The 54,899-nt window shown below is 68.0% G+C and carries 55 protein-coding genes, 2 tRNA genes and 1 pseudogene (2 of these 58 cut by a window edge); 26 read left to right on the top strand and 32 right to left on the bottom strand.

The features are described from left to right. On the bottom strand, positions 1-374 hold the 5' portion of the coding sequence (gene dcd, locus KBY88_RS07520; protein WP_254939301.1) for a dCTP deaminase. Its footprint begins 220 nt before the window's first position; only the first 374 of its 594 coding nucleotides appear in the window; it begins with the start codon at positions 372-374; its stop codon lies off the left edge, out of view. Next, entirely contained in the window at positions 374-925 is a 552-nt protein-coding gene (locus KBY88_RS07515) for a cob(I)yrinic acid a,c-diamide adenosyltransferase (protein WP_254939300.1), read from the bottom strand. Before KBY88_RS07515 ends, dcd begins: the two co-directional genes overlap by 1 nt. Positions 926-1,224: 299 nt before the next feature. Here KBY88_RS07515 and ntcA point away from each other — a divergent pair, with 299 nt between their 5' ends. The 3 genes from ntcA (at position 1,225) to KBY88_RS07500 (ending at position 3,703) form a co-directional block, all read left to right on the top strand. Next, entirely contained in the window at positions 1,225-1,965 is a 741-nt protein-coding gene (ntcA, locus tag KBY88_RS07510; protein ID WP_254939299.1) for a global nitrogen regulator NtcA, read from the top strand. An 83-nt stretch (positions 1,966-2,048) separates the two neighbouring features. Continuing rightward, entirely contained in the window at positions 2,049-3,260 is a 1,212-nt protein-coding gene (locus tag KBY88_RS07505; RefSeq protein WP_254939298.1) for a DUF3084 family protein, read from the top strand. 26 nt (positions 3,261-3,286) lie between these two features. Further along, the gene (locus tag KBY88_RS07500) at positions 3,287-3,703 is read left to right on the top strand and encodes a RuvC family protein (RefSeq protein ID WP_254939297.1); all 417 of its coding nucleotides are present in this window, start codon (positions 3,287-3,289) and stop codon (positions 3,701-3,703) included. On the opposite strand, the gene KBY88_RS07495 is transcribed toward KBY88_RS07500, so the two are convergent. From KBY88_RS07495 to psbH, 4 genes and pseudogenes are all read right to left on the bottom strand, one after another. Beyond that, positions 3,700-3,957: a DUF3146 family protein gene (locus KBY88_RS07495; RefSeq protein WP_254939351.1), complete on the bottom strand. Its 258-nt coding sequence runs from the start codon at positions 3,955-3,957 to the stop codon at positions 3,700-3,702. The two genes, KBY88_RS07500 and KBY88_RS07495, sit on opposite strands and share 4 nt — an antisense overlap. Then, a complete protein-coding gene (gene pth, locus KBY88_RS07490) occupies positions 3,954-4,607 on the bottom strand; it encodes an aminoacyl-tRNA hydrolase (protein ID WP_254939296.1) in 654 nt (217 codons plus the stop codon). The genes KBY88_RS07495 and pth overlap by 4 nt, the downstream gene beginning before the upstream one ends. 408 nt (positions 4,608-5,015) lie before the next feature. Then, a pseudogene (locus tag KBY88_RS16175) lies at positions 5,016-5,189 on the bottom strand (TatA/E family twin arginine-targeting protein translocase); the annotation flags it as partial. An 18-nt stretch (positions 5,190-5,207) separates the two neighbouring features. Then, a complete protein-coding gene (gene psbH / locus KBY88_RS07480) occupies positions 5,208-5,408 on the bottom strand; it encodes a photosystem II reaction center phosphoprotein PsbH (protein WP_254939294.1) in 201 nt (66 codons plus the stop codon). Positions 5,409-5,540: 132 nt separating this feature from the next. Here psbH and psbN point away from each other — a divergent pair, with 132 nt between their 5' ends. Continuing rightward, positions 5,541-5,678 (top strand): photosystem II reaction center protein PsbN, encoded by a 138-nt coding sequence (gene psbN, locus KBY88_RS07475; RefSeq protein WP_254939293.1) that lies wholly within the window; start codon positions 5,541-5,543, stop codon positions 5,676-5,678. Between the two features lie 25 nt (positions 5,679-5,703). Here the strand turns inward: psbN and KBY88_RS07470 are convergent, their stop codons facing one another. Beyond that, positions 5,704-8,820, bottom strand: coding sequence for an alpha-mannosidase (locus KBY88_RS07470; RefSeq protein ID WP_254939292.1), 3,117 nt, complete (start codon positions 8,818-8,820; stop codon positions 5,704-5,706). 100 nt (positions 8,821-8,920) lie between these two features. Here KBY88_RS07470 and KBY88_RS07465 point away from each other — a divergent pair, with 100 nt between their 5' ends. Further along, a complete protein-coding gene (locus KBY88_RS07465; protein ID WP_254939291.1) occupies positions 8,921-9,040 on the top strand; it encodes a photosystem II reaction center protein I in 120 nt (39 codons plus the stop codon). Between the two features lie 406 nt (positions 9,041-9,446). Then, a complete protein-coding gene (locus KBY88_RS16170) occupies positions 9,447-12,278 on the top strand; it encodes a DUF3769 domain-containing protein (RefSeq protein WP_254939290.1) in 2,832 nt (943 codons plus the stop codon). Positions 12,279-12,283: 5 nt separating this feature from the next. Here the strand turns inward: KBY88_RS16170 and KBY88_RS07455 are convergent, their stop codons facing one another. The 7 genes from KBY88_RS07455 to KBY88_RS07425 form a co-directional block, all read right to left on the bottom strand. Beyond that, positions 12,284-12,838, bottom strand: coding sequence for a pentapeptide repeat-containing protein (locus tag KBY88_RS07455; RefSeq protein WP_254939289.1), 555 nt, complete (start codon positions 12,836-12,838; stop codon positions 12,284-12,286). Positions 12,839-12,950: 112 nt separating this feature from the next. Further along, positions 12,951-13,592, bottom strand: a complete 642-nt coding sequence (locus KBY88_RS07450) for a 3-isopropylmalate dehydratase small subunit (RefSeq protein ID WP_254939288.1) — start codon at positions 13,590-13,592, stop codon at positions 12,951-12,953. 9 nt (positions 13,593-13,601) lie between these two features. Beyond that, complete coding sequence (leuC, locus tag KBY88_RS07445; RefSeq protein WP_254939287.1) at positions 13,602-15,011, bottom strand: 3-isopropylmalate dehydratase large subunit; 1,410 nt, start codon at positions 15,009-15,011, stop codon at positions 13,602-13,604. A gap of 366 nt (positions 15,012-15,377) precedes the next feature. After that, complete coding sequence (locus KBY88_RS07440) at positions 15,378-16,673, bottom strand: competence/damage-inducible protein A (protein ID WP_254939286.1); 1,296 nt, start codon at positions 16,671-16,673, stop codon at positions 15,378-15,380. Positions 16,674-16,692: 19 nt separating this feature from the next. Beyond that, a complete protein-coding gene (locus tag KBY88_RS07435) occupies positions 16,693-17,889 on the bottom strand; it encodes a glycosyltransferase family 4 protein (protein ID WP_254939285.1) in 1,197 nt (398 codons plus the stop codon). A 72-nt stretch (positions 17,890-17,961) separates the two neighbouring features. Beyond that, positions 17,962-19,251, bottom strand: a complete 1,290-nt coding sequence (gene glyA, locus KBY88_RS07430; RefSeq protein ID WP_254939284.1) for a serine hydroxymethyltransferase — start codon at positions 19,249-19,251, stop codon at positions 17,962-17,964. 139 nt (positions 19,252-19,390) lie between these two features. Next, positions 19,391-19,464: transfer RNA gene (locus tag KBY88_RS07425), tRNA-Arg, on the bottom strand. A gap of 145 nt (positions 19,465-19,609) precedes the next feature. Here KBY88_RS07425 and KBY88_RS07420 point away from each other — a divergent pair. The 3 genes from KBY88_RS07420 (at position 19,610) to KBY88_RS07410 (ending at position 20,534) form a co-directional block, all read left to right on the top strand. Further along, a complete protein-coding gene (locus tag KBY88_RS07420) occupies positions 19,610-19,861 on the top strand; it encodes a 2TM domain-containing protein (RefSeq protein WP_254939283.1) in 252 nt (83 codons plus the stop codon). 22 nt (positions 19,862-19,883) lie between these two features. After that, positions 19,884-20,174 (top strand): DUF3181 family protein, encoded by a 291-nt coding sequence (locus KBY88_RS07415; RefSeq protein WP_254939282.1) that lies wholly within the window; start codon positions 19,884-19,886, stop codon positions 20,172-20,174. A 90-nt stretch (positions 20,175-20,264) separates the two neighbouring features. Continuing rightward, positions 20,265-20,534 (top strand): cytochrome-c oxidase, encoded by a 270-nt coding sequence (locus KBY88_RS07410; protein WP_254939281.1) that lies wholly within the window; start codon positions 20,265-20,267, stop codon positions 20,532-20,534. A gap of 12 nt (positions 20,535-20,546) precedes the next feature. On the opposite strand, the gene murJ is transcribed toward KBY88_RS07410, so the two are convergent. Then, positions 20,547-22,172 carry a murein biosynthesis integral membrane protein MurJ gene (gene murJ, locus KBY88_RS07405; RefSeq protein WP_254939280.1) on the bottom strand — a complete coding sequence of 542 codons (1,626 nt, stop codon included), beginning with the start codon at positions 22,170-22,172 and terminating at the stop codon, positions 20,547-20,549. Between the two features lie 68 nt (positions 22,173-22,240). Here murJ and sfsA point away from each other — a divergent pair, with 68 nt between their 5' ends. The 4 genes from sfsA to KBY88_RS07385 all read left to right on the top strand — a co-directional run bounded on the left by sfsA (position 22,241) and on the right by KBY88_RS07385 (position 26,716). Next, positions 22,241-23,059: a DNA/RNA nuclease SfsA gene (gene sfsA / locus KBY88_RS07400; RefSeq protein WP_254939279.1), complete on the top strand. Its 819-nt coding sequence runs from the start codon at positions 22,241-22,243 to the stop codon at positions 23,057-23,059. Between the two features lie 108 nt (positions 23,060-23,167). Further along, positions 23,168-24,628 (top strand): ammonium transporter, encoded by a 1,461-nt coding sequence (locus tag KBY88_RS07395; RefSeq protein WP_254939278.1) that lies wholly within the window; start codon positions 23,168-23,170, stop codon positions 24,626-24,628. Positions 24,629-24,770: 142 nt separating this feature from the next. Further along, positions 24,771-25,967 (top strand): 4-hydroxy-3-methylbut-2-enyl diphosphate reductase, encoded by a 1,197-nt coding sequence (locus KBY88_RS07390; RefSeq protein ID WP_254939277.1) that lies wholly within the window; start codon positions 24,771-24,773, stop codon positions 25,965-25,967. A 113-nt stretch (positions 25,968-26,080) separates the two neighbouring features. Further along, complete coding sequence (locus KBY88_RS07385) at positions 26,081-26,716, top strand: DUF1997 domain-containing protein (RefSeq protein WP_254939350.1); 636 nt, start codon at positions 26,081-26,083, stop codon at positions 26,714-26,716. Positions 26,717-26,726: 10 nt separating this feature from the next. On the opposite strand, the gene KBY88_RS07380 is transcribed toward KBY88_RS07385, so the two are convergent. Both KBY88_RS07380 and purH read right to left on the bottom strand, forming a co-directional pair. Beyond that, positions 26,727-27,188, bottom strand: coding sequence for a DUF4079 domain-containing protein (locus tag KBY88_RS07380; protein WP_254939276.1), 462 nt, complete (start codon positions 27,186-27,188; stop codon positions 26,727-26,729). A gap of 76 nt (positions 27,189-27,264) precedes the next feature. Then, on the bottom strand, positions 27,265-28,848 hold the full coding sequence (purH, locus tag KBY88_RS07375) for a bifunctional phosphoribosylaminoimidazolecarboxamide formyltransferase/IMP cyclohydrolase (protein WP_254939275.1): 1,584 nt from the start codon (positions 28,846-28,848) through the stop codon (positions 27,265-27,267). A gap of 51 nt (positions 28,849-28,899) precedes the next feature. Here purH and KBY88_RS07370 point away from each other — a divergent pair, with 51 nt between their 5' ends. Beyond that, positions 28,900-29,493, top strand: a complete 594-nt coding sequence (locus KBY88_RS07370; RefSeq protein ID WP_254939274.1) for an alpha/beta hydrolase — start codon at positions 28,900-28,902, stop codon at positions 29,491-29,493. A gap of 69 nt (positions 29,494-29,562) precedes the next feature. Here KBY88_RS07370 and KBY88_RS07365 read toward each other — a convergent pair whose 3' ends face one another. Beyond that, entirely contained in the window at positions 29,563-29,934 is a 372-nt protein-coding gene (locus KBY88_RS07365; protein WP_254939273.1) for a DUF3155 domain-containing protein, read from the bottom strand. 368 nt (positions 29,935-30,302) lie between these two features. On the opposite strand from KBY88_RS07365, the gene KBY88_RS07360 reads away from it, so the two are divergent. Next, positions 30,303-31,454, top strand: a complete 1,152-nt coding sequence (locus KBY88_RS07360) for a sensor histidine kinase (protein WP_254939272.1) — start codon at positions 30,303-30,305, stop codon at positions 31,452-31,454. Here KBY88_RS07360 and KBY88_RS07355 read toward each other — a convergent pair. After that, on the bottom strand, positions 31,420-32,208 hold the full coding sequence (locus tag KBY88_RS07355) for an adenosylcobinamide-GDP ribazoletransferase (protein WP_254939271.1): 789 nt from the start codon (positions 32,206-32,208) through the stop codon (positions 31,420-31,422). The genes KBY88_RS07360 and KBY88_RS07355 overlap by 35 nt on opposite strands. A gap of 72 nt (positions 32,209-32,280) precedes the next feature. Between KBY88_RS07355 and tgt the strand changes: the two genes are divergently transcribed. Next, a complete protein-coding gene (tgt, locus tag KBY88_RS07350; protein WP_254939270.1) occupies positions 32,281-33,423 on the top strand; it encodes a tRNA guanosine(34) transglycosylase Tgt in 1,143 nt (380 codons plus the stop codon). Positions 33,424-33,455: 32 nt separating this feature from the next. After that, positions 33,456-33,599 (top strand): photosystem II reaction center protein K, encoded by a 144-nt coding sequence (locus tag KBY88_RS07345; RefSeq protein WP_254939269.1) that lies wholly within the window; start codon positions 33,456-33,458, stop codon positions 33,597-33,599. 97 nt (positions 33,600-33,696) lie between these two features. On the opposite strand, the gene KBY88_RS07340 is transcribed toward KBY88_RS07345, so the two are convergent. Then, positions 33,697-34,437: a WecB/TagA/CpsF family glycosyltransferase gene (locus tag KBY88_RS07340; protein WP_254939268.1), complete on the bottom strand. Its 741-nt coding sequence runs from the start codon at positions 34,435-34,437 to the stop codon at positions 33,697-33,699. Between the two features lie 80 nt (positions 34,438-34,517). On the opposite strand from KBY88_RS07340, the gene KBY88_RS07335 reads away from it, so the two are divergent. Then, positions 34,518-37,793: a glycoside hydrolase family 15 protein gene (locus KBY88_RS07335; protein WP_254939267.1), complete on the top strand. Its 3,276-nt coding sequence runs from the start codon at positions 34,518-34,520 to the stop codon at positions 37,791-37,793. A gap of 46 nt (positions 37,794-37,839) precedes the next feature. On the opposite strand, the gene KBY88_RS07330 is transcribed toward KBY88_RS07335, so the two are convergent. The 5 genes from KBY88_RS07330 to KBY88_RS07310 all read right to left on the bottom strand — a co-directional run bounded on the left by KBY88_RS07330 (position 37,840) and on the right by KBY88_RS07310 (position 42,099). After that, the gene (locus KBY88_RS07330; protein WP_254939266.1) at positions 37,840-38,844 is read right to left on the bottom strand and encodes a Gfo/Idh/MocA family protein; all 1,005 of its coding nucleotides are present in this window, start codon (positions 38,842-38,844) and stop codon (positions 37,840-37,842) included. Between the two features lie 43 nt (positions 38,845-38,887). Continuing rightward, positions 38,888-40,219 carry a hemolysin family protein gene (locus tag KBY88_RS07325; protein WP_254939349.1) on the bottom strand — a complete coding sequence of 444 codons (1,332 nt, stop codon included), beginning with the start codon at positions 40,217-40,219 and terminating at the stop codon, positions 38,888-38,890. 102 nt (positions 40,220-40,321) lie between these two features. Next, complete coding sequence (locus tag KBY88_RS07320) at positions 40,322-41,287, bottom strand: esterase-like activity of phytase family protein (RefSeq protein WP_254939265.1); 966 nt, start codon at positions 41,285-41,287, stop codon at positions 40,322-40,324. Between the two features lie 138 nt (positions 41,288-41,425). Beyond that, positions 41,426-41,498 (bottom strand) — tRNA-Ile (locus KBY88_RS07315). Positions 41,499-41,508: 10 nt separating this feature from the next. Beyond that, the gene (locus KBY88_RS07310) at positions 41,509-42,099 is read right to left on the bottom strand and encodes an Occludin/ELL family protein (RefSeq protein WP_396102739.1); all 591 of its coding nucleotides are present in this window, start codon (positions 42,097-42,099) and stop codon (positions 41,509-41,511) included. A 69-nt stretch (positions 42,100-42,168) separates the two neighbouring features. Here KBY88_RS07310 and pyrE point away from each other — a divergent pair, with 69 nt between their 5' ends. Both pyrE and ygfZ read left to right on the top strand, forming a co-directional pair. Next, complete coding sequence (pyrE, locus tag KBY88_RS07305) at positions 42,169-42,765, top strand: orotate phosphoribosyltransferase (protein ID WP_254939264.1); 597 nt, start codon at positions 42,169-42,171, stop codon at positions 42,763-42,765. Next, positions 42,762-43,739, top strand: coding sequence for a CAF17-like 4Fe-4S cluster assembly/insertion protein YgfZ (gene ygfZ / locus KBY88_RS07300; protein ID WP_254939263.1), 978 nt, complete (start codon positions 42,762-42,764; stop codon positions 43,737-43,739). The genes pyrE and ygfZ overlap by 4 nt, the downstream gene beginning before the upstream one ends. 35 nt (positions 43,740-43,774) lie before the next feature. On the opposite strand, the gene KBY88_RS07295 is transcribed toward ygfZ, so the two are convergent. Further along, positions 43,775-45,250, bottom strand: a complete 1,476-nt coding sequence (locus KBY88_RS07295) for a TM0106 family RecB-like putative nuclease (RefSeq protein WP_254939262.1) — start codon at positions 45,248-45,250, stop codon at positions 43,775-43,777. A gap of 103 nt (positions 45,251-45,353) precedes the next feature. On the opposite strand from KBY88_RS07295, the gene KBY88_RS07290 reads away from it, so the two are divergent. The 4 genes from KBY88_RS07290 (at position 45,354) to KBY88_RS07275 (ending at position 49,069) form a co-directional block, all read left to right on the top strand. Next, on the top strand, positions 45,354-46,805 hold the full coding sequence (locus KBY88_RS07290) for a phosphoglucomutase/phosphomannomutase family protein (protein ID WP_254939261.1): 1,452 nt from the start codon (positions 45,354-45,356) through the stop codon (positions 46,803-46,805). Beyond that, positions 46,802-47,425 (top strand): RdgB/HAM1 family non-canonical purine NTP pyrophosphatase, encoded by a 624-nt coding sequence (gene rdgB, locus KBY88_RS07285; protein ID WP_254939260.1) that lies wholly within the window; start codon positions 46,802-46,804, stop codon positions 47,423-47,425. Before KBY88_RS07290 ends, rdgB begins: the two co-directional genes overlap by 4 nt. Before the next feature lie 97 nt (positions 47,426-47,522). After that, positions 47,523-47,996, top strand: a complete 474-nt coding sequence (locus KBY88_RS07280) for a hypothetical protein (RefSeq protein WP_254939259.1) — start codon at positions 47,523-47,525, stop codon at positions 47,994-47,996. Continuing rightward, the gene (locus KBY88_RS07275; RefSeq protein WP_254939258.1) at positions 47,993-49,069 is read left to right on the top strand and encodes a hypothetical protein; all 1,077 of its coding nucleotides are present in this window, start codon (positions 47,993-47,995) and stop codon (positions 49,067-49,069) included. The genes KBY88_RS07280 and KBY88_RS07275 overlap by 4 nt, the downstream gene beginning before the upstream one ends. Before the next feature lie 16 nt (positions 49,070-49,085). Here the strand turns inward: KBY88_RS07275 and KBY88_RS07270 are convergent, their stop codons facing one another. From KBY88_RS07270 to KBY88_RS07245, 6 genes are all read right to left on the bottom strand, one after another. Further along, complete coding sequence (locus KBY88_RS07270) at positions 49,086-49,562, bottom strand: DUF1499 domain-containing protein (protein ID WP_254939257.1); 477 nt, start codon at positions 49,560-49,562, stop codon at positions 49,086-49,088. Next, the gene (locus tag KBY88_RS07265; RefSeq protein WP_254939256.1) at positions 49,562-49,873 is read right to left on the bottom strand and encodes a YciI family protein; all 312 of its coding nucleotides are present in this window, start codon (positions 49,871-49,873) and stop codon (positions 49,562-49,564) included. Before KBY88_RS07265 ends, KBY88_RS07270 begins: the two co-directional genes overlap by 1 nt. Beyond that, the gene (locus KBY88_RS07260) at positions 49,873-51,339 is read right to left on the bottom strand and encodes a carotenoid oxygenase family protein (protein ID WP_254939255.1); all 1,467 of its coding nucleotides are present in this window, start codon (positions 51,337-51,339) and stop codon (positions 49,873-49,875) included. The genes KBY88_RS07265 and KBY88_RS07260 overlap by 1 nt, the downstream gene beginning before the upstream one ends. A gap of 70 nt (positions 51,340-51,409) precedes the next feature. Then, positions 51,410-52,027 carry an imidazoleglycerol-phosphate dehydratase HisB gene (gene hisB, locus KBY88_RS07255; protein WP_254939254.1) on the bottom strand — a complete coding sequence of 206 codons (618 nt, stop codon included), beginning with the start codon at positions 52,025-52,027 and terminating at the stop codon, positions 51,410-51,412. A 66-nt stretch (positions 52,028-52,093) separates the two neighbouring features. Beyond that, positions 52,094-52,876, bottom strand: coding sequence for an enoyl-ACP reductase FabI (fabI, locus tag KBY88_RS07250; RefSeq protein ID WP_254939253.1), 783 nt, complete (start codon positions 52,874-52,876; stop codon positions 52,094-52,096). 62 nt (positions 52,877-52,938) lie between these two features. Further along, positions 52,939-53,493, bottom strand: a complete 555-nt coding sequence (locus KBY88_RS07245; RefSeq protein WP_254939252.1) for a hypothetical protein — start codon at positions 53,491-53,493, stop codon at positions 52,939-52,941. 80 nt (positions 53,494-53,573) lie between these two features. On the opposite strand from KBY88_RS07245, the gene KBY88_RS07240 reads away from it, so the two are divergent. Further along, the gene (locus KBY88_RS07240) at positions 53,574-54,143 is read left to right on the top strand and encodes a thioredoxin family protein (protein WP_254939251.1); all 570 of its coding nucleotides are present in this window, start codon (positions 53,574-53,576) and stop codon (positions 54,141-54,143) included. Positions 54,144-54,153: 10 nt separating this feature from the next. After that, positions 54,154-54,899, top strand: partial view of a DegT/DnrJ/EryC1/StrS family aminotransferase gene (locus tag KBY88_RS07235; protein WP_254939250.1) — the 5' portion only. Its footprint extends 454 nt past the window's final position; the window shows 746 of its 1,200 coding nt (coding positions 1-746); it begins with the start codon at positions 54,154-54,156; its stop codon lies beyond the right edge, outside the window.

Here is a 54,899-nt window from a genome sequence, read left to right as displayed (position 1 = left end):
CGGGCGTAGGTGCTCTTGCCGAGACAGATCACAGTGATGTTGGCCGGCACCTTCATCTTCTCCAGGGCCACACCCAGCCCGTAGGAGTGAGCCGGCAGGATGTAAAACGACCCGTCTTCATCCTGGTGCAGGGCGGCGGGTTCGAGGTTGGCGGGATTGAACCGCTTGGGGTTCATCACCGTGCCGGGCACGTGGCGGAAGATCAGGAACTCCTTCGGCGAGAGCCGCAGGTCGTAGCCGTAGGACGAACATCCGTAGCTGAGCACCGGAGCCGTCCGGTTTTCCGGGTCGAGATGGCGGACCAAGGTGGGCTGGAACGGCTCCAGCAGGCCGGCCGCGGCCTGTTCATTGATCCAGCGGTCGCACTTGAGCATCAGCTCCCCCGACGCAACTGGGTGACCTGGTCGGCCATGGCCATCAGCGGCGGCGGCATCGACGGCCCGGTGAGGATGACATCCAGATGCGAAGGACGCCGCTCCAAGGTCTCACTGACCTCGTCGGCCTCGAGATAGCCCAGATCGACGGCCAAGCCCAGCTCATCGAGAACCATCAGCCCGACCGAACCAGCCAGCAGCTGCTCCCGACTGAAGGCCCAGATCTCCTGCACCGCCAGGCGCTCCTGCTCACTGGCGGGGGGGTGCTCCAGACAGCCAGCCACATCGGGGCGCAACCATTGCAGGCGACCACAGAGCCAGAGACTGCGCTCCAGGCCCTGCTCCACCCCGCCCTTGAGGAACTGGCTGATCAACACCCGGCTGCCCAGGCCGGCGGTGCGCAGCGCCTGGCTGAACACGCCATCGAAGCTGCCACGGAAGGGGGCCGTGTGGATCTGCAGCAATCCCTCCTGCTGGCTCACCAGGCGCAGGTTGGGCCGGGGGCGGGGGGCGCCGTGGTCGAGGCCGGGTTTGCGCAGGCTGGCGGTCATCGGCACAGGAAAAGGAACGGGGTGGGAGTCGGCTCAGGCGCCGTGGCGGGCGCACAAGGAGGGGGCAGGCCCCCTGGATGGACAGGCGAAACAGGGCCGGACTGAGGCGGTTGAAACCAGGGGTCGGAACCTGAATGTAGCGGTGTCGACCGGCTCGACAAGGCTCCTGCACACCATCCCTAGCGCGACGGTCCGCGCCGGCGGACAGGGCGCCTGTGGCCCTCCCCTGACGAATGGTGTCAATGGCTACAGGGATGGCTAGGTTCGATCCGTAGCTTCCGACCAATTGCACCGCCTTGATGGTCGGCGCCACCCGCGGGTTCAGCCGCTACAGCAGTAGCCCTTCGTCGGGAACAAGCGGCCTGGCCTCCACGGGTGCCGCCGGTTCCACTCCGCCCCCCACCTTGCTGGAGGTGATCAAGGGACTCAGCGGCAGCACCGTGGAAACGGTGGAACGCAGCAAAACGATCTTCTTTCCCGGCGATCCTGCCGAGCGCGTCTATCTGTTGCGGCGCGGGGCCGTGCGCCTCTCACGGGTCTACGAGTCGGGCGAAGAGATCACCGTCGCCCTGTTGCGTGAGAACAGCTTGTTCGGGGTGCTGTCCCTGCTCACCGGCCAGCGCTCCGACCGCTTTTATCACGCCGTGGCCTTCACGCGGGTGGAGATGGTCGCGGCGCCGGCGACCTCCGTGCGCCGGGCGATCGAGGCGGATGCCACCGTCGGGCTGTTGATGCTCCAGGGCCTCTCCTCGCGCATCCTGCAGACGGAGACGATGATCGAAACCCTCACCCACCGCGACATGTCCTCGCGGCTGGTGAGCTTTCTGCTGGTGCTCTGCCGCGATTTCGGGGTGCCCGGCCCTGAGGGCATCACCATCGATCTGCGCCTCTCGCACCAGGCCATCGCCGAAGCGATCGGCTCCACGCGTGTCACGATCACGCGTCTGCTAGGGGACCTGCGCAACGCTGGTCTGCTGCAGATCGATCGCAAAAAAATCACCGTGTTCGATCCGGTCGCCCTGGCCAAGAAGTTCAGCTGAGCCACCCCCAGTTCCAGCACCCCCGACCTCAGTCCTCAGGCGGGGTTGATTCGGATGGATACTGAGAACCTCCGCTTGCTTCCGTGTCCGGCTGGCTGCTGATCCTGGCTCTGCTGGTGCTTGGCGGAGTGCTCTCGACCCTCGGTGACCGCCTTGGCAGCCGCGTGGGCAAGGCGCGGCTGAGCCTGTTCAACCTGCGCCCCCGCAAGACGGCGGTGCTGATCACAGTGCTCACGGGCAGTTTGATCAGCGCAGTCTCGTTGGGGCTGATGCTTCTGGTCAGCGAACGCTTGCGGGTGGGCCTGTTCCAGCTCGATCAGTTGGAGCGCAAGCTGCGGGACAGCCGCACGGATCTCACCCGCAGCCAAGCGGAGATTCAGAGGGCCCAGCACGCAACCCAGAGGGCGGAACAAGGACTCAACCAGGCCCAACAACAACTCGGCAAAGCCGATCAACGCGCCCTGAAGCTGCGCAGCGAACTGCGCCCGCTGCAACAGCAACGGCTCAAACTCGAGCGCCAGCGCGATCTGCTCAGCCGTGACATCGCCGCCAAGGACGCCGACATCCGACGCAATGAGGCTGAACTGGCGCGCGTGAACCAACGCATCGCGTCCGGTGCCCAGGAACTCAAACGGCTGGAGACCAAGCTCGTCGACCTGCGCCGCGGCGACGTCGTGATCAGCAGCGGTCAGCCCTTGGCCACCGCCAAGATCAACCTGGAGAAGCCCTCCCAGGCCACGGCCGTGATCGAGGCACTGCTGCGGCAGGCGAACCTGGTGGCCTACCAGCGCGTGCTACCCGGTCAAACGGCCAACCGCCAGATCCTGCTGGTGCCGCGCAGTGAAATCACTCGGCTGCAGGGGGTGATCACCAAGGGTGGATCCTGGGTGGTCAGCATCATCTCCGTCGCGAATGTGCTCCTGGGAGAAAAACAGGTGCTGGCCTTCCCGGATGTCCGCCCCAACCGCCAGGTGATGCGCCGCGGCGAGGTCATGGCCTCCACGCTGCTTGAGGACGACCAGCGCAGCCCCGAGCAGGTGCGCAGCCGTTTGAATCTGCTGATGGCCGCCACCTTCACCCGGGCCCAGGGTCAGGGCTCCCTCGCCGATGGGGTCCAGTTCGACGCGGCCAGCTTCAACCGCCTGGGGAATGAACTGAGCGCGCGGCCGCCGGGCCAGGCCGTTCGCCTGGAAACGGTTTCGGTCCGAGACAGCGACATCGCCGATCCGATCACCGTCGAACTGCGCTGGATCAACGGCCCCGCCACAACCACGCGCAGCGGCCCGCGGCCATGAACCCGGCAGCAACGGCGCCCCTGGCCATGGCCACAGCCGGGCCGCTTGCCGCGCTCGACCCCGGCCGCTGCAAGTGCGGTCTGGTGCGCAGCGATCCCCTCCGGCGGCGGGTGATCGAGGCTCTGGTGGTTTCACCGGAGGAGTGCTGGCAGCGGCTGCAGCACTGGCAGGCCGAGGATCCACTGGCGGCGGTGCTGCTGGGCAACGGCACCGGCAGTGGCGCCTGGAGGCAGCGGCTGGGTGCCCTGGCGCCCGTGATCCTGATCGATGAGCGGGGGAGCACCCAGGCGGCACGCCAACGCTTTTGGCAACTGGAACCGCCCCGCGGCTGGCGGCGCCTGCTGCCGGAGGGTCTGCGCCTACCGCCCCGGGACTGGGACGACGTGGCGGCCCAACTGCTGCTGGAGCGTCATTTGGGTCGCCCGCTGGAGCGGCTCCGTTAGAAGCGAGCCCGCACGGTGAAGGCGTAATCGCCCCCAGGCTCAAGCTGGTAGTCCGCCTGCAGCAGGAAACGCAACAGGGCGTCCTGGATCAAGGCCCGCCCCAGGGAGGGCTCGACGCTGAGCTCCCCGCGATCGAAGGCCCAGCTGAAAGTCCAGTGGAAGCCACCGGCGCTGACCTCCCCCTCGAGCAGCCGGCGGCTGAAGCTCTGGTGCAGCACACGAAGCTCCGCAGTGGTGGTGGGAAGACGGCTCAGCGCGGTGGGGGCGACTCCTGTCTCAGATTGCCACTCGCCGCCCCCTGATAACTGTTCAGGCGGGTGGCCGCCCGCTCCAGCCCCAGGCGCTGCATCAACGTCAGCCCCACCAGCACCTCTTCGAGCACGGCGCCCACCAGCGGCTGCTCAGCGGCTGTGAAGCGACCGAGCACATGGGAGACGGTGCGCGCCCGGCGTTCTTCGGGATTAAGGGCCGGGGCGCCGATGCCGATGCGAAGACGCGGAAAGTCCTGGGTGCCGAGGTGGGCGATGGCGCTGCGCAGACCGTTATGGCCCCCGGCGCCACCGGAGGCCCGCAGGCGCAGGCGCCCCAGGGGGAGGTCCATGTCATCGACGATCAACAGCACCTGGCTGGGCCGAAGGTGGAACCAGTCGAGGGCGGCCCGGATCGAGCGACCGCTCTCGTTCATGTAGGTCTGGGGCATCAGCAACCGCAGGCGAGCGGAGCCCTGGGGCAGATCAGCCAACTGGCCATGGAGCTTGGCCTGGGTGCGAAAGCGCACCCCGGCCTGGGCCGCCAACCGCTCAAGCGCCATGAACCCGACGTTGTGGCGGGTGGCTTCGTAGTCGGAGCCAGGGTTACCGAGTCCAACGAGCAGCTGGAGCGGCGCAAGGGGCACGGGTGCCATGGGCGAATGGGACACTCAGCGCCGCACCGGGGTCACCCGGCAACAGCACGCCAGCAGTCGAGGCTCGGAAGGGATGGAACCCGCCGGCGGCGGCGTGTCCAGCGGGGCAGAAAAGCCCAGGAACCATCAGTTCCCTGGGCTGGGAGCGGATCCCTCCCTCGAGGCGACACTGACATCATCGGATCCAGACGTATGGTTGGGACGGAAATCAGCGCTCGCCGGTGGCGCACTGGAGAGCTCTTGAGCTCGAGGTCCTGGCCGGAGGCCATCCGCAAAGGGCGCATCCGTTTCCGAAGCGTTCATGGCTGGACCTTCACTTAGGGCATCGGCGGCAGCCGTCTCCTCAGCAAGGGCAAGCGTTTCGGCGGCAAGGGTTTCTGCAGACAGAGAAACCGCTGAAACGGTCTCAGTGTCGATGGCGCGGCGGAACTCCTGTTCGAATTCACTTGAGGCCGACTGGAAACCCCTCAAGGTGCGTCCCAGGGTCTTGCCCAGCTCGGGCAGGCGCTTGGGACCGAACACCAACAGCCCGATGGCGGCGATCACCGCCAATTCCGGCAGGCCGATCCCGAAGATGTTCATGGGGTGAAGGGCCGGGCGTCAGCCCAGGGGGTTCCAGTTCACAGTGATGCCGTCGAGCAGCAGCGACTTGTTGTACACCTGCAGGATCACGAGCAGAAAGACGAAGAACAGGAGCATGAACACACCCATGACTGGGGTGGTTCCCCAGCCGGGCACGACCTTGCCGTACTCGGAATTCAAGGGGCGGAGGAGATCTCCCAGGCGAGTGCGTTGGGCCATAGAGGTTCTGTCCTCTCTGTCAGGGGATCTATCTGGGTACTGTAAGGGTCATGCCACCGGGGGGGTGGTCGCTGCCGGGACTTGTGACGGAACGCCACCCCGCTGCCCGCTCCCTTGAACCCGACCCCAGCCATGGAAAGTTCCCCTGCCATTCCGATCGCCCTCGCCGTTCTGGCGGTGCTGCTCGGCCTCACCGGATTCGGTCTCTACACAGCCTTCGGCCCGCCCTCAAAGGGCCTCACCGATCCCTTCGACGACCACGACGACTGAGCGTGGCGCAGGCGCTCTGGGGCGATCAGCGTGAGCCCTCGCAGCAGATCCGCCAACGGGCCAACTGCCAGGGGCGCACCAGGGACCCATCGCCGGCCGGCCCCATCCGCTCCAGCACCCTCCAGCCCCGAGGCAACTGCAGCCAGCGGCGGCAGGGGCCCAGATTCTGAACGCTGAGCAGCAGCACCGGCTCCTTCTCCGGAGCGGTCTCCTGCTTGAGCCCCAGCAACTGCAGATCGGGATGGCCCAGATGCAAGCCTTCCCACGGAGCGGACGGCGACTCTGACCGTTGAGTTCCTTTCAACGCTTGTGCCGAGTCCGCTGAAGCAACCGAGCCGGCCGGTCCAGGGGCAGGCCTCAGCCAGATCGGTGCACGGAATCGCACCGCCTGCTGCGGCACCGCCCCCGCGCGCCAGCCCGCCACCAGCGGCAGCAGCGCCAGTCGCAACCGCTGATGGCCCCGATCGGCGCCCGGGTCGGGCCAGGTGGGCCCCCGCAGCAGCGACACCCCCAGCCGCTCCGCCGTGGCCGACACCCCCTGGGGACCATCGAGCAGCAGCGCCAGACCGCCCGCATCGACGGACTGGCTTGCGAGCCAGCTGATCGCCGGCAGCTCCCAGCGACTGCGCTCACGGGCCGTATGGGCCTCGGCGGGCCGCTCGATCAGGCCACCACTGGTATCTGATGCCCAGCGCACGGCCCGCTGGGCCAGGGGCACCTCCAGGCGTAGCAACTCATGGGTCTGGCGCCAGTCCACCGCCAGGATCAACTCCACCCAGGGGCAACCGGCCCGCAAGCGCAGCTCCAGCCGCAGGGCACTGGTGCCGCAGCGCCCCCGCCAGCGGAAACCCGCACAGAGAGGCCCCTGCTCCAGGGGCTCCGGGGGGCCATCCCAGTGCAGCGGCAAGGGATGGGCGCGGTAGTCATCGGCCAGATCCCAGGCGTCCCAGAAGGCACCCCGATCGCCCCAGCGGCGCCACTCCAGCGGCCCCTCCAACTGGGCCATCCCCCGCTGGTTCCAGAGTTGCTCCACCCCATCGGGCCCCACCTGGGCGGACACCAGGCCGTTGCCCAGCCAGTGGCGCCCCCCCATGCCGCTGGAACGGCTGATCACCGGAGCGTCGATGGCCGCCGGAACGTCGCCTCGCTCGTCCTGGCCGCTGGTCAGGGGCCGGCGCTCCAGGACCAGCGCCGCCACCCCCCGGGGCCCGCTCAGCTGCACCCAGTCGCCACCGGAGCTGGCCGGCTGCCGCGGCAGGGGCGATCCATCGGCCCGGCGCCAGTCGCCCCGGGGCAGCCGGACGGTGAGCGGCGCGGCATCAAGGGCCTGCAGTTGCACCAACCACCAGGCATTCGACATGGGTCGGGGCCAGGGTGCCAACCACTCCCCGAGGGCCTGATCCCGTCGGCGTCGCGCCTGGCGCCTGGCCTGGCGCCACTGGGGCTCGGCCTGCTCAAACACCTCCGGCACGGCCGTGCCCGGAAGGATGTCGTGGAACTGCTGGAACAGCAGCGTGTGCCAGGCGTCGGTGAGATCTACGCCTTCGGCGGTCCCAGCGATGGAGCTCGACACCGACAGTGCCTCCGCCAGCTCAGCTTCCCGCAGCAGCCGTTCCAGGCTGCGGTTGTGGCGCTTCTGATCGGGGCGACTGGTGGCAATGCCCCGGTGAAGTTCCAGGTAGAGCTCATCGCGCCAGATCGGCAGCCGCTCGCGGTGGGGCTCGAGCTCCCCCAGGTAGGTGCGCAGGCTGCCGTGGCGCTGGGTCGCCGCCAGGGGCTGCCGCTGCCAGAGCTCCAGCTGCTCGAGCATCTCGGCGGTGGGCCCGCCGCCGTGGTCCCCTACCCCTGGCAGCCAGAGGGCTGTTTCCAGACCGGTGCCCCGGCGCCACTCCTGGCGGTAGCGCTCCATCGCCACCGGGTCGCCATCAGTGCCGATCGGCGCCGTCATCAGGGCGAGCACCTCAGCGCCGCAGGGGCTGCGCCAGCGAAAGAGTCGGTGAGGGAAGGGGTTGGTGGCGTTCCAGGCCAGCTTGTGGGTGCAGAACCAACGCACCCCGGTGGCAGCGGCCACGGCGGGCAGGCCAGCGGCGAAGCCAAAACTGTCGGGAAGCCAGGCCAGGCTGGCCTCCCACTCGGGGAACCGAGAGCGGCTGAAGGCCTGACCCTCCTCGAACTGCCGTAAGAGGGAGGCGGTGCTGATCAGCACGCAGTCGTTTTCCACCCAAGGGCCGTTGATCGGCTCCCAGCGGCCCGCGCGCATCGCCGAGCGAATGGCGGCGAACAGGTCAGGTCGGTGCCGCTCCAGCCAGGCGTAAAGGGCAGGCGTGGAGTGGCCGAAATGAAGCTGCGGGTGGCGCTCCATCAGCTCCAGGGCGGAGCGGAAGGTGCGCTCCGCCGCCAGCCACGTGTCAGCCACCGGCCAAAGCCAGGCGAGATCAAGATGGGCATGCCCGAGCACGTGAAAGCCCGGCACAACAACGGGTGGACGGCCGGTGTCATCAGCCAGTGCAGCCAGCAACCCAGTGGCCGCCACAGGCGCCACCGGGGAGGAGGGATCGAGGGCCGCCAGCCCTTCGCAGAGCTGCGCTTCGAAAGGTTGGCCCCCATCCCGCAGCGTCAATAATTCCAGGGTTGGGGCCAGCAGCACCCCCTGCGGATCGCCCGATTCGCAGGGCTCAAGCTCGAGCCGGCTGAGGAGGAGGGCGCCATCGTCATGGAGGGGGCTGCGCAGGCTGAGCTCCAGCTCCAACGGCTTGCCGGCCCACCAGCGCTCGGGAAGGGGCCAGCGGCAGGCGGTGTCGAAGAGATCACCTCGGTGCACGGTCTCCCCATCCGCCCGCAGCTCCGCCGCCTCGGCCCACCAACGCAGGGCCAGCCTGGCTCGCAGCTGCCCCCAGGCCCGCCAGCTCTGGGGGCAGACGAGGGTTTGGGCCAGTTGAAGCGTCTGGCCGCCGCGGGGCCAGATGATCAGGCCCCGCTCGAACCAGTCGGGCCGGTGCTTCGAGCCCCAGGGGTCGTCGAGGGCCAGCGGACCGAGGCCGTCGGGGCGCTGAATCCGCCAGTGGGGGTGAAGATCCCGGCTGGATCGAGACCGAAACGTTTCAATCCAAGGGCGAAGCACCGCCTGGAGGCCCTCCGCCATCGTTGATCGTCATCGGTGACCCATAGGATGATGCCGCTGCCTCAGGGTCGTTCCGGGCCCACCGGGCTCCTGTCACTCCCTGTCACCCGCCGGACGGACCATGCTCGCCCTCAAGGTTTCGGTTTACTCCGTTGTCTTCTTCTTCATCGGCATCTTCGTGTTCGGCTTTTTGGCCAGCGATCCCAGCCGCACCCCAAGCCGCAAGGACCTCGAAGACTGAACGAAGCGGCTCAGCTGTTGGGCCCTTCGGCAGCCACCCTGGGCCGGTCTGATCACTCACCCCTGCCCGCCCTGACGCCCATCACCCCCATGGGAGGATCAGCCCCGCTTCGGCAGACTTGGTGATCGATCGTCTTCCAGCTGGGTTGGCTCTGGGCCTGCTGGGAACCGTTGCCTGCGTCGGATTCACCATTGGCGTCCGGGCGGAGACTCTGGGCGGAGATTCCGCAGACGCCCCCTTTTCCGACGATCTGGCCCAGGGCTCAACGCCAAGTCCGCCATCAGGCCGTGTATCCGCGGTGGCTCCTGGGGCTGATGGATCACTGCCCCAGGAGCCACCGCCTCCTCTGCCACCCGTCCTCAGCGCGGAGCAGCCCAAAGCCGCCGGGCCAACCAACAGCCCCTCCGTGGCCGTCACGGACCCATCATCGGGCTCCTTTCCGGCCGAGATCCAACTGACTGCCAACGAACAGTCCCTCGACACCCTGCTCAACCGGGCAGTGGCGACGGGGAAGGTACGCGCCCTCCTGGCGGGGGGGCGCATCCTTGCCGATCGGATCGAGTACGACGCGATCAGCGGCACCCTCTACGCCAGCGGCACCGTGCGCTTCCAGCGCGGCAACCAATACCTGCAGGCCAGCCGCCTGCGCTACAACCTCAACGACCAGCGCGGCGAGGCCGAAGAGGTCTACGGCTACCTCGATCTGGAGCAGTCGAAGCAGGATTTGGATCTGGAGGCCATCCCCAGCCTCCCCCTGGGCCCTGAGCAGCCGATGGCCTGCCCGCCCAAGGTGCCTCCGGTGCCCAACTGGCACCCCTATCCCTGGGCAGCGACCCTCTGGGCCGGCCAGGCCATCGACACCAACTTTGGCCAGACCTTCGTCTTCCAGGGGCGCATGCGGCCGGAATACCTGCTGGGGATTGGCCTCAACCGCCGCCTCTACAAAGCCGGACCCTTCGCCCTCGAATTCGATTCCACCTTGATGGGCCACAGGGCCAACCCCGACCGCGGCGGTGGCTTCAACCAGGCGGTGCCCTTCTCCACGAACCCGGGCCAGACCTACGCAGAACTGACTGCGGGGATCGGCATCCGGGCCTGGCTATTGCCCAGGCTCAGCGTCGCCTTCGTCCAGGGGGTCAGCCTGCTGTCTGAGAACAGCCTCTACGAGAAGACCTACCGAGAGAACTTCACCCAGTTTCTGAACTATCTGGGCTTCGAGATTGAGGCCCTCGTCTCGCCCCAATGGTCGGTGGTGGGACGCATCCACCACCGCTCTGGCGCCTATGGCCTCTACAGCGGTGTGAGCGAGGGCAGCAATGCCTACCTGCTGGGCCTGCGCTACCGCTTCGGCCGTGATTCGGGACAGAACGAACCGTTACAGGTGGCGCTGGCCCCTCCCCTGGGCTGCCCGGATCCCGATCGCGGCAATCGCCAGCGGGTACGCACCCTGGCAGAAGCACTGGAACAGGTGGCCATGGGGCCTGCCCCCAGTGGCGCGCCCTCCCCGCCTCGCAACGCCCAAGGCAGCAGCACCGCCCCAAGCGCTCCTGGCTCGGGCCAGGCCACCAAGCCCCTCACCCCCAGCGAACAAAATGCGGCGCGCACCCGGGCAATCGAGCAGCTCGACCAGCGCATCGGTTCCATCACCCAGCGCCAAGGTGTCACCGCCGGCCGCCGCTTCGGCACCGGCAGCAACAGCTTCTTCACCGCATCGGACACCGAGGTCTCCTTCGGTGGCGTTCGACCTCCCCAGATCCAGACCCAGAACACGGCCGACAACAAGAAACTGGTGAGTGGGACGGTGGGTCGTTGGCGCTTCCAGGCCGCCAAGCTCACGATCACACCCGATGGCTGGCAGGCCGACCGCATCGGCATGACCAACGATCCGTTCACCCCTGTCCAGGCCTGGCTGGATGCAGAGAACGTTGTGGCCCGGCAGGAGCCAAACGGCGACATCTTGCTGAGCGCAGACCGCAACCGGCTCATTCTTGAGGATCAGATTCCGATCCCGGTCAGCCGCAACCAGCGCATCCAGAAGAAACAGGAGGTGGAGAACCGCTGGGTGCTCGGCAATGACGGTGAGGACAGGGACGGCAACTTCGTCGGCAGGCAGCTGAGGCCAATCAAGATCGGCTCCAAGGGAGAACTCGCACTTCAGCCCCAGTTCCTCTGGCAGAGAGCTCGCCTTGGAACCACCGACAGTTACGTCCTCCCAGGCCAATCAGCCGGTGCCGAACCGAGCAGCCAGCCCGCCGAATTCTCCGATCTGTTCGGACTCGTTGCCACGTACAAGGGACCCGTTCTGGGATTCACCGCCGATGCCAACTTGAGCATCTCCACCTTCAACCCCAAGAATCTCGCCAACGGCACCCGCAGCTGGGGCGACCTGAGCCGGTCCATCGCCCTTCCGGTGGTTGGGCTCAGCACAGCCCGGGTCTTCGGAGCCTACCGCTACCGCACCTGGAACGGCTCCCTGGGGGAGCAGGATGTTTATTCCGCCTATGGCGTTTCCCTGGAACAACGGGGGAACCTCCCCAACTGGGGGCGCCTCAGCAGCAGCTACATCTGGCGACTGGGGGTGGGTAGTTTCCAGAGCAACCAGTTTGAGAGCATCAACTTCACCGACCTCTGGCGCGGCAGCGGTGTGATCGCCATCAACAGTTCCCTACCGGTCTGGACAGGGAAGCCGCTGCCGCTCACCGCCACCGGTGCTTACCGCAATGTGGGAACAGCCATCGTGCCCGGGCTCACCTTCAACACCAACCTGACCGTCAACATGGCCTATTACGGCACCGGGGCGCACCAGAACCTGGTGAGCCTCTCGGCCGGCCCCACCTTGACCCTGGGGCACTTCAGCAAGCCCTTCCTCGATTACACCCAGCTCACGATCACCGGCGGCGGCAGCCTGCGCAACGGCCTGAGCCCCTTCAGCTTCGATCGGGCCGTGGATCTGGCCACCATTGGCGTCGGCCTCAGTCAGCAGATTTACGGCCCCCTCGTGCTCAGCGGCGGCATCGGCGTGAATGTGGACGGACGCTCAGCCAATTACGGCGACCTAACGGGGTCTTATGTGGAGCTCAAGTGGCAGAGGCGCGCCTACGAATTCAGCGTTTACTACAGCCCCTACGAGAGACTGGGTGGCGTGCGGGTGAAGTTGAACGACTTCAGCTTCACCGGTACGGGTGTGCCCTTTGTGCCCGTCCATCCCGGCACGGATGTGGGCGAGAGGCCCTTCTGAATCAATCAAGGGAGGGGAGGCAAGGGCGAGGGGCCATCGTCGGGGCCGCCGGTCACCAGATCGCTGCCGTAGAGATCGGCGCCGGCGATGCGAATCCCCTCGGTGCGCGCTCCGGGGGTGAGGGCATGGATCGCCACCGCCCCGCTCAGGTCGGCGCCGCGCAGATCGGCAGCGGCCAAATCGGCATTGGTGAAGGTGGCGTCTTCAAGCCGGGCACCCGCCAGCCGGGCGCCACTCAGATCAGCGCCCTCCAAATTGGCGCCCCGTAGATCAGCGCCACGGAGATCAGCCTCGCGCAGATCCAGTCCGATCAGGTGAAGGCCGCGCAGATCAGCGCCGTGCAGATCGCACCCCCGACAGGCGGGCCAGGGAGCCAGGGCAGAGGCCGGAGCCGCCTGGCCCGCAGCAGTTGCGCTGAACGGCTGCACAGTGATCGGCACAGAGCCGGGCTCAGGTGAGGGCAAGGCGGTGGCCGCCAGGGACGCCCCTGGGAACAGAGCGACGGCGGCCGCGGCCCCCAGCAGCAGGCGGTTCCAGGCGCAGGGAAAGGGAGCGGCCATGGCTGAGGCCTCCTCGGGCTTGTCTTGTTCCACTCTGATGGCCAATCACCCAACCGTCACAAAGCCAGGCCGGGCGGATTCCACTCCGCAAGGTCCGATGGCCGCACCGAACTCAGGCAGCAGCGAAGCTGTTGAGATAAGGCAAGCGGGCGACGGTGGCGCGCAGCTCCGCGTCGTGAGCCAGCAACTGTCCAGTGGCATCCCACTGACCGCTGAGCAGCATCTGCCTGGCACCGCCCGCCAGCTTCAGATCCCAGAAGGCGGCGGTTTCCCCAGCGCCAGCCTCCACCTGCAGGCGACCGGCACCCACCTCAATGGTGAAGCTCCGGGCCGGATCGGAGATCACCACCGCCTGCAGGCTCAGCACCTGCTCGTGGGGAGCAGTGAAGCAGGGAATCCCCAGGGCCAGGCAGTTGCCGAAGAAGATCTCGGCGTAGCTCTCGGCGACGATCGCCCGGATTCCCCAGCGCATCAGCGCCTGGGGGGCATGCTCACGGCTGGAGCCGCAGCCGAAGTTGCGATTGGCCACAAGGATGCGCGCCCCCCCGTGCTCGGGGCGATCGAAGGGATGGGTGCCCTTCAGCTCGAGGCGGTCGTCGGCGAAGACCTGCTCGCCGAGGCCATCAAAGGTCACGGATTTGAGAAACCGCGCCGGGATGATGCGGTCGGTGTCGATGTCATCGCCACTCAGCACCAGGGCCCGGCCCTCGATGCGCTCAATGGCACCGGCGGGGAAATTGACGAAAGCACTCATGGTTGGACCTCAGGAAGCCAGCAGGGTGCGCACATCGGATACGTGGCCGGTGACGGCGGCGGCAGCCACCATCGCCGGGCTCATCAGCAGGGTGCGGCCGCTCACCGATCCCTGGCGTCCCTTGAAATTGCGGTTGCTGGAGCTGGCACTGATCTGGCGGCCCTCCAGCCGGTCGGGGTTCATCGCCAGACACATCGAGCAGCCCGGTTCGCGCCACTCGAAGCCAGCCGCCTTGAACACCGCATCGAGGCCCTCGGCCTCGGCGGCAGCCGCCACCTGCTCGGAGCCCGGCACCACGAAGGCCCGGATCCCAGGGGCCACATGGCGTCCCCTGGCCACCACAGCAGCGGCCTGGAGATCACTCAAACGACCGTTGGTGCAACTGCCGATGAAGCAGACATCCACCGGTAGCCCGGCGATCGGTGCTCCCGGCACCAGATCCATGTAGCGGTAAGCCTCCTCGGCAATCGGACGCTCATTGGGCTCGATCTGCTCGGGGGTGGGCACGGTCTCATCCACACCGATGCCCTGGCCAGGGGTGATCCCCCAGGTGACCGTGGGAGAGAGGGCGCTGGCATCAAATCGAACCTCGTCATCGAAGACCGCATCGGCTCCGCTGGCCAGGGTGCTCCACCAACGCATAGCCCGCTCCCAGGCCTCGCCCACAGGGGCGGCGGGGCGGCCCTTGAGGTAGGTGAAGGTGGTGGCATCGGGGTTGACGTAGCCGCAACGGGCACCGCCCTCAATCGCCATGTTGCAGAGAGTCATGCGCTCCTCCATCGAGAGGGCGTCGATCGCAGGGCCCGCAAATTCGTAGGCGTAGCCCACACCCCCCTTGACCCCGAGGATGCGGATGATGTGAAGCACCAGATCCTTGGCGTAGACGCCCTTCGGCAGGCGCCCCTCCACCCAGATGCGCCGCACCTTGAGCTTGCCGAGGGCAAGGCTCTGGCTGGCGAGCACATCACGCACCTGGCTGGTGCCGATGCCGAAGGCAATCGCCCCGAAGGCCCCATGGGTGGAGGTGTGAGAATCGCCGCAGGCGACGGTCATGCCCGGCTGGGTGAGGCCGAGCTCGGGGGCGATCACATGCACGATTCCCTGGCGGCCGCTGCCAAGGCCATGGAGGGTGATGCCGTACTCGGCGCAGTTGCGCTCAAGGGCGGCGAGCATCGCCTCGGCCAGGGGATCGGCGAAGGGTCGGGCCTGGGAGGTGGTGGGAACGATGTGATCCACCGTGCCGACGGTGCGCTCGGGGTGGCGTACCCCAAGCCCCAGGTCACGCAGGCCATCAAAGGCCTGGGGAGTGGTGACCTCATGGATGAGATGCAGGCCGATGAACAGCTGGGTGGAGCCGCCGGGCAGCTCCGCCACGGTGTGCAGATCCCAGACCTTGTCGTAGAGGGTGCCGGCGCTCACCTCGTCCTCCTGCTGCGGTTCATCCAGAAGCTGAGCCTAGAAGGGGCCGGGGCGCCGACAGACGGAGGGCCGCCGGTCAGGGCAACCCCACCATCCGAACCACCAAGGGAACGCTGTCCCGGCGGGAACAATCGTGATCCCCCTCACAGGAAGGGCCACCACCGTGCCGGGTTGACGCTCCAAGCGCACCGGTCGGCCGATCAGGTCCAGCTGAGGCACAGTTCAAATGCATCTTCAAAGGAGCAGCGGCGGCCCCTGGCGTCGGCCAACACCTGGCCGCGGGCGCGCATCGACAGCCTGGAGCGCGCGTACGCCAGCCCAGCCACCACGGCCAGACCTTGGGGGCACAGCCGTGGGCCCATGGCCTCATGGGTGCTTCGCGTCTCCCTTGAGCAAACGCCAGCGCAGGCGGTCGAGGGCCTCCACGACCGTGAGCGCCTGGACGCCCGAGCGGCCTCGGCGCGCACCGAAGCGCACCCCTTCGCTGGCGCAACCATCGGGACCGGCCACCGCCAGATGCACCAGGCCCACGGGTTTGGCCTCGCTGCCGCCCCCCGGGCCGGCGATGCCGGTGACGGCGATCGCCCAGGTGCTTCCGGTGAGCTGCCGGGCCCCCTCAGCCATGGCCTGGGCCACCGGATCGCTCACGGCTCCATGGGTGTCCAACACCTCCCCGGGTACCCCCAGCACCTGCTGTTTCACGGCATTGGCGTAGGCGATCACGCCGCCAAGAAACACATCTGAGGCCCCGCTCACCGCCGCCAGTGCCGCCCCGAGGCCGCCGCCGGTGCAGGATTCCGCCACCGCCAGGGTCTCGCCCCGCTGACGCAGGAGCTCCAACACCACGGAGGCCAAGCTGTCGTCGTCGGCACCGAAGCAGAGCGCACCCGTGCGTGCGCGCAGCTCCGCCTCGACGGGTGCCAGCAAGGCCGCCGCCGCCGGCTCCGACGCGGCCCGAGCGGTGAGGCGCAGCTTCACCTCCCCCAGGCCGGCATAGGGAGCCACCGTGGGGTTCTCACCCTCCAGCAGATCAGACACCCGCTCGGCCAGGTTCGATTCACCGACACCCACAAAGCGCAAGGTGCGGCTGGCGAAGACACCGCCAGCGCCTCCGAACTCCAGAGAGCGCTCCCGGAGCCAAGGGCGGGCGGTCTGCTCCCACATGGCGCGCAGCTCACTGGGCACACCGGGGAAGGTGAGCACCGTGAAACCGGGCTTGGGGCTCCAGAGGATCCCCGGCGCCGTTCCGGTGGGGTTCGCCAGCACCTCGGCCCCGATCGGCAGCAGCGCCTGCTTGCGGTTGCTGGCGGCGATCGGCCGGCCCCGCTTTGAGAGCCTGGTCTGGATGTCGGCCCACACCTCCGGACGCTCCTCCAGCGCGACGCCGAACGCTGCGGCAATCGCCTCGGTGGTGAGGTCATCGGGGGTGGGCCCCAGCCCTCCCGTGCAGATCAGCAGTGAACTGCGGGACATCGCCTCCTGCACCGCCTGGATCAGCCGCCCCCGGTTGTCCCCGACCACGGTCTGGCGGTAGTGGGGCAGCCCCAGGGCCGCCAGCTCCTCGGCCAGCCAGCGGGCATTGCCGTTCAGGATCGAACCGAGCAGCAGCTCAGTGCCAATGCAGAGGATTTCGGTACCGGAAGCGCGCAGCGTGGTGGTCACGGCAACTGGAGTGAACGCATCAGGGAAGCGGATCGATCCCGACCGAGGAGCCCTTGCCAGCGCAGCTCTCAGGGTCGGGCATGGGGGAGCGTTCCGGGGAAGCGGCCTCGGGCTGAGCCTCGGCGGGCTCATTGCCCACGAGTGCAGCCATCTGGTCACGACTGACGACAATGACCCCGATCAGCACTCCCGTGGCCAGGCCCAGCCAGAGAAAACGCAGCTCGGCGTTGGCCAGCACCAGGGCCAGGGCCGCGAGCCACTGGGTGAAGGCGTAGATCAAGACCACCGTGCGCCGGTGGCTGAAGCCCGCCCGCAGGAGCCGGTGGTGCAGGTGGCGGCGGTCGGGATAAAAGGGGGAGCGGCCGGCGCTGAGACGCCCCATGATCACCGCCGACATGTCGGCCAGGGGCAGCGAGAGGATCAGCAACGGCAGCAGCACGCTGACGGTGGTGAGCCCCTTGGCGGGCCCGACGATGCTGATCGAGGCCAGGGCGAAGCCAAGGAAGTAGGAGCCCCCGTCGCCCATGAAGATGCGGGCGGGGTTGAAGTTGTAACGAAGGAACCCCAGGCAGGCCCCCGCCAGGGCCGCCGCCAGCACCCCGGCGGCGCTTTGGTGGAGGCTGAAGCTCACGGAGATCAGCCCGATGGCGGCGATGCCGCCCACCCCGGCCGCCAGGCCATCAAGCCCGTCAAGCCAATTGATTGCGTTGGTGATTCCCACCAGCCAGATCACCGTGGCCAGCAAGCTCAGGCCATCGGGCAGGCCGATCGACCCAAACGCCCCTCCCGCCAGGTTGAAAGGCAGATCCAGGGCTCCGATGCGCACCCCCTGAGTCCAGACGGCCATCGCGACCGCCACCTGGGCCGCCAGCCGCGGCAGGGGCGGCAGGGCGAACAGGTCGTCGCCGAGGCCAATCACGAAAAAGCAGAGGGACCCCGCGAGAGTGGTCCAGATCAACTGGTCCTTGGCAGGCTCCAGGCTCCCGAACCAGCCCAGGGACCACACCAGTGCCAGGGCGAGGGCAAAGCCCGCCACGATGCCAACCCCGCCGAGCCGCACCATCGGTGTGGTGTGTTGCTTGCGCGCATCGGGCTGGTCGATCAGGCCCCAGCGCAAGCCCAAGCGGCGCACCAAGGGCACGATCACGGCAGTGAGGAGAGCCGCGCTCACGAAGGTGACCATCGCGACGGCAACAGGGTTGCTGGTGATCGTCACGCGGGCGGAGCGGTGGAGTTCCCTGAAGGGTTCGTGGTGCTCAACAGAAGCTTAGGAAGCCTGGCCTCTCCATCAAACGGGCTGCAGTTCACGGGCCGCGCCGTAGAGGGGGAACCGTGCCGCCAGGGCCGCCACCCGCTCCCGACAGCGGAGCTCGATGGCCGGATCCTCGGGGTGCTGCAGCCGGTCGGCAATCACATCGGCCACCTCGATGAAGGCCTCCGCATCAAAGCCACGGGTGGTGAGAGCAGCGCTGCCCAGGCGCAGGCCACTGGTGACAAACGGGGATTCGGGATCGAAGGGCACGGTGTTTTTGTTGGCGGTGATGTTGATGTCACTCACCAGTGCATCGCCCTGCTTACCCGTGAGGCCCACGGAGCGCAGATCCAGCAACACCAGGTGGTTATCGGTGCCGCCGGAGACCACGCGGATCCCCCGTTCAATCAGCCGTCGCGCCAGGGCCTGGGCGTTGGCGACCACCTGGGCGCTGTAGGAGCGGAAGGAGGGCTGCAGGGCCTCTCCGAAAGCCACCGCCTTGGCGGCGACCACATGCTCCAGGGGGCCGCCCTGGCTGCCGGGGAAGACGGCCTTGTCGAACTGCTTACCGAAATCCGCATCGCCCGTGAGGATGAGACCACCGCGGGGACCCCGCAGGGTCTTGTGGGTGGTGGTGGTGACCACGTGGCAGTGGGGGATCGGGCTCGGGTGGTCACCCGTGGCCACCAGACCGGCGATGTGGGCCATGTCTGCGAGCAGGTAAGCACCCACCTCATCGGCGATGGCACGGAAGGCGGCGAAGTCGATCGTGCGCGGGTAGGCCGAATAACCGCAGACAATGAGTTTTGGCCTGTGCTCCAGGGCCAGTTGGCGCACGGTGTCGACGTTGATTTGCTCGGTTGTGGGGTCGACGCCGTAGTGAATCGCCTTGAACCACTTGCCCGACACGTTCACGGGCGAACCATGGGTGAGATGGCCGCCGTGGGAGAGATCCATTCCCAGAATGGTGTCGCCCGGTTGGAGCAGGGCCAGGAAGACGGCGAAGTTGGCCTGGGCACCGCTGTGGGGTTGCACGTTGGCCCAGGCGGCGCCGAACAACTGCTTGGCCCGTTCGATCGCCAGATCCTCGATTGCATCGACGTGCTCACAGCCGCCGTAGTAGCGCTTGTGGGGCAGGCCCTCGGCGTACTTGTTGGTGAGCACCGAGCCCTGGGCCTCCATCACCGCCTGGGAGGTGAAGTTCTCGCTGGCGATGAGCTCGAGATGACTCTGCTGGCGGTGACGCTCCTTGCCGATCAGGGCCGCGATGGCGGGGTCGGCGTGGGCCAACGACTGATTGAGGGCCGTGCGCGAGGAATTCGCCATGGTTGTGCTGCCACCGTCGTCACATGATCGTAAGAAATCCGCCCCGGGGATCACTCTCCTGGGGGCCAGATCGCCAGCGGGCCGGAACCCCGGAGCGCGAACGGCCATAAAAAACCGCCCCGGGGGGCGGTGAGACAAGCGCGCCTGGAGAGATTCGAACTCCCGACCCTCTGATCCGTAGTCAGATGCTCTAATCCGCTGAGCTACAAGCGCCTGCAAGGCCATTCTTGACGCAAGGGGGGCCCATCCGTCAACTCCGCGCGCCACTGGCGCCGTCCGCAGGAGTCGTCCAGGGGAGCCCCGCCTCACGGGCGGCACAATCAGTGTCCATGCCCCATCCGCCAGGCGGATCCCACCCATGCCGATCCGCTGGTACGGCCCCGCCGATCCTGCCGACCCCACCTACCGCCACTTTGAGCGGATCGTGAACTTCACCCTGCACGCCGCCTTGTTCGCCGCTCTGAACAGCGGCCTTTGGGTGGTTCAGGGCCTGAGACATCCCTGGTCCCATCTGAATCTGCTGACCCTCGGCTGGGGCGCGGTGCTGGCGACGCACCTGGCCCTGGTGCTGAACCTGAGGCCCCAGCCCGCCCAGGGGCCACCATCTTGACGACAAGCCCGGCCGTCGCCCCATGACCCTCAGTGCTGACCAGTTGCTCGATCTGCGCAACGCCCTCGCCGATCGGCTCTACGTCCAGGTGGCCAGCTGGCACCTCTACCTGGGGGATGCGGGCCTGGCCGAAGAACTGGCAGGGGAATGCGCCGCGCGGCTTGAGCTGGGACCTGTGATCTGTGCCCGTCAGGCGCTTGAGGCCGTTCAGGTGTCGATCGGCGGCGGCAGTGGCCGCCTGCCGCTGGCCCGACTGGTGCCCGCCGGCCAGCTGCAAGACCTCGAGGATGTGCTGCAGGAGTTCGGGCCCTGACCCTCACCAACCCTCTCCGGGCTGTTGGCGGCCACGATTCGGCCCCATCAGCAGGGCGGCCGATAGGGTGGCCCCACCTGCAGAGGGTTCGTGCTGGTGATCGAGGTGACCAATGCCCGCGAGGTGGTCCGCCAGCGCATCGGTCGCCTGGGGAGCCGCCTGATCGGCAAGGTGGTGGACGCCGAGGCCCAGGTGGAGCGAGCCCTCATCCAGGAACTTGAATCCGCCTTCCGCGACTTCGGCATCGAAGCGAGGATCTACTCGGTCGATGGGCCCCAGATGGTGGGCCGCAGTCACCTGGAGGTTCCGGTTCAGGTTCGCGAGGAGCGCGTGGTCCGGCTCAGCGACATCAAGCCCTAGGCCCTCCAGGCCTCAGGAGCCCCAGGGCAGGAGTGACCGCACGCGGTGGCGAATAGCGTTGGTCAGCTCGCGGGCCTCCGGTACGCCGATGGCGCTTGCCATGACCCCGTAGATCACCAGGCCCACCGCACCACAGAGACTGGTTTCGACCAGCCGACCGATCAAGGTCTCTGGCCAGGCCACGGCGAGCGAAAGTCCCCAGGCCCCCAGGCCCGCACCGGCGGCCGCCGAAAGCAGGAGCAGGCTGTCGCGACCCCACATCCGCAACGGCAGTCCCCCCAGACGTTTCTGCAAGGCGAGCAGCAGCCCCAGGCAGGTGATCAGGTTCACCGCCACCGTCGCCAGCACCAGCCCGGGGGCGCCGAAGTTGAGGGCCGGCAGCTGCAGGCCCCAGGGGGTGGGGCCGCCCACCAGGGTCCAGTCGAAGACCACGTTCAGGCCGATGCCCGCCATCGAAAAGCGGAAGGGGGTGGTGCCATCGCCCAGGGCATAGAAGACCCGCACGATCACATCCCGCCCCAGATAGGCCGGCATGCCCACCCCGTAGGCCATCAGCAACCCGGTCACCAGGGCCGTGGCGCCGCCGTTGAAGGCGCCCCGCTGGTAGACGAGTGCCACGATCGGCCCGGCCAGGGCCACGAACAAAGCGCCCAGAGGCAGCATGCTGGCGGTGGAGAGCATCAACCCCTGGCGGATGCGACCGATCAGCTCAGGCCGGTCCTGCGCCGCCGTGAGCCGAGCGAACACGGGCAGCAGCGGCACCAGCAGGGCATTGGAGAGCAGCCCCAGGGGTGTCTGCACCAGCAGACCGGCATAGCCGAGGCCCGCCGCCGCCCCGAGGATCCCTGAAGCGAAGAACAGATCGGTGAACACATTGATCTGCAGCATCCCCGAGGAGAGGGTGGCCGGCCCCATCACCTGCAACACCTCCCGCACCCCCTCGTGGCGCCAGTCCCAGACCAGGCGGAGCTGGCCGAGCCCCTGACGGGCGAGGGCCGGCAGCTGGATCAGCCACTGCAGCACCGCCCCCAGCAGGGTCGAGCCCGCCAGCACCGCCCCCCCCAGCAGCGCCTGGTCGGGGGCGGCGATGGTGGGGCCCAGCTGCCACCAGAGGATCCCCAGGCCTCCGATCACCGCCACGCTCGAGAGCAGCGGGCTCACCGAGGGCAGCCAGAACTCATCGGCGGCGTTGAGGGCCCCGAAGCCCAGGCCGATCAGACCCGCGAACAGGGCCATCGGCGCCATCCAGCGCAGCTGGATCACGGCGTTGGCGTGGATGTCCGGCGCCAGGGCCGGCCCCACCAGCCGGATCAGCGGGTCGGCAGCCACAACCAGCACAATCGTCACCCCGATCAGAGCCACCCCCACCAAGGTGTTGATCGCCGCCAGCACATGGGCCCCCTCGGCGCGGGGACGCCGGGCCAGCACGCTGACCATGGCGCTGTGGAACGGACCGTTGATGCCCCCCAGCAGGATCAGCAGGAACCCCGGGAGCACGTAGGCGTAGTTGTAGGCGTCATAGGCCGCGCCAACTCCAAAGGCGGCGGCGATCACCTGCTGGCGCACCAGGCCGGCCACCTTGCTCAGGGCCGTGGCCACCGCAACGATCAGGGCGATGCGGCGCAGGGACTTCGCCATCAGGGTCTGACCGCCGGCCGCGCAGGTGGGCTGATTCTCCACCGCACCCAACCCCTCACCCCACCTCCATGTCCGCGCAGGCCCCCGCCCACCCATCGGCCCCCGTTCCCGTGCTCCGTTTCGAGCCCCTGGTGGAGGGGGTGTTGCGCAAGCGCTACAAGCGTTTCCTGGCGGACATTGAACTGGCCGATGGCCAGCTGGTGACGGCCCACTGCCCCAACACCGGCCCGATGACCGGCGTGCTGATCCCCGGCGGCCGCGTGCGCCTGCGCCACGACCCCCGGCCCGAGCGCAAGCTGGCCTGGACCTGGGAGCAGGCGGAGGTGCCCGGAGCCGATGGGACCCCGATCTGGGTGGGGGTGAACACGGCCCTGCCCAACCGCCTGGTGCGGGCCACGATCGAGGCGGGACTCCTGGAGCCCTGGCTGGGGCCGATCGGCGCGATCCGGCCCGAGGTGGCCTACGGCGCCGGCAAGCGCAGCCGCATTGACCTGCTGCTCACCCCCAGCGAAGCAGCGCCGGACCCGCGGCCGATCTACTTAGAGGTCAAGAACACCACCTGGAGCGAGGGCACCATGGCTCTGTTCCCGGACACCGTGACCGAACGCGGGCAAAAGCACCTGGTGGAACTGGCGGAGGTGCTGCCAGAAGCCCGCGGCGTCCTGGTGCCCTGCCTCAGTCGCGCCGACGTGGACCGCTTCGCTCCGGGGGACCGGGCTGATCGGCGCTATGGAGAGCTGTTCCGCCTGGCACTCGACCGTGGCGTCGAAATACTCCCCCTCCGCTATGGCTTCGAAGCCGATGCGGTGCATTGGCTCGGCGTGACCGCCGTGGAACGCCGGGATCCTCTGGCGGCATCCGACGCCAATGAGATGGCAGAACGGTAGCCATTGCAACCAAAAATGTCCATTTTTGGCGACAATTGCATACCCAATATGCTCTGAAAATCGTTAAATTCCCAACGTTGGTCTTTTTCGATCGGGAGAGTCCGCTCCATGACTGCTGCTCCATCCGTCCCTTATCGCCAGCGACCCAAACGCCTGAGGGACGCCACATTGCTGGAGACCCCTGCTGTGCTGGCGGGCAAAATCAGGGGCCTCAGCAACCCCCGCACCCTGACCTGGCTGGCCTGTGTGCCCGTGGCCCTCTTCGGGCTTGGCCTGTTCAATCTCTCGGCCCACGCCGCCGATCTGCCGGAACTCACCCCTGCCTTCCTGATCAACAACCTCTGGTTGCTGGTCGCCGCCATTTTGGTGATCTTCATGAATGCCGGCTTCGCGATGGTGGAAGCCGGTATGTGCCGACAGAAGAACGCGGTCAACATTCTGGCCAAGAACCTCATCGTTTTCGCCCTGGCGGCCAGCGCCTATTGGATCATCGGCTACTCCCTGATGTACGGAGAGGCAGTTGTTCCGGGCTGGCTCTTCTTCGGCAAGGGCGGATTTCTCGGTTTGTTCTTCGACCCTGCCGTCACCCCTGACATGGTCAAGGATGGGGCCCTGGTACCCAGTGTCGACTTCCTCTTCCAGGTCGCTTTCGCAGGCACCGCCGCCACGATCGTCTCGGGCCTAGTGGCCGAGCGGATCAAATTCGGCGAGTTCGTGGTCTTCTCGCTCGTTCTGGTGGGCTTCGTCTACCCAATTGCCGGCAGTTGGAAATGGAACGCCGATGGCTGGTTGAACCAGATCGGCTTCATCGACTTCGCCGGCTCCACCCTTGTGCACTCCGTGGGCGCCTGGGCAGGAATCGTTGGGGCGATCATTCTCGGCCCCCGCATCGGAAAGTTTATGGACGGCAAACCCCAGGCCATTCCTGGCCATAATCTTGCAATCGCCACCCTGGGCTGTCTGATCCTCTGGATTGGCTGGTATGGCTTCAACCCGGGCTCGGTGCTCTCCATGAACGAGACCGTTCCTTACATCGCGGTCACCACCACCCTGGGGGCAGCCGGCGGCGCCATCGCCGCCACGATCCTGTCGCAGATCACCGGCGGAAAGCCTGACCTCACCATGACCATCAACGGCATTCTCGCTGGTCTCGTCGGGATCACAGCAGGCTGTGACGGCTACTCCATGCCAGCGGCCTGGGTGGTGGGCTTTCTTGCCGGCCTGCTGGTGGTGTTCTCTGTCGCGATCGTCGACAAGCTCGGCATTGACGATCCCGTGGGCGCCTGGTCGGTCCATGGCACCTGCGGCATCTTTGGCACCCTGGCGGTAGGCCTGTTCAACTCGGACAAGGGCCTGCTGTTGGGCCATGGTTTCGCCCAGCTGGGTCTCCAGATTCTTGGTGCTCTGGCCTACGCCGTGTTCGTCGTCGTGGCGTCATTCATCACGTGGGCGGTGCTCGGAGCCGTCTCGGGCGGCATCCGGGTCACTGAAACGGAAGAACTGGAAGGCCTCGACATCGGTGAGCACGGCATGGAGGCCTACCCAGACTTCAACACCATTTCCACCTGATCCATCCCACCAGTCAAAGCCAAACTCGCTTGGCTCACCACCCACACCCACGGTTTCCACCGTGGGTGTTTTCATGTCAGCGGTTTTCGCGTCAGCCCAAGCCCACTGGCCCATAGAGTCTGCTGCAACAGATGGCGACCTGATGGATACCCGCGCCTTCAAGCGATCGCTCCACCATTCCGAGCGCTACAACCGCCGTGGTTTTGGACGGGCCGATGAGGTTGCAGGCAGCCTTGAGCAGGCCTACCAGAGCGATCTGATTGCCAGCCTGAGGGAGAACGGATACCAGCTCCAGCACGGGCGCCTGAGCGTGCGCCTCGCTGAGGCCTTCGGCTTCTGCTGGGGGGTGGAACGGGCGGTGGCCATGGCCTACGAAACCCGCCGCCATTACCCCAGCGAGCGCATCTGGATCACCAACGAGATCATCCACAACCCCTCGGTGAACGATCACCTGCGCGAAATGAACGTCCAATTCATCGCCGTGGAGGAAGGGGTAAAGGATTTCTCCGAGGTGGGCATTGGTGATGTGGTGATCCTGCCGGCCTTTGGCGCCACGGTGCAGGAGATGCAACTGCTCAACGAGCGTGGCTGCCACATTGTCGACACCACCTGCCCGTGGGTCTCCAAGGTGTGGAACACCGTGGAGAAGCACAAGAAACACGCCTTCACGTCGATCATTCACGGCAAGGTCAAGCACGAGGAAACCCTCGCCACCAGCTCGTTTGCAGGCACGTATCTGGTGGTGCTGGATCTGGCGGAGGCGCGCATGGTCTGCGACTACATCCGCGGCCAGGGCGAACGGGAGGTGTTCATGGCCCGCTTCGCCAACGCCTGCTCCCCCGGCTTCGACCCCGACCGGGACCTGGCGAGGGTGGGGGTGGCCAACCAGACCACCATGCTCAAGAGCGAAACCGAGGAGATCGGCCGTCTGTTCGAGCGCACGATGCTTGAGCACTACGGTCCGGCCGATCTCAATGACCACTTTCTGGCTTTCAACACCATCTGCGATGCCACCCAGGAGCGCCAGGACGCCATGTTCTCCTTGGTGGACGAACCCCTCGATCTGATTGTGGTGATCGGCGGTTACAACTCCTCGAACACCACCCACCTGCAGGAAATCGCCGTCAGCCGGGGCATCCGCTCCTTCCATATCGACACCCCCGAGCGCATCGGCCCGGGAAACCGCATTGAGCACAAGCCCCTGGGGGCTGAGTTGGAAACCGTCGAGCCCTTCCTCCCCGATGGCCCCCTGAGGGTGGGAATCACCTCCGGTGCCTCCACCCCTGATCGGGTGGTGGAGGACATCATCCGCCAGCTCATCGCCCTGAGCGAAGCCTGATCCGCTGGCACAGCAGGCTGGGGTGAGCGCTCGCTGAGCGCCTAAATTGCTCACTGACAGCTCCATCAGAACCTTTGGGAGATCGGAGCCCGTTGACCCCTTCCCTGACCCGCATGGAACCGCCCACGGGCTCCGCCCCTGGGCTCCGCCACAGCACCGACAGCCGGGTGCGCTGCTACAGGAGCCAGTTTGCGGATCTGATGGAGATGAGAGCCCCCTCAGAGGTGGTGACCACCTATCTCGACCGCCACGAGGGCTGGTTCCGCCGCTGCGCCGCGCCGATGAAGGTGGCTCCGATTGGTGCCAGCGGCTACGCCCTAACCCTGGGCCGCTTCGGCAACTTCGGCTTCGAGGTGGAGCCCAGCATCGGCCTGGAACTGCTCCCCCAGCGCGCCGGGGTGTACCGGATCGTCACCGTTCCCTTGGCAGCCGCCGAGGAGGCTGAACTCACGGACCTGTACGACGTGGAGTTCAACGCCTGCCTCAGGCTCGACGACCACATCGACAGCCTGGACGACGCCCCCCCCAGCCCCCTGACGCAGGTCCGCTGGGAGTTGGATCTGAGTGTATGGATCAAGCTGCCCAGTTTGATTGGGCTTCTACCGGAGGCCCTGGTACAGAGCAGCGGCGACCACTTGCTGCGGCAGATCGTGCGGCAGATCTCCCGCAAGCTCACCTGGAAAGTGCAGGAAGATTTCCACGCCTCCCATGCTCTGGATTGCCCACCCAGGCGACGGGCGCAGTTCTAGAGCTGGGGTCCTAGACCGGAGGGGTCAGGATCTTCGCCACAATCTGAAGTCCCGTGAAGGTCTGCCAGAGAAACAAGGTCAGGGCAGTCATGTTGAGACCCACATGCACTTTGCGCGCCATCAGGTTGCCCTGCTGAATCTGGGGCACCAGCGCCACCGCCAGTGTGATCAGGCTGGCAATGCCCAGGCCCACCAACAGGTGCGGGGCGACAAACAGCTTGCCGTTGTTGATGTAGGTGACAGCCATGCCCCCAAAGCTGCCGAGCACCGTGAGCGCCAGCACCAGGCTGCCCACTTTGAAATGGCGCTGGGCGTACTTGCCCTTGATCAGATCCTTGCGCTGCTCGGGCTCGGCCAGGCGGGTGCGCTTGGCCTTGACGCCCAGATAAAGGGCATAAAGCGACAGGGCCCCCAGCACTGCCATCAGCAGGGGATGGACAAAGTTGAGGCTGTAGGCGAGGGCGTCGGGCATGGGTGTGGAGCAATGCAGGCGAAGCTAAACCGGCAGGTCCCTTTACGACAGCCACCCGCACCTGAACGCATGGAGCTCAGTGCAGAAAGTGGCGGCGCCCGGTCGTGACCATGGCCAGGCCCAGCTCATCGCAGGCGACGATCGAATCGCGATCGCGCACGCTGCCGCCGGGCTGAATCACCGCGGTGATGCCGTGGCCAGCCGCCAGGCGCACGGTGTCATCAAAGGGGAAGAAGCCATCGCTGGCCAGCACGGCCCCCTGGGCCCCGTCGCCGGCCGCCTCCAGGGCGAGGCGGGCCGAGCCCACCCGGTTCATCTGGCCGGCGCCGATGCCCAGGCTGCAGTTGGAGCGGGCCACCGCGATCGCGTTCGAGCGCACATGGCGCACCAGCCTCCAGGCAAAGCGCAGATCCTCGAACTCCTCTGCCGTGGGTAGACGCTCACTCACCACCTGCCAGGCGCTCTCCTCCACCGGCTGATCGTCGAGCTGCTGCACCAGCACCCCCCCGAGCACGCTGCGCAACTGCTGATCAGCCGCGCGCCGAACCGCCTGAGGGCTGAGTACCAGCAGGCGCAGGTTCGCCTTGGCCGCCAGCCGCTCCCGAGCCTCCGGGCTAAAGGCTGGCGCCACCACACACTCCAGGAACAGGCCGGCCAGGTGCTCCGCGGCCGCCCCATCCACCGGGGCGTTCAAGGCAACGATCCCGCCGAAGGCCGAGACACGATCGGCATCGAGGGCGCGCTTGAGGGCCTCGGCAGTGCTGCCGCCTGTGGCCACGCCGCAGGGATTGGTGTGCTTGACCACCACAGCGGCGGGCCGCTCGCCGCCTGCCGGTTCCACCCGTCCTTCGCCGTAGCCGAATTCGCACACGGTGGCCACGGCGGCCTCCAGATCAATCAGGTTGTTGTAACTGAGCTCCTTGCCCTGGAGCTGCTCCACCTCCCCCCACCCGGCCCTGGGGTCGGAGTACCAACGGGCGCTCTGATGCGGGTTTTCTCCGTAGCGCAACACCTGGCGCAGGGGGAGGGAAAGCACGAAAGTCGCTGGGGCCTCGTCGGTGCTCGGACTTCCAGCGGCCAGGCGCTCCCCCATCCAGGCGCTGATGGCAGCGTCGTAGCTGGCCGTGTGGCGGAAGGCGGCCAGGGCCAGCTGCGTCCGGTAGGCCCCATCCACCGCGCCTGCCGCCAGGGCCGCCAAGTAGCCGTCGTATTGGCCAGGGCTGGTGAGCACGGCCACATCGGCGTGGTTCTTGGCCGCGGCCCGCACCATCGCCGGCCCGCCAATGTCAATGGTCTCGATCGCCGTCTCCCAGAGCACCTCCGGATCGGCCACCGTTTCCCGAAACGGATACAGGTTCACCACCACCACGTCGATGGCATCGATCCCCTGGGCGAGCAGATCGGCCTGGTGGGAAGGGTCCTGGCGCCTGGCCAGGATGCCGCCGTGGATGCGCGGGTGCAGGGTCTTGACCCGCCCGCCGAGCATTTCAGGCGCCCCGGTGTGCTCGGCCACCCGGGTCACCGGCAGACCCGCGGCCTCCAGCACAGCGGCCGTGCCCCCACTGGAGAGAAGTCGGTAACCGTGGGTGTGATGGAGCGCTTCGGCCAACGGCACCAGACCCTCCTTCTCAGACACACTCAGAAGGGCAGTGGGCGCCATCTCGATCGCTGAGGCTGTCGCCCCAACCTACGCAGCAGAGCTGAACCATCTATGGCCGACGATCAACTCCGCACCGGCCCCGCCGGGGCCAGCCACCGCCTGGTGCTGCTGCACGGCTGGGGGGCCGATGCCGACGATCTACTGGAGCTGGGGGAGCTGCTCGTCGGTGGCGACACCGAAGTGGTGGCCCTGCGGGCGCCGGAACCCCATCCGCTGGGGGTGGGCCGCCAGTGGTACGACCTGCAGCCCATCGACTGGACGAAACTGCCGGCGGCACGGGCCCTGCTAGAGGAACGACTGATCGCCCTGGGGGCAAGTGTCCCGCTTGAGCGGACAAGCGTGCTGGGCTTCTCCCAAGGAGCCGCCATGGGCCTTGATGTGGCCAGTGGCTTACCGATTGCCGGACTGATCGCCTGCAGCGGCTATCCCCATCAGGATTGGCAGCCCCAAGCCCCGCTGACGCGGGTGCTGCTCACCCACGGCACCGATGACCCGGTGGTTCCCTACGGGGCCAGCGAGGAAGTAGCCCGGCGTTTGAAGGGTTCCGGCGGCGATGTGGAGCTGCGCGGATTCTCTGGCGGCCACACGATCGACCCGATGCTGTTCCCCGTCCTGAGGGACTTCCTGAAACAGAGCCGTCGCTGAAACCAGGGGCAAGGTCGTGTGTTGACCATGTCCCTGGAATGACTTCTGCCGTGCCGATGGGATGGGACTTCAGACAAAGGCGTACTCGTACTCCTCCATCTCCTCCCAATCATCGGAGCCGGCGGACTCGAGGCCAGCGAACAGGGTTTCCTCACCAATTCGATCGACGATCAGGCGCAGGGAGGGGAAAAGAAAGTGATTCTCCTCGGCGTACTGGGCGCTGAACAGGCCTTTTTCGCCCCAGAAGAAGCGATCGGTGGTGTGCTCATTGCGGCGCACATTGAGAATGGCCGGTGCCGCCAGTGCCGATTCAGCGATGTAGCGCCGGGCAGCGGTAACGGGCTTGTGCTCACCGGTTTCAAGGTTGTGGGTCGGCACGTGGGCCAGAACCCTCTGGCCGGCGAGACGACGGCGACTAATCCGCTTGCGCTTCTTGGACATAGGACCACTCCCGCTGAAGGGAGGCTTAAGGAGGAACAGGGTGGGTGGTCGCAGGACGAACCACCACGGCAGAGCCACCCCCAGGAGGAGGCCCGGCACGCCCATACGTCTGTCGAGCCGAGAAGGGCTTCAGGACTCCCCTCCGTGACGCGCTGGCCTGGGGTGAGCCAGGCACGGCAGAGGGGGCCGACAGCCCCTGCTGTAGCCTCGCTGCAAGGGGATCGCAACAAGGACGGTCACGACGGAAACCCTGCGGTCCGCTTCCGGGCTGCAAAGTATTGGTCGATACGCCATCTTAAGACTTTTTCCCGGATTTCGAACGTCCAATCCGGAAGATTTTTCTGCCACTTCCGCGACCGAGCCCTTGAATGCAGGTCTCCGAAAGGTTTCTTGCCCTGCTCCAGCAGCAGTTGGCCCAGTTCACCGACCGCTTGGACCTTCGTTCCCTGGTGGTCTACCTGGCATTGCCCACCCCCGACGGCAAGCCCTCGCTTGTGCCCGTTGGCGCCTGGCCCCACGACGGCGCACCCCTCCCAGCGGTCGAACATGACACCGAGTTGCGCCTTCCGGATGCCCAGCGCCGCTGGCTGGCCCTGCGCCATGAGCAGGTCCTGCTGGGGGCCCTGCGGGTGGAGACCGACCAGTTGCCCTGGTCCGAACCCCTGACCCAGCGCCTGCAGGCCACCGCCAATGGGCTCACCTTGGCCCTCTGCCTCGATCTGGAACAGCAGCGCCTTCGCGATCAATTGCAACGCCAGGACCAGCAATTGCGCCTGCTCGTGCATCAACTGCGCAACCCCCTGGCGGCCCTGCGCACCTTCGGCCAGCTGCTGCTGCGGCGGCTCGATGGCGACCAGGCCAACCGCCTTCTGGTGAAGGGCCTGTTGGCCGAAGAGCAGCAACTCAACCGCTACGTGGATGCGATCGATCGGCTGGCAGGGCCGCTGCAGCTGGCCTCCGGTCCGACAGAACCCCAACCGCTCCTCCTCCCACCCTCCCTTGCCGCCCGGAGCGAAACGGGCCTGCAGGAGCTGTTGACCCCGCTGCTGCAGAGGGCCGCCGCCACCGCCGCCCTCCAGGGCCGCCGCTGGCACACCAGCGATCCACTCCCCTCCTGGGAAGGAGAGCCAGGGGCTGTGGCCGAAATCCTGGCCAATCTGCTGGAAAACGCCTTCCGCTACAGCCCCCCGGAGGCTGAGGTGGGCCTGCTGGCCCAATCCCTGCAGGCAGGCCTGCGGCTCACCGTCTGGGATGGCGGAACCCCGATCGACCCGCACGAGCGCGAAGCGATCTTCGGCCGGGGTGTGCGCGGCGCCCGCGGCAAAGGCCTCGCCGGCACCGGCCTCGGTCTTGCCCTGGCCAGAGATCTGGCCCGCTCCCTCGGCGGCGACCTGCGCCTGGTGGTGCCCCCCGCAGCCATTGACCCAACCCTGCCGCGCGCCGGGAACGCTTTCTGCCTGGAGCTGCCGCCGGCCGGCGCTGCACCTAGGCCCACCCCAGCACCACCAACAGAGCCATGACGGCCAGAGCCAAGGCTTCGCTCCATTCCACGCAAGCGCCGTAGCTGTCGCCGCTGTGCCCCCCCAGCCGTCGCCCGAGCCCCAGGGGCACCAGGAGCGCCGGCAGCCCACCGCTCCAGAGCACTCCAGGCCAGGCACCCACGGCCCCCAAGCCCGCCCAGAAGCCCAGCAACACCAGGCTGGGGCGCAGCTCCCGCCCCAGCCCACGCCAATGGCGACGATGGAAACCTGCTGACCCCTCCGGCTCCGGTCGCAGGTAGGGGAACCGCTCCATGGCCACCAGGGGGGCCATTCGCCCCCAGACGGAAGCGGCGATCAAAGCGAACGGCACCAGCGCCGGCACCAGCGCCGCCAGGCTGAACAGGGCCGCCGCCCGAAGCAGCAACAGCTGCACCAGAGCCAGCACCCCGGCCGCCCCCACCCGGCTGTCCTCCATCGCCTCCAGGCAACGGGGCCCGGCCCCCAATCCATCAGCGGTGTCCATGGCCCCATCCATGTGCAGACCGCCGCTGAGCCAGAGGCCCAGGGCGACCACCAGGGCCACCTGGGCGGCCACGGGAATCCGGCCGACGCTGGCCCACCACAGCAGCGCCTGCAACGAGCCGATCACCAGGCCGACCCAGGGGGCGAAGCGGGCGATGCGCTCAAAACGCGGCCGCGGCCAGGCCCCCAGGGGGAGCACGCTGTAGAAGATCCAGGCACCCGCCAGATCCCCCAGCCAGCCAGGAGCCGCCTTCGGCCGCTGCAGGGGCATCGCCAGCCTTGCGGAAGGGGCTGATCCTGCCGCGGCGCGACCTAGGTTCGACACCCTCCCTGCCTGCCTTCGTTGATTCGCCCGGCTGAGGGGGCCGCCTTCGCCTTCGAGATCACCGCCCGCTGCCCCCGCACCCGGGCGCGCACCGCTCTTTTCCACACCCCCCACGGGGTGGTAGAGACGCCCCGGTTCATGCCCGTGGGCACCGCCGCCACGGTCAAGGGCGTCACCGCTTCTCAACTGGCTGAGACCGGCGCCCAGATGGTGCTGGCGAACACTTACCACCTGCACCTGCAACCAGGCGAGCAGGTGGTGCAGGAGGCTGGCGGGCTGCATCGGTTCATGGGTTGGAGCGGCCCGCTGCTCACCGATTCCGGTGGTTTCCAGGTGTTCAGCCTCGGGGCGATCAATCGCATTGACGAGCAGGGTGTGGTGTTCCGCTCCCCCCGCGACGGGGCCCGGATCAGCCTCACGCCGGAGCGCTCGATGGAGATCCAGATGGCCCTGGGCGCCGATGTGGCCATGGCCTTCGACCAGTGCCCTCCGTACCCCGCCAGCGAAAACGACGTGGCCGAGGCCTGTGGGCGCACCCAGCGCTGGCTGGAGCGCTGTTGTGCCGTGCACAGCCGCCGCGACCAGGCCCTGTTCGGCATCGTTCAGGGAGGGGTCTACTCCCACTGGCGCGAGCGTTCCCTGGGGGGGGTGGCGGCCCTCGACCTGCCGGGCGTCGCCATCGGCGGGGTGAGTGTGGGGGAACCGGTGGAGGAGATGCACCGGGTGGTGCGCCAGCTGGGCCCGCTGCTGCCCGAGCAGAAACCCCACTATTTGATGGGGGTGGGCAGTCTGCGGGAGATGGCGATCGCCGTGGCCCAGGGCATCGATCTGTTCGACTGCGTGCTGCCCACCCGCCTGGGGCGCCACGGCACTGCCCTGGTGGGGGGTGAGCGCTTCAACCTGCGCAACGCCCGCTTCCGCCACGACCACACCCCCCTCGATCCCAGCTGCCCCTGCCTGGCCTGCCGCGGCCACAGCCGTGCGTACCTGCACCACCTGGTGCGCAGCCAGGAACTGCTCGGGCGCACCCTGCTCAGCCTCCACAACCTCACCCAGCTGATCCGCTTCACCGGCGCGATGGCACTGGCGATCGCCGAGGGGATCTTTTCGGAGGATTTCGCTCCCTGGGAACCGGGCTCACCAGCTGCACACACGTGGTAGCGTCCGATTTCGGACCTCGTTCAGCTTTAGGGATGGTCGCTTTCAATCTGCATCTGCTGGCCCAGCTGCCTGAGGCTTACCAGGCCTTCGGTCCCCTGGTCGACATCCTGCCGATCATCCCCCTGTTCTTTTTGCTGCTCGCTTTCGTGTGGCAGGCCTCGGTGGGATTCCGCTGAATGCACTCCAGTCCTCGAACTGCGGGCTCAACAGCCCTGTCAAAGGCGGAAAGGAGAAGGTGCTGGCTTCCTGAGATCCCACCCCTTGGCCAACGAGTCAGGCACCCTTGAGCACCGCCCAGGCGAAGGCCGGTAAGGAAAGCATCCGCCGCCAGCGGCTCGGTTCTTGAATCAGCCGATGTAGCCATTCGATCCGCAGAGCTCCCATCCAGCCAGGGGCTCTTTTTTTGTGCCCAGCCCAAACATCGAAGCTGCCGCCCACTCCCATCCACAGACCCAGCTGGCCCTGATGCAGTCGGTGGATCCAGAGTTCCTGACGGGGCACCCCTAGGGCCACCAGCACCAGATCAGGCCGGGCCTCCAAAAGCTCCCGCTCGAGGGCGGGCCAGGCTTCTTTCGGTTGAAAGCCGTGCAGGGCGAAGGCCAGCTTCAGCGACGGCCAGTGCTCCAGCAACTGCCGTTTCAACGCCCCCATCACCTCCGGGCTAGCCCCCACCAGGGCAACGGTCCAGCCTGCCTGCACGCCATGGGCCAGCAGCTCGTGGGCCAGCTCGATGCCCGGGCTGCGCCGCACCCTGAACCCCTGGCGACCCAGGGCCCAGACCACACCAGCTCCATCGGGGATCACCAGCTGGGCCGCCGTAATCACTTCCCCCAGAGCACGATCCGCCCGGGCCGCCATGGTCATCTCAGCGTTCAGCGTCACCAGCTGACCACCGCCATGGGTGTGCAAGGCGATCGCCGCGGCGCGCACATCGGCACAGACGTCCACGGGAACCCCGAGCACCTGGGCCCTCACCCCTAGCTCCGGCACCCGGTCGGTCGTCATGGATGCCATCGATGCCCTGGGCAGCAGGTGAGAATCTATGGCTGGATCAGCGCCCCACCCAACCGCCGCATCCGCACCCTCCCCACCGGATGACCTTCACCCGCGCCGATCGTGCCCGTGCAGGCACGGCCCACTCCACGGGCACCCCCACCCTGCCCCAGGCCTTCGCCGCAGCCGAGCTGCCCGATGCCCCGCGGCAGCTCAGCGAGGCCGAAGCGCGGTGCACGCTGAACGACCTGGACGGGCAGATCGAGGCAGTGGTGCTCAGGCGTCAGCACCCGATCACCGGCCTGCTCCCCGCCAGCACGGCCCACACGGTGCACGGCAACTACGGCGATGCCTGGGTGCGGGACTGCGTCTACTCCATTCAATGCGTCTGGGGCCTGGCCCTGGCCCACCGGCGCCTCGGGGGCCCTTCCACCAGGGTGTTCGAACTGGAGCAACGCGTGCTGCAGCTGATGCGCGGGCTGCTCAACGCCATGTTGCGTCAGGCACCGAAGGTGGAGCGCTTCAAGCACAGCCTGGCCCCCCTCGATGCCATCCATGCCAAGTTCGACACCGCCACAGGAAACCCGGTGGTGCCCGATGACGGCTGGGGCCACCTGCAACTGGATGCCACCGGACTGTTCCTGCTGCAGATCGCCCAGCTGACCCGCGCCGGCCTGGTGGTGGTGCAGACCAGTCACGAGCGGGATTTCCTGCAGAACCTCGTCTACTACGTTGCCAGGGCCTACCGGGTGGCGGATTACGGCATCTGGGAGCGGGGTGACAAGGGCAACCATGGTCTGCCCGAGCGCAACGCCAGCTCGATCGGCCTGGTCAAGGCGGCTTTGGAGGCCCTCGACGGCCTCGACCTCTACGGGCCCCACGGCGATGGCCGCAGCCGCCTCCACATTCCCCACGACGCGATCGTGCGCCTGCGCCGCGCCCTGCAGGGTCTGCTGCCGCGGGAATCCGCCAGCAAGGAAGTTGACAGCGCCTGCCTTTCGGTGATCGGCTACCCCGCCTGGGCGGTGGAGGATCCGCGCCTGATCCAGCGCACGCGCGCCAAGATCCGCGAGGTGCTGGGAGGGGCCTACGGCTACAAACGCTTCCCCCGCGACGGTCACCAGACAGTGGTCGAAGACCACAACCGCCTGCACTACGAGCGCGAGGAACTGGCCGCCTTCACGGCGATCGAATGCGAGTGGCCCTTGTTCTTCGCCTACGAGCTGGTCACAGCCTGCTGCGAGGAGCGCTGGCAGGAAGCCTGGCTCTGGCGCTCGCGACTCGATGCCGTGAGCGTGATGGTCGACGGGGTCCCCCTGCTGCCGGAGCTCTACCTGGTGCCAGGAACGGCGCTCGAAGCCGAACGGGCGGGGCCGGGCAGCCAGCCCCGCGTGGCCAACCCCAATGTGCCCCTGCTTTGGACCCAGAGCCTCACCTGGCTGGGGGACCTGATGCTCCAGGGGCTGCTGCTGCCCAGCGATCTCGACCCCTGCGGCCGCCGCCAGGGCCGGTCCTTGGGGGCCGAAAAGGTGCTGGTGGGCCTGGTGCCCGCCACCGAAGCCATCGCCGATGTCCTCAGCGCGGCGGGGCTTCCTGTCACGGCGCCCAAGGGTGGCGCGGTCAAGCTTCGGGTGGCCAGCTCAAAGGAACTCTCCGAGCGCATGGCCAGGGTGGGACGCAATCCCCGTCTGGGACTGGGGGGGCATCCACCGGTGCGCATGGAAGCGATGGCCACAGCACGGCTCTACACCCACGGGGAGGACACCCTGGCCTTCCTGCCGGCGGTGCTGGAAGAGGGCACGTTCTACCTGGCCGATGACCCGGAACAGCTGGTGGAGACCGTCGGCAGCGAACTCCGTCACCTGCAACGCCACTGGCGCGGCAGCGGTGTCCCCCTGCTGCTGATCCCTGTGGCCGAAGGGCCGTTCCAGCGCGACCCCGAAGCCTTCCTGCGCCTGGGGGAGAGCCTGCGCAGCGGCCTGCTCGAATCGGTGCCCGTGGAGCTGGCCAGCCTCGAGGCGGTCGTGGATCAGCTGACCTCTGTGGCGCTGCCGCCCGAAGCGGGCGTGGAGATCTCGCCCAAGGAGAACGTGGGCCCGCTGCTGCGGGCCAGCACCAGCCGGCAGCAGCTGACGGCTCGGCAGGAACTTGAGCTCGGACTTGAAGCCGTCGCCGTGGCCGACCTGGCCCAGCGGCTCTGGCAGAGCACCTCCCTGCCGGAGCAGGCGGAGCTGCTCGAGCAACTGGTGCGCCGGCTGGGCCTCAACGCCATCCTCCAGGGCCCCTCCAGCCGGGGGCCTGTGAAACTCTTGGCCCTGGTGGAAGCGATCTACCACCGGGCCCTGGCCGAGGCCGACTGGAGCGTGGTGCGGCGTTGCGCCGGGGTAATCGGGCTGATTCATCCGCAGCTCGAAGATGCCCTCACCGATTTGCTCGTGCGCCAGAAGCAGGTGGTGGTGGGACGTAACTACACCCATGAATCGCTGATCAGCCAGCCCCAGGGCAGCCTGGCGATCGCGGCGATGATCGAGCGCTACAGCGGTGAAGACGGTCGCGAGCGCATGCTCCAGCAGGAACTGCTTCTGGCCCTTGATGGTCTCGCCCGGCTGGAGCCAGGCCTGCTCAGCGGCAGCCTCACCCTGCAACTGGGACAACTGCTGCTGCTGCTCACCGGCGAATTGGCCAGCGAACGGGACCTCGCCCCCGACGAGGCCTTCGAGGCCCTCTGCGGCCTGCCACCCCACGCCATTCACCGCCGCCTTCGGGCGGTGCTGGCCGACAGCGACCACGCCCGGGCGGCTCTCCAACGCAAGGAGCAGCTTCACGTGAGTGGGCGGGTGCGCTGGGACGTGCCCGATCCACTCGAAGAGCTGCCCAGGGGCGGCGACTGGCTGCAGCAGCGGCAGCGGCAGGGGGCGCTGCAACGGGTGCCGCGGGAGTTCTATGCCGGCATCTGGGACCTCCTGCACCACTGCAAAGGCCTGGTGATCGGCGACAAGCTGGAGCGGCGCAACCGACTGGAGTGCGCGCTGCTTGCAGAGATGACCTCTGGAGAGCGCAACTTCGCCACCCTGGTGGAGCATCTGCTGAGCAAGATCGAGGCTGCCGAGTACCGGCAGCTCTGCACCGAGACGCTGATCTCACTGATCACTTTCGTGGAAGCCAACCCACAGGTGCAGTTCGATGATTATCTGGCCTTGGATGTGGTGATCGGCCACGCCGTTCGCGTGGGCTGGCAGCAGAACCACGCCGACAAGAACGCCGCCAGCTATGCCCTTCACAAGGCAGAGGCCTGGGAGCAGTTCTACGGGGCCTCGCCGGCGAACTGCCGCCGCTGGCAGATCCTCGCCCTCAAGGAACTCACCCAGCTGGGCTGAACTCAGCCCACGGCTGAAGCTCCCCTGCGGGACAGGCCCCCGGCGTTCAGATCGGCACCTTGAGGGCCATGCAGCGGGCGGGCTGCTCGACCGCCTGCTCGATCAGATCGGCCAGCTGTAGGGCCCTGGAAGCCTGCAAACCATCCACAGCCGGGGTCTCCCGCCCCCGGACGCACTGGAGGAAGTGCTCCAGCTCGGCGTAGAGCGGCTCGATGGAAGTGGTGATCACCTCCTCGATGAAGCCATCGTTGCGATAGAGCAATTCGCCATGGTCGGCGGAAATCGACTGGTGTGCCCGCCGGTGGATACGCAGGCTGCGGTTAAGAAAATCGGTTTCCACCAGGCTGGCCCGACAATGGGCACTGAGGCTGCGGATCTTGCGGTGGGCCATCTTGCTGGCCGTCAGGCTGGCCACCACACCGTTGGCGAAACCCAGGGTGGCATTGACGTAATCGATCGGCCCCTCGGAGCTGCAGCCCCCAGCGGCCGCCAGGCGCACCACCGGCGCCCCCGCCAGCTCAAGCACCAGGTCGATGTCATGGATCATCAGGTCCAGCACCACCGACACGTCGTTGGCCCGGTCGGCGTTGGGGCTGTGGCGGCGGGCTTCGAGGACCACCACATCTTCATTGGCCACCACCTTGAGCAACTCGCGGAACGCAGGGTTGAAGCGCTCGATGTGGCCCACCTGCAGCAACCGGCCGGCAGATTCGGCCGCCTGGATCAACTCGGCGGCCTCCTCCTGGCTGGCGGCGATCGGCTTTTCGATCAGTACGTGCACGCCTGCCTTCAGGCAGGCCATGCCCACCCGATGGTGCAGGAGGGTCGGCACCGCGATGCAAACAGCCTCCACCTCACCGAGAAGCTCGTGGTAATCGGCGACCCAGCGGCATTGAAACTGCTCAACCGCCAATTGGCCCCGCTCCGCATCGGGGTCAGCAACGGCCACCAGCTCGGCATCCCGCAACAGGCTGAGCACCCGGGCATGGTGCCAGCCCATGTTGCCGATGCCGATGACGCCCACCTTCACCGGGGTCATGGCATCGGTCATTGCGTCACTGTCCACCGGACACCCATGGTGGAATTATCAACGATCAGCCCCCCTCACGTGCCGATCGTTCACTGGAGCGGTCCTGGGGGCGGTCCGAGGGTCGCTCCTCAGGTGTGTCTCCGCTGGAGCGCCGGACGATCTGGACCCGATCGATGCGGGGGCCGTCCATGGCCAGGATCTCAAAGCTGTGACCTTGCCAGCGCAGACTTTCACCGGCGGAGGGTATGTGCTGCAGGCGCTCCAGAAGGAACCCCGCCAGGGTGTGATGGCCATCGGCTTCGGGCAGGTGCAGACCGAGCTGGCGGTTGAGCTCAAAGATCTCGAGATCCCCCGCCACCAGCCAGGTGTCGTCGTGGACCTGCTGCAGATCGTTCTGATCCGATTGCGGGTCTTCCTCTTCCCCCACGATCTCGCTGGTGAGGTCAGCCACGGTCACGAGGCCCTCGGTGCCCCCGTGCTCATCGACCACCACCACCAGGGGGTGCCCGCTGCGGATCACAGGCAGGAGGTCGGCCAGGGGGGTGATTTCCTGGACCCGCAGCACCGGCGTGACGTAGGGGGCCAGAGGGGTGTCGCTCTGCAAGTCGCCCCGAGCAATGGGCTCAGCCAAGCGGCGCAGGTCGAGCAGGCCACGCACGTCGTCGAGGGACTGACCGATCACCGGGAAGCGGGCGTGGTGAGTGGCATGCACCGCCTCCATCATCTGGGCAAAGCGCACACCGATCGGAAGGGTGACCATGCCGGAACGCGGCACCATCACCTCGCGCACCGGGGTGTCCCGCAACGAAAAAAGGCCCTCGAGGATGTTGCGCTCATCGGGCATCAAGCCGGTGACGCTGTTGGATTCGATCATGGTCTCCAGCTCGTCGGCGGAGAGGGCCGGCACCAGCTGATCCCAGTTGCGCGGCAGACCGAGCAGGTGGAGCAGGCCGTCACTGAGGCGCTCAAGCAGGCTCAGCAGCGGCGCCAGGGTGCGGGTGGAGGATTCCAGGAGGGGCGCCAGGCGCAGGGCCGAGGACTCGGGCCGGTGCAGCACCCAGGCCTTGGGCAACAGCCCCCCCACCAGGGTGGCCAGCACCACCAGCACCACGAACACCAGCAGATCGATCCAGGGGCGGCTGACGGTGGGATCCCAGCGGGCCGCCACGCCGCGGCCGGCCCAGCCCAGGGCCACCAGGGCCAGGGCCACCCCGAGCTGGGTGGCCACCAGGGCCCGCCGCAGCCGTTTCTGGAGCCGTGCCACCGCCGCAGCGCCCGGGCGGCCATCGGCCTCCAGCAGCTTCACCCGGCTGGGCCGAAGCCGGATCAGGGCGAACTCCCCGGCGGCGAAAAAGGCCAGCAGGACCAGAAGGCCGGCCAGGGCGAGATAGCGCATGGGCAGCAGAGGGGGCCCTGAAAACAGGTTCAGGGGGCACATCCGGTCAGCCCGACCCTAGAGAACGGGGCCCATCTGTGCCCTGCTCCCCCGACCGGCTGCTCAGCCGGGGCAAGCTGCCGTACGCCTCGGCCGCAGGACCGCCATGAGCGAACGCTGCCGGGGATTGAAGTTGTCATCGCTCACCAGCAGCAGGGCTGGCCCCTCCCGGCGCACGCCCGTCCCCGCTCCGGGGGCGGCTTGGGGTCCCACGGCCAGGCCCTCCCAGTTGTCCGATGCCAGGCCGCTGGCGATCAGATCCCAGCTGAACAGAGGCTGAAGGGGCGGCGCGACGGCTGGATCCACGGCGGGCGCGGTCTGAAGATCGCCCATCCGGTAGAGGCTCAGCAGGACGCCCCAACCCTCCGGGGGCAGGTAACTGCGCCAGAGCCCCAGCAGCTTCCTCTGGTCAGGCAAAACAAGCAGCTCCGTGAGCCCCCAGAGGCCGGGCTGCTTGGGAAGGGCCAGGGCAGGCAGGGCCGTGAACGACCCAGCTCCCTTGGCAGAGGGGGCGTAACGCAGCAGCCGCACCCGGTCGGGGGGATCTTGGCGCAGGGGGGTTTCGGCGGCCAACAGCAGATCGCCGGTGCCGGCGCCGCCCGCAGCCGGCAGCCAAGTGAGGGACTCCGGCCCACTGTTGGATTCCAGCCCCTGGCCCGGCCGGGCCTGCCAGGGCTCCGGCAGCTCCACTGCCCGCTGCAGCAGACCCGTGGCGGGGTCGAAGCGCAGCAACTGGGCCGGCCGCTCGGCGCTGCGGCGACCTTCGCTGGTGATCCAGAGCGCTCCGGGGGCCCGCGCCAGACCTTCGCCATCGACCTGAACAGGCAGGGGGGCATAGGGACGGCCCACGAGCGCCAGGGGATCGCGGAACAGGGCAGATGGCCGACGCAGAGCGCGCGGATCGAGCGCAATCAGGTAGCCCTGGGGCGCATCGCTGAGCAGCCAAAGCAGATCCGTTGCCTGATCGAAGCTGACCGCCGAGAACCCCCCCAAGGGCCTGCCAGCGGCCACCCGGGAGGGAAGCGCCAACTGGGCCTGGACCTGCCAACCAGCAGCCAGGGGGCAGGGGAGGGCAAGCTCGATCACAGGACTAAGGAGCCAAAGCGGCAGCTAGCGGAGCCCCCAGGGGCGGACGCGTTCAGACCACAGCCACCGACCGGAAGGGAATGGGGGTCCCGGGGATCGAACCCGGCTTAGGCGAATTATGAGTTCGCTGCATTCACCAGATTGCTAGACCCCCCACAGCGGTCTTACCAGAGACCACGTACAGGCGTGTAGGTGGTGAGGGGCCTGGCCGGGGCGGGGAAAGATTGCACCGACATCCCGCAGCCTGCCTCGGGCAGACCGGAGCAGAAGCCGTTACCCACATCGGCGGTGCGCCAGGGGATCGGGCTGCTCTGCTCCTCCAGCAGGGCCTGGTAGGTGTTCTGCAGGGCCGAGCCGTCCCAGACAATCGTCTGATCAGGGAAACCGAGGGCGACGATCCTGCCGCCATCACGACCGGGGACAGCGAGTCCGAGCAGATCAGTGATCTGGTTGGTGAGGCTGACGCCCCGGGCGAAGGGAGCCGTGTAGCTGTAGAAGCGGCGCTCCACCATCTCGCTGGTGGTCTGCACGACGCCGCAGCGGGTCACCTCCACCGGTGCGGCGGGAAAACCATCGCTCGCGCCGCTCCCGGGGAGCGGCGCTTCAACCGTGGTGTTGCAGACCACTGGACCAGCCTGGGCCACCGGCATCCCCAGAAAAACAGCACCCACAAGAGCAGGCGCGAAGCCCAGGGCCGCCCTTCGACAGAGCCTTTCAGCGCTGGTCCCACGGGATTGGCGAGGCGCACGGGCCATGGGAACACTCCTGGATCTAGGCGCAAACTAGACAACTTGACCCCGACATGCCAGGTCCTGTAAACGCCGATGGCTTCCCTGTCCGCCAGAACCCTTCCCAACACAGCCGCCGAGCGGCGCACCGCCCTGCTGGAACTGCTGGCCCGCCGGGCCTACCGCCACGGCCAGTTCACCCTCGCCTCCGGCCGCAGCAGCCACCACTATGTGAACTGCAAACCAGTGAGCCTCAGCGGCTTTGGGCTTGCCCTGCTCGCCGCCGAACTGCTGGAGCGGGTGGAGCCGGCGGCGGCGGCGGTGGCGGGGCTCACCCTCGGAGCTGACCCCCTGGTGAGCGGTGTCGCCCAGGCCGCCGCCCTCGCTGGCCGTGACCTGGATGCCCTGATCGTGCGCAAGCAGGCCAAGGGTCACGGCACAGGCGCCTGGCTGGAGGGGCCCCTGCCGAAAGCCGGCGAGCGCATCACCGTGCTCGAAGACGTCGTGACCAGCGGCGGCTCCTCGCTCAAAGCGGTTCGCCAGCTGCGGGAGGCCGGCTACCGGGTGGATCGCGTCCTGACGATCGTCGATCGTCAGGAGGGCGGTGCAGAGGCGATGGCCGCTGAGGATCTCGAACTGGTGAGCCTGTTTCTGCTCGAGGAGGTGGCCGCCACGGCCGCCCTACAACCGTGAGCTCCACCCCCTCCCCCTGGGCCTGGCAGCCCGCCCAGCCCAGCCGCCTGGTGGAAACGGTCAGCCTGATGCGCCTGGAAGGCCCCGACGCTCTACGGGTGCTGCACGGCCAGACCAGCCAGGCGATCGAAGGCGCCAAACCCGGGCAGCTGCTGGCCAGCTGCGTCATCGGTCCCACCGCCCGCCTGCGGGGCCTGGCGGAGGTGCTGGTGGACACGGGCGGGGCCTGGCTGGTGGTCACCGCCGGGGAGGGGTCGCTCGTGCACCAGGCCCTCGATCGGGTGCTGTTCCCCGCTGACCAGGTGACGCTGGGGGTGATGGAAACGGCCACGCTCGTCACTCCCCTGGGGCCACCGCCGGCCGACCCGCCGCCCGCCATTGCTGAAGACCTTTGGGAGCCTTTGGGTGCGGATGGCCCCCAGGGATGGTTGCTGGGATCCCGCTTTCTCTGGAGCGGTGGTTCTGTGCTGCCGGCCGCCTGGGAGAACCTGGCCCCGCTGGATCCAGCGGAGCAGGAGCTCTGGCGGCTGCGCCGGGGCCACCCGGCCGCACCGGGGGAACTCAATGACGACACCAACCCGTTCGAGCTGGGGCTGGCCAACCGGGTGAGCCTCAGCAAGGGCTGCTATGTGGGACAGGAGACCCTGGCCAAGCTGAGCACCTACGACGGCGTCAAGCGGCAGCTCAGGCGCTTCCTGGCGGCACCGGGGGCCGAGCCCGCCGCCCTGACAGCCGGCACCCCGCTGCTCACGGCGGCAGGTGAGCGGGCCGGAAAGATCACCTCAAGCCTGGCGCTCCCAGCCAGCACAGGCCGGACGAACCGGGTGGTGGGCTTGGCGCTGGTGCGCCGCCAGGCCTTGGCTGAGCCGACGCTCTGGGCCGGCGGGCCCGAAGGGGAGGGCGTGGCCCTGGAGATCTCACTCCCCGAGGAATTCGTGGCACCCCCTTTGGGGGCGGGCCGACCGCCGCTCTGAACGCCAGACAGTCCTGCCGGACGGAGCGCGCCCTTTCAGCCCTTGATGTCCTGCTCCAGCAGCCACTGGGCCACCCGCCAGGTGGCCAGGCCGTCGTCGTGGTTGTAGCGGAAGATCCGGCGCAGCTGGCGGTGGCTGCCCCGGGGGGCGTTGCCCGTCCCCGAACGCCACTGGCGCCACCAGAGCAGGCAGCGCGCCCCATCCACCCCCTTCTGGCTCCATTGAAACCCCAGCCAGCCAGCCACCGCCTTGAGCCCGTAGCTGTTCACCGGTAGAAGCCAATGGCGCCGCACCCGCTGATGCAGGTCGATGCAGCGGGCCCGCAGGGCCTCCAGCTCGGCGTCCGGGGCCCCCTGGCGCTGGGCCAGGCGCACCAGGGCGATGGATTCGGTCTCGCCGTAATGCAGCAAGGGCCAGCCGGGATAGCGCGCCAGCAGGTGCTGAAGCCGCTGCCAGAGGCGCGCCTCACCGTGCTCGTAAAGCGCTAAGAGCGGGTGATAAGGCGCTTTGTCCCCCTCATCCCAGCCAGCCGGCCCCCGCCCCAGGCGCAGGAAACCGTGCAGGAAGTCATCGCGGGCATCGGGATCGGACTCGATGTCGTAGATCAGGACCCCAGGGACATCCGCGAGCTCCGGCAAGGCCGCCGTGGACCCTAGACGTCGGGGGGCCCCGGAGCACTGCACCTGGGCCTGGGCCACCAGCTGTGCCGCCACCTCGCGGTGTTGCTCTCCGTGCACCTGTAAGGCCTCCGCCAGCTGCTCGGGATCAGCTGCCGCCAGGTCTGTGAGCCTGGTCAGGCCCAGCTCCAGCAACAGTTCGCGCCGCTTGGCCCCGATGCCGCTCACCTCACTGAGGTGCCCCTCCGCCGTCGCCTCGCTGCCGCAGTAGCCCCGCCAGCTGCAGAGGGTGCACTTCTTGCGGTCCGTGGTCAACGGCGGCATCTGAGCACCGCTGAGCGCCTCGGCCAGGCGCAGCAACTGGGTGTCGAGCTGGCGTTCCAGGGCAGGGGTCAAGGCGAGACGTTCCTGCTCAAGCCCACCGCTCGAGGTGGCCACCACCAGTGCATGGCTCACAGGGCCCTGCTGGGTCTGGGCCAGGAGCCGGCCCCAGTAACTCAGGACGAGCCGGTGCTCGCGCGTGAGCCGGCGGCCCTGGCGGGCGAGCACGGGCCGGTAGGCCCAACCCCCCCAGCGGCTGGGCCCCTCCACCCGCTGCAGCAGGGGCGGATGGGCCTCCAGCGCGAGGCCCTCGGGCCCCGGGGCCCGCAAGCGCAGGCCCACCACCGCCTCAGCCCCCTCCGCGCAGGCGGTTTGGCCATGGCGGGGGCGCTTGGGCACCAGGGCCGCAAAGCTGCGGTATTGATCCTCCAGTTGGAGGCTGCGGTGGGCCGTCCAGAGCCGATCGGAAGCCTCCCCGTGCAGGTCCAACCAGGCACGGCGGTGGCAACGCAGCCAACTGCGCAACAGACGATCGGTGATCGGTGGCCGATCGCTCGGCTTTGGTTGCCCCATGGCCGCACGCTACGGCGGCCTGGTGGCCTGCCACCAGGCCGGCACCAGGCCGCCCCCATGGGCCGCCTCCAACTGCTACGGCTAGACCAACGCGTTGGTCCCGATGGCTTCTGCCCCCCTGCCCCTGGAACCCAGCCCGATTGCCTTCGGCACCGATGGCTGGCGGGGCATCCTCGGCGTGGACATCACCATGGAGCGCCTGCTGAGCGTGGCCGCCGCCGCCGCCAGGGAACTGGAGCACTCTGCCCCTGAGGGACTGGTCAGCCGCGAGGTGGTGATCGGCTACGACCGCCGCTTCCTGGCGCCGGAGTTCGCCGCCGCCATCGCTGCCGCCGTGCGCGGCGCCGACCTTGAACCCGTGCTCACCGACACCGCCGTTCCCACCCCCGCCTGCAGCTGGGCGGTGGTGGAGCGCGGTGCCCTCGGGGCCCTGGTGATCACCGCCAGCCACAACCCGCCCGAGTGGCTCGGGCTGAAGATCAAGGGCCACTTCGGCGGCTCGGTGGAGGGCGATTTCACCGCCCGGGTGGAGCGCCGCCTGGCGGCGGGGGGCATCACCGTCCCGATCGAAGGCGACACCCCCTTGATCGACGGCTGGGGCGGCTACCTCGACGGACTCCGCCGCCAGGTGGACACGGCCTCCCTGGCCACCGGCCTGGCCGCCATGGGATTGCAGGTCATCGTCGATCCCATGCACGGTTCAGCCGCTGGCGGGATGGGGGCCTTGCTGGGGGAAGGCATCACCGAGATCCGCTCCCAGCGCGACCCCCTGTTCGGCGGCCACCCCCCGGAGCCCCTGGCCCCCTACCTGCAGGAACTGATCGCCCGGGTCAAGGCCAGCACCGCGTCGGGCCAGCCGGCCGTGGGGATCGTTTTCGATGGCGACGGCGACCGCATCGCAGCGATCGATGAACACGGCCGGTATTGCAGCACCCAGCTGCTGATGCCCCTGCTGATCGACCACCTGGCCAGGGCCCGCCAACTCAGTGGCAGCGTGATCAAGACCGTGAGCGGTTCCGACCTGATGGCGGCCGTGGCCGAAGACCTGGGCCGGGCGGTGATCGAGAAGCCCGTGGGCTTCAAGTACATCGCCAGCGAGATGCTCGCCGGTGAGGTGCTGATTGGCGGTGAAGAATCCGGCGGCGTGGGCTTTGGGATCCACCTGCCCGAGCGCGATGCGCTGTTCGCGGCGCTGCTGGTGGTGGAGGCGCTGGTGGAGGGGGACCTGCCCCTTGGGGCGCGCCTTGATGCCCTGCAAAGCCGCTGTGGCGGTGCCAGTTGCTATGACCGGCTCGACCTGCGGCTCAAGGACATGGCCAGCCGAGCGCGGCTGGAGCGGCAGCTGGCCGAGGCGCCCCCCGCTGACGTGGCCGGTGCCCCCGTGCTCGAAGTGATCCGCACCGATGGCGTCAAAATGCGCCTGGGCCCCAGCCACTGGCTGATGCTGCGCTTCTCTGGCACCGAACCACTGCTGAGGCTGTACTGCGAGGCCCCAGATGCCGAACGCGTGGCGGCGGTGCTCGCCTGGGCGCGCGCCCTGGCTGAACAGGCATGAGCCGAAGCTGCGGTTTCCAGGGGAGCCCCACGGTGCTGATCATCGCCAGCGGCAACGCCGGCAAGCTGCGGGAGTTCACGGCCCTGCTGGCGGATCTGGAGCTGGAGGTGCGACCTCAGCCGGCGGGCCTGGAGGTGGAGGAAACGGGCACCAGCTTCGCCGCCAACGCCCGGCTCAAGGCCGAGGCAGTGGCCCGGGCCACTGGCCACTGGGCCCTCGCCGACGATTCAGGCCTCAGCGTGGACGCCCTGGGGGGTGCGCCGGGGATTCACTCGGCCCGCTACGCCGCCAGCGACGGCGCGCGCATCGAGCGCATGCTCAGGGAACTTGACGCCGCTGGAGGCCCCGACAGACCCGTCCATCGCCACGCCCGGTTCACCGCCGCCCTGGCGGTGGCAGATCCCAGTGGCACCACGGTGCTGGAGGTGGAGGGGATCTGCCCAGGGGAAATCCTCCAAGCCCCACGGGGAGAAGGGGGCTTCGGCTATGACCCGATCTTCTGGGTGCCTGAGGTCGGCCAGACCTTCGCGGAGATGGACCCGGCGCTCAAACGACGCCTGGGGCACCGCGGCAAGGCCCTCGCGGCGCTGCTCCCGCAGTTGAGACCTCTGCTGGGCTGAACCCTCTCCCTCGGTCCATCGCTTCAATCATTCACGAAACCGTGATGAGAACGTTGCATCTCGGTAGATAAGGGGAAGAGCAATCTCCCCATCACCCATGCGCGATCGATCATTGCTGTTGCTGCTGGCCGCAGGAGCCCTGCTGGCCACGGCCCCCGGGCGCGCCGAATCCCTCTACAAGCTGGAAACCCGCTGCAGCGTCGCCGGTGGAGCCCCCCAGGCCTGCAGCGTGGAGGCGATTAACGAAGGCAGCGCCACGCTCTATCGCCATCGCATCGGCACGGCCATCGCAACGATCCGCATCACCGACAAGCCCCTGCGGATGGAGATGTGGCAGCAGGACACCAAGCAATGGAAGCTCCTGCAAAGCGCCTCGGCCCGCTTCTCCACCAACACGGTCTGCTTCAACGGCCGTGAGCTGTGCGTGGTGAATCCCAACTACCTCAACAGCGTCAGCCAGGGCCGCCCCGACCTGATGGCCGGTCGGGATCTGGTCAAGGTGCACTTCGATGGCACCGGTCGCACGAACGCCAGCTGCTACGACGAAGGCTGCGAGCTGGACCTGAAATGAAACGCCTCTCTGGACTCGGCCTGGTGCTGGCCGGCATGATCGCCCTCCCGGCCGGGGCGGGGCTGGCCTTCGATCGCACCCCTGACCTGGGCGGCCAGCAACTGATCGCCCGCGGCGGCGGCAGAGGGGGTGGCGGCGGCTCCCGAGGGGGCGGCGGTGGCGGTGGCGCCCGCATGGGCGGTGGTGGTGGTGGGAATCGTGGCGGGGGCGGGGGCGGTGTGAATCGTGGCGGGGGCGGTGGGAACCGCGCCAACACCGGCTTCGCCAACGCCGGCGGCGGACTCAACAGAGGCTCCGGCAAGCCCAGCGGCGGCTGGAGCAACCGGGTGTCCTCCCCCGGGGCCAACCCGTCGATCAACCGCCCCGCGGGCGGCGCGAACCTCGGCAATCGCACCCCGGGGAACCGTCCCAGCGGCGGCCGTGATCTGGCTGGCAACCGTGACCTGAACCGAGGAGGGGGCGCCGGCACACGCGACATCGCCCGTCCGGGTGGCAACCGTGATCTGGCCGGCAATCGCGACCTGAATCGCGATGGAAACCGCAACCTCAACAGAGACGTCAACCGTGACCTCAACCGGAACGTCAATCGAGACGTCAACCGGACCATCAACCGCTCGACCAACGTCAACCGCAACTGGAACCGCAACGTCAACCTCAACAACGTCAACGTGCGCCCGGGCTGGGCCCGGGCCGGCTGGGGCGTGGCGCGGCCCTGGAACCATGGCTGGTATGGCGGCTGGAACACCCCCACCTGGGGCTGGTGGGGCGCCCGGGCCGCAGCCTGGGGCGTCGGCACCCTGGCGACGGCGGCGATCATCAACAGCGCCGTCAACGACGCCATCAGCAGCAACCAGACCTACATCGTGGTGCCGAACACCAACTATCAGTTGCTGTTCGGCTCGGTGCAGCCCTCCGGCACCGCCGGGGTGACCTTCGCCGTCACCGCCGATGGCAGCACCTACGAGCTCAGCGCCGACTGCAACGCCGGTCTGATCAACGGCCAGGAGCCCCAAAACGCCCAAGAGGCGGAGCTGCTCAACTCGGCCTGCCAGGTGGCCTTCGGCAACGCCTGAGCCGTGGGGCCTTGGCCTACCCCTGGCTAGCCTGGGGTAAGACCGGGGCGAGGCCTTGCCTGAGCCCATCCACCCGGGCTTGGTTGACCCCCAGATCCGAATCCCCCAGACGGGATTCGGAGCGCACCTGCAGCACGCCCCGCTCAGGGTCGGCGAGCAACTCGAGGTCATCGACGAAGCCAAAAAAGCTGCTGGTGTCGGTGGCGTGCAGGTAGGGCTGAGGCTCCTGCTCGTCGAAGCGTTCCACGCGGGTGCCAGGGGTGGATGCCAGTTGAAAAGCCAGACGCCCCAGGGCCAGGACAGGGTCGGCCACGGGCCAGTCCTCGCGCACGCAGTGGGCCGGGGCGGTGCAGGGGGGCAGCTGGCCGGCCACGGGGCCCAGGGTGTCGGGCACCGGGCCGGCGAAGTGGAACACCAGCAACAGTGCCGGCAGCCAGCTGCCCAGCACCGGGGCCGCCAGCAGACCAAGGGGGGCGAACAGGAAAGCAAGCATCAGGGCTGATCGAGGGGGGATGTGGCCAGATCACCAACGGCGGCGATCCAGCCCTGCAACTGCCAATCCACGCAGCCGCTGGCGATCAAAGGATCCTGCCGTACCAGCTCCAGGGCACGGGCGTGATCGGGCGCCTCCAGCAGCAGCAGCCCGCCGCCACCGGGGCGGCCTTCGGCGTCAATCAGATAGCCGCTGCTGATCGAGAGGCCCTCGGCCCGCAGCCGTTTCACCCAGGCCAGGTGCTCCAGCCGGTGGGGTTCCACCTCGGCCCTTGGGCGCCGAAAGGTTTCGGTCTTGATGAACCAGGCCATCAGGCCGCGGCCCAGCTGCCATGCAGGCCGTAGGGAATCGCCAGGGGCAGCGGGATCACCGCCTGCTCGCTGAGGTCGTGGGCGTTGAGGATCACCAGGTCGCTGGCGCCACGCGCCCCGTTCCAGATCAGCACCAGCACCCAACCATCATCTTCGGCGGGCTGGTCTTCGGCAGTGGCGCCGGGGCGGGGCACCATCACCGGCTCGGTCACGAAGCCCCGGGGGGCGGCGCTCCACAGCCAGCGCTCGCCCGTGGTCAGATCCAGCTTTTCGATCACCTGCAGCGGGTCGTTGCCTCGCTCCCGCTCGGTCACGGCCATCCAGGCGTAGCGGGCCTCAAGGCCCTGGCGATTGGGGTTCACCATCGCGAACTCGCAGCAGCGCGGCTCCAGCAGCTCCGTGTGCACCGCGCCCGTGGCCAGATCGATGCGGCAACGCTTGAGCTGCCCCTCCGGCAGGCTCTGGAAATCCACCTGACGGAAGTCCACATCGGGGCCGATCGAGGGGAAATCGGCGTAGAAGATCGAATCCACCACCAGCTCCCCCGTCGCCGCATCTTCGAAGGCGTTGAGGTGGTGGAACACGAAGCCCTCGGGGGCCTCGATCAGCCGGGGCTCGCCTTCGCCCGAGCGGGGAACCAGCCAGAACTGCCCCTTCTGGCCGGGCTTGGAGCTCAGGCACTGGGCCGCTCCCTTCTGACCGAACACAAAGGGCAGGGGATTGAAGGCCACGGCGTTCTGCAGGAACACCGCCCAGTGGGGCGTGATCGCGAAGTCGTGCAGGAAGGCGAAGCCCTTGAAGCGGCGGCGCTGGTCGGCCACCAGGGCGCCGGCGGCATCGAACTCCATCAGCCGCACGGTGCTGGTGGGGCCCGCCTTCACCCCAAAGGTGACCATGCGGGCGTCGCCGTGGTGACCGGGATCGAAGCGGGGATGGGCGCTGAAGGCTTCCCCAGGCGCCAGCACCCCATCAAGCAGGGTGAGGCCCCGGGTTTCGAGGGTTTCGGGGTCGAGGGCGTGGGGGGAGCTGGCCTCCCACAGGGCCAGCAGCTGATCGCCGAGGCGCACCACGTGGGTGTTGGCGATGTTCTTCAGGCGCAGGTCGAAGGCGTTGGCGAGCAGGCCCCCGGGCTTCTGGGTGCCGAACACCCCTCGATACAGCAGCTGGCCGGCCTTCTCCTCAGCCTCAAAGCCTTCGGTGCGCACGAAACGGTTGCGCAGATGCGCCTTGCCGCCCTCGAAGCGCAGGGCAGTGATCATGCCGTCGCCATCAAAGGGGTGGTGCATCCAGACCCCGCCCCGCTCCAACCGGCCCGGGCCATTGCGGTAGAGCGTGCCTGCCAGCTCCGCCGGAATCGTGCCGGAAACGGGCTCCACGAAGGCCTCCAGTTCCTGGCCCACATTGCGGAAAGCGCTGGACCAGTCGGAGCGCTCAAACGACGCGGGGGGGCTGGGGGCAAGGGTCATGGTGACAACAGGCGGCCCCCCATCATCCCGTAACGGAGTGTTAAGCGCGGGTGGCTGGGGCCCCGGCGCCTCAGCCCCAGCCACCCGCCTGCTCCAGCACTCCTTTGCTGCTGGGCACCGCCCCGGAGCGGCGGGGATCGAGCTCAGTGGCCTGGCGCAGGGCGCGGGCGAAGGCCTTGAAGGCCGCCTCGACGATGTGGTGCGAATTCACCCCCTCAAGCTGCCTGATGTGCAAGGTGAGGCCCGAGTTGTTGGCCACGGCCACGAAGAACTCCCGCACCAGTTCGGTGTCGTAGCTGCCGATGCGCTGGGCTGGAATCGTGAGCCCGTAGCTGAGATGGGGTCGGCCGGAGCAATCCAGCACCACCTGCACCAGGGCCTCATCCAGGGGCGCTGCGAAGTGACCGAAACGCTGGAGGCCCCGTCGATCCCCCAGGGCCTGCGCCAAGGCCTGGCCCACGGCGATGCCCACATCCTCATTGGTGTGGTGGTCGTCGATGTGGGTGTCGCCCGTGGCGCTGATCTCCAGATCCAGCAGGCCATGGCTGGAGAGCTGGTGGAGCATGTGATCAAGGAACGGCACGCCGGTGCCCACCTTGCACTGGCCGGTGCCATCGAGATCCAGGCTGACCCGCACATCGGTTTCGCCGGTGACGCGGTGCACGGAACCGGTTCGGGGGGAAACCATCGGTCGGAGGGCAAACAAACGTGGACGTGTGATCCATGCTGCCAGCGACCCGGGGGCCGGTCAGGTTCACATCCCGGTGATCCCATAACCGGCATCCACATAGATGACCTGGCCGGTGATGCCGGAGGCCAGGGGGCTGGCCAAAAAGGCCGCCGTGGCACCGACCTCGTCTTGCGTGACCGTTCGGCGCAGGGGGGCCTTCCCCTCCACGTTGTGGATCATGTCGAGGATGCCGCCAATGGCGGAGCTGGCCAGGGTGCGGATCGGACCGGCGCTGATGGCGTTCACGCGCACCTGATGCTCGGGGCCCAGCTCGGCCGCCAGGTAGCGCACGGAGGCCTCCAGGGCCGCCTTGGCCACCCCCATCACGTTGTAGTTGGGGATCGCCCGCTCCGAGCCCAGGTAGGTCAGCGTGATCACGCTGGCCCCTTCGCTGAACAGCGGCTTGGCCCAGCGGCACAGGGGCGCCAGCGAATAGGCACTCACCTCCAGGGCGCGGGCGAAGCCCTCGGGGCTGATCGCTGAATAGTCGCCCACCAGCTCCTCCTTGCCGGCGAAGGCCAGGCAATGCACCAGCACATCCAGCTGGCCCCACTGCTCCTTCACCCGGTCGAACACCGCCTCGATCTGGGCCGGGTCCTGCACGTCCAAAGGCTCGAACAGGGTGGGGTTCAAGGGCGCCGTCAGCTCGCGCACCTTGCCCTCGAAGCGGCCCCGTTCATCCGGCAGGTACGTGACCCCGAGCTCAGCGCCAGCGGCGGCGAGCTGCTGGGCGATGCCCCAGGCGATCGAGCGGTTGTTGGCGATGCCCGTGACGAGGGCCTTCTTGCCGCGCAGATCGAGGAGCATCGTCGGGGGGTCAGGAATCCGCCGATTCTCCCCCAAGGACGGAATCTCCCCAACACCAGGGTTCAGGGCGGAGGCCCCTCCGGCGCTGCGCCACCCATGGCGTCCTCCTGCCGGCGCACCTGCTCGGGATCCGCCAGCAGCTGCTTCTCCTCCAGCAGGGGGAACGGCTCTGCGGTCACCTGCTCGGGGCGGCGGGGCGGCTCGACCCAGCTCCAGCTGCTGCGCGGGGCGCGCTCCCGGCAGAGGGCCTCCAGCTCCCGCCGCAGGGCGTCTCGCACATCCTGGCGGGCCACCGCCTCAAACCACTCGGCGCGGGGGGCGAGGCCCGAGCTGAAGGGGGCGCTGCCGTTGCCATTGAACAGACGCGCCGCATCCACCACCCAGCGAGGCCGACAGACCCCTGCTGTTCGGGTGTCGGTCTCCAGCCAGATGTGGAGGCCATAGCCGTCGGGTTGGCTCACCACCGCCAGGCCGTCGTGGGGTTGGTTGCGCGGCAGGGGGAAATGGCTCCAGCTGGCTCGGCGATGGGCCGGCACGCAGGCCGCCAGGGCGAGCCCCAGCACCGCCGTCAGCAGAGAAGGCACCGCCGCCTGGGCTCGTTGGACGTGGAGACGCAAGCGGCGCTGGCAGCGGCTGCCGATCTTCCCGCATTTCCTAGCGTGGGTTGGTCACTGGATGAACCACAGCCACTGGCGCCATGGCTCTGACCGCCTCCACGATGCTGGCCCTGGGCACACCCCTGCCGCCCTTCTCCCTTGCGCAACTGGGGGGCGGTCGGTTCAGCAACGCCGACCTGCCTGGCCTGCCGGTGCTCCTGATGGTGCTCTGCGCCCATTGCCCCTTCGTCAAGCATGTGGAGGCTGAAATCGGCCGCCTGGAACGTGACTACAGCAAGCGGGTCCAGCTGCTGGGGGTGGCCAGCAACAGCCTGACCACCCATCCCCAGGACGGCCCCGAGGGCCTGGCCGAGCAACGCAGCCTCCAGGGCTGGCGCTTCCCCTACCTGCTGGATGGCGATCAGACCCTGGCCAAGGCCCTGCGGGCCGCCTGCACTCCGGATTTCTTCCTTTTCAATGACGCCCACGTTCTGGCCTACCGGGGCCAGCTGGACGGCAGCCGTCCCGGCAACGGCCAGACCGCCGATGGAGCGGATCTGCGCGCGGCCCTGGGCGCTGTTCTGAACGGCCAGCGGCCCGGCGCAGGGCAGATTGCGGCGATCGGCTGCAACATCAAATGGCACCCCGGCCAAGCGCCTGACTGGGCTTAAGGTGCCCTACATGCAGGTGCCCCCCTTCGACCTCACCGAGCAACTCCAGCAGCTCGGTGATGACCTTGACACTGCCGTGCTGCAGGTCTTGCGCAGTGGCCAGTACATCGGCGGGGCCACCACCCACACCTTCGAAACAAGCTTCGCCGCCGCCACGGGCAGCGCCCATGCGATCGGTTGCAACAGCGGCACCGATGCCCTGGTGCTGGCCCTGCGGGGGCTCGGCATCGGCCCCGGCGATGAGGTGATCACCTGCTCGTTCAGCTTCTTCGCCACCGCCGAAGCGATCAGCGCCGTGGGGGCCACACCCGTGTTCGTGGATGTGGAGGAGAGCTCCTACCTGATCGATCTGGATCAAGTGGAGGCGGCGATCACACCGGCCACAAAAGCGCTGCTGCCGGTGCATCTGTTCGGACGCCCGGTGGACATGGAGCAGGTGATGGCGATCGCCGCGGCCCACGGCCTCCAGGTGATCGAGGATTGCGCCCAGGCCACCGGCGCCAGTTGGGCCGGGCGCCCCGTGGGCAGCTGGGGCGACGCCGGTTGCTTCAGCTTCTTTCCCACCAAGAACCTTGGGGCCGCCGGCGATGGCGGCGCCGTCACCTGCCGCGACGACGCCCTGGCCCAGCGGGTGCGGGAACTGGCGGTGCACGGCATGCCCCGCCGCTACCTGCACACCAACCTCGGCTACAACAGCCGCCTCGACGCCCTCCAGGCGGCCGTCCTCAACGTCAAACTGCCCCACCTGGAGAGCTG

This window comes from Cyanobium sp. Morenito 9A2 (assembly GCF_024345575.1).
Classification (GTDB): domain Bacteria; phylum Cyanobacteriota; class Cyanobacteriia; order PCC-6307; family Cyanobiaceae; genus ATX-6F1.
Note: the sequence above shows the minus strand (reverse complement) of the source record. Positions and strands in the feature narration are given on the sequence as shown.

Bases quoted from the DNA above. Each gene is read 5' to 3' on its own strand.
- murJ (WP_254939280.1), bottom strand. From the start codon at position 22,172: ATGGCGAAGTCCCTGCGCCGCATCGCCCTGATCGTTGCGGTGGCCACG.
- KBY88_RS07270 (WP_254939257.1), bottom strand. From the start codon at position 49,562: ATGCTTGCTTTCCTGTTCGCCCCCCTTGGTCTGCTGGCGGCCCCGGTG.
- KBY88_RS07420 (WP_254939283.1), top strand. From the start codon at position 19,610: ATGCCGATCCGCTGGTACGGCCCCGCCGATCCTGCCGACCCCACCTAC.
- pth (WP_254939296.1), bottom strand. From the start codon at position 4,607: ATGGCACCCGTGCCCCTTGCGCCGCTCCAGCTGCTCGTTGGACTCGGT.
- KBY88_RS07345 (WP_254939269.1), top strand. From the start codon at position 33,456: ATGGTCGCTTTCAATCTGCATCTGCTGGCCCAGCTGCCTGAGGCTTAC.
- KBY88_RS07515 (WP_254939300.1), bottom strand. From the start codon at position 925: ATGACCGCCAGCCTGCGCAAACCCGGCCTCGACCACGGCGCCCCCCGC.
- glyA (WP_254939284.1), bottom strand. From the start codon at position 19,251: ATGGCGAATTCCTCGCGCACGGCCCTCAATCAGTCGTTGGCCCACGCC.
- KBY88_RS07415 (WP_254939282.1), top strand. From the start codon at position 19,884: ATGACCCTCAGTGCTGACCAGTTGCTCGATCTGCGCAACGCCCTCGCC.
- psbH (WP_254939294.1), bottom strand. From the start codon at position 5,408: ATGGCCCAACGCACTCGCCTGGGAGATCTCCTCCGCCCCTTGAATTCC.
- KBY88_RS07310 (WP_396102739.1), bottom strand. From the start codon at position 42,099: ATGGCCCGTGCGCCTCGCCAATCCCGTGGGACCAGCGCTGAAAGGCTC.
- KBY88_RS07365 (WP_254939273.1), bottom strand. From the start codon at position 29,934: ATGTCCAAGAAGCGCAAGCGGATTAGTCGCCGTCGTCTCGCCGGCCAG.
- KBY88_RS07295 (WP_254939262.1), bottom strand. From the start codon at position 45,250: ATGGGGCAACCAAAGCCGAGCGATCGGCCACCGATCACCGATCGTCTG.
- KBY88_RS07385 (WP_254939350.1), top strand. From the start codon at position 26,081: ATGGAACCGCCCACGGGCTCCGCCCCTGGGCTCCGCCACAGCACCGAC.
- KBY88_RS07455 (WP_254939289.1), bottom strand. From the start codon at position 12,838: ATGGCCGCTCCCTTTCCCTGCGCCTGGAACCGCCTGCTGCTGGGGGCC.
- ntcA (WP_254939299.1), top strand. From the start codon at position 1,225: ATGGTCGGCGCCACCCGCGGGTTCAGCCGCTACAGCAGTAGCCCTTCG.
- KBY88_RS07380 (WP_254939276.1), bottom strand. From the start codon at position 27,188: ATGCCCGACGCCCTCGCCTACAGCCTCAACTTTGTCCATCCCCTGCTG.
- KBY88_RS07325 (WP_254939349.1), bottom strand. From the start codon at position 40,219: ATGCGCTATCTCGCCCTGGCCGGCCTTCTGGTCCTGCTGGCCTTTTTC.
- purH (WP_254939275.1), bottom strand. From the start codon at position 28,848: ATGGCGCCCACTGCCCTTCTGAGTGTGTCTGAGAAGGAGGGTCTGGTG.
- KBY88_RS07265 (WP_254939256.1), bottom strand. From the start codon at position 49,873: ATGGCCTGGTTCATCAAGACCGAAACCTTTCGGCGCCCAAGGGCCGAG.
- hisB (WP_254939254.1), bottom strand. From the start codon at position 52,027: ATGGTTTCCCCCCGAACCGGTTCCGTGCACCGCGTCACCGGCGAAACC.
- KBY88_RS07280 (WP_254939259.1), top strand. From the start codon at position 47,523: ATGCGCGATCGATCATTGCTGTTGCTGCTGGCCGCAGGAGCCCTGCTG.
- sfsA (WP_254939279.1), top strand. From the start codon at position 22,241: ATGTCCGCGCAGGCCCCCGCCCACCCATCGGCCCCCGTTCCCGTGCTC.
- fabI (WP_254939253.1), bottom strand. From the start codon at position 52,876: ATGCTCCTCGATCTGCGCGGCAAGAAGGCCCTCGTCACGGGCATCGCC.
- KBY88_RS07260 (WP_254939255.1), bottom strand. From the start codon at position 51,339: ATGACCCTTGCCCCCAGCCCCCCCGCGTCGTTTGAGCGCTCCGACTGG.
- KBY88_RS07240 (WP_254939251.1), top strand. From the start codon at position 53,574: ATGGCTCTGACCGCCTCCACGATGCTGGCCCTGGGCACACCCCTGCCG.
- KBY88_RS07275 (WP_254939258.1), top strand. From the start codon at position 47,993: ATGAAACGCCTCTCTGGACTCGGCCTGGTGCTGGCCGGCATGATCGCC.
- KBY88_RS07470 (WP_254939292.1), bottom strand. From the start codon at position 8,820: ATGGCGGAGGGCCTCCAGGCGGTGCTTCGCCCTTGGATTGAAACGTTT.
- KBY88_RS07335 (WP_254939267.1), top strand. From the start codon at position 34,518: ATGACCTTCACCCGCGCCGATCGTGCCCGTGCAGGCACGGCCCACTCC.
- KBY88_RS07450 (WP_254939288.1), bottom strand. From the start codon at position 13,592: ATGAGTGCTTTCGTCAATTTCCCCGCCGGTGCCATTGAGCGCATCGAG.
- KBY88_RS07390 (WP_254939277.1), top strand. From the start codon at position 24,771: ATGGATACCCGCGCCTTCAAGCGATCGCTCCACCATTCCGAGCGCTAC.
- KBY88_RS07395 (WP_254939278.1), top strand. From the start codon at position 23,168: ATGACTGCTGCTCCATCCGTCCCTTATCGCCAGCGACCCAAACGCCTG.
- KBY88_RS07330 (WP_254939266.1), bottom strand. From the start codon at position 38,844: ATGACCGATGCCATGACCCCGGTGAAGGTGGGCGTCATCGGCATCGGC.
- pyrE (WP_254939264.1), top strand. From the start codon at position 42,169: ATGGCTTCCCTGTCCGCCAGAACCCTTCCCAACACAGCCGCCGAGCGG.
- rdgB (WP_254939260.1), top strand. From the start codon at position 46,802: ATGAGCCGAAGCTGCGGTTTCCAGGGGAGCCCCACGGTGCTGATCATC.
- psbN (WP_254939293.1), top strand. From the start codon at position 5,541: ATGGAAAGTTCCCCTGCCATTCCGATCGCCCTCGCCGTTCTGGCGGTG.
- KBY88_RS07290 (WP_254939261.1), top strand. From the start codon at position 45,354: ATGGCTTCTGCCCCCCTGCCCCTGGAACCCAGCCCGATTGCCTTCGGC.
- KBY88_RS07355 (WP_254939271.1), bottom strand. From the start codon at position 32,208: ATGCCCCTGCAGCGGCCGAAGGCGGCTCCTGGCTGGCTGGGGGATCTG.
- KBY88_RS07340 (WP_254939268.1), bottom strand. From the start codon at position 34,437: ATGGCATCCATGACGACCGACCGGGTGCCGGAGCTAGGGGTGAGGGCC.
- KBY88_RS07465 (WP_254939291.1), top strand. From the start codon at position 8,921: ATGCTCGCCCTCAAGGTTTCGGTTTACTCCGTTGTCTTCTTCTTCATC.
- KBY88_RS07500 (WP_254939297.1), top strand. From the start codon at position 3,287: ATGGCCACAGCCGGGCCGCTTGCCGCGCTCGACCCCGGCCGCTGCAAG.
- KBY88_RS07360 (WP_254939272.1), top strand. From the start codon at position 30,303: ATGCAGGTCTCCGAAAGGTTTCTTGCCCTGCTCCAGCAGCAGTTGGCC.
- KBY88_RS07370 (WP_254939274.1), top strand. From the start codon at position 28,900: ATGGCCGACGATCAACTCCGCACCGGCCCCGCCGGGGCCAGCCACCGC.